Here is a 57,070-nt window from a genome sequence, read left to right on the forward strand (position 1 = left end):
GTTCTCGTTTTAGTGATTGTTGACCGGAACCACGATAGCTTACTAGGCACACCTGTAATCGCAAATGCCTGTTTTACTTATCCACTTATCCACTGGTTAGATCCCAATAATAAGATCCCTATACAGATCCCCATATAGATCCAAAGAGATCCCCGATCGCCGCAGGCCGCGCCACGCCTGGGCTAAGGACTGATCCGTGTATGCTGTCAGCGGTAAACGATATGCTGTCAGCGGTACGGTATATGCTGCCAACGGTTTTGTGTATGCTATCAGCGGTAATTGACGTATGCTGTCAGCGGTTAGAACCAAAAGGTATCCACATGTCCACAAAAAATAAAAAAGAGAGTGAAATCAAAGAAATACCTGAGGATAACGAAATTCTTGAGGAAGATGCTCTCAATTTGTACACAGGTGACTTAGTTCCTAACAGCAACAATACGGTGCAGCCAATCGCTTTAATGCGCCTTGGCCTCTTTGTTCCAACGCTCAAGGGAACGAAGAATAGCTCTCGCAACAAGTCCAACATGATCGACGCATCCAGGGAGCTTGTCCAGCTTGAAGTCGCGCGGTCAGAGGGTTATTCAAACATTAAAATCACCGGTCCGCGGCTGGATATGGATCATGACTTCAAAACCTGGGTTGGTGTTGTTCGCTCTCTGGCTGAATACGGCGAGCCAACAGGGCGCGTAGAGCTGAGCATCACGAAGTTCGCCAAGTTCTGCGGCTACCCGTCCTCGCAGATCCGCAAGACCCTGCGAGACCGCCTGACAAACAGCCTGCTCAAGATCATGCGCACGACGTTGTCGTTCCAGCGCACTCATGAAGAGAAGAACGTCGACGACACCAACAAGATATCCCTGTTGATGGTTCACCTCATAAACAGCGTTGATTACAACGAGAAGAAAGACTCCATTGTCTTTTATGCTGAACCTAAGCTGTCTGAGCTCTATCGCTTTGACCACAAAGTTCTGCTGCAGTTGAAGGTCATCAACAAGCTCCCGCGCAAAGAGACGGCACAGGCGCTGTATACTTTCATCGAAAGTCTTCCTCCTAAGCCGGCACCGGTATCTCTTGCCCGGCTGCGCGCCAGGCTCAATCTGAGCACGCGCAACGTCAGCTCGCAAAACCAGACTATCAGGAACGGATTGAAGTCACTGCAAGAGCTGGGCTATCTCGAATATAGCGAGGTTAAGCGTGGCCGTTCTGTCTACATCCAGATCCACAGTCGTAACCCAAAACTGAAAGTCACATCGAGCAAACCCGAGAAGCCAGAGGCGCCTAAGCAGGCAGAAGAAGCGAAGGGTGAAATTGATGCGAAACAGAACCTCAAAAACAAAATTTCTGAGCTGTCGCAGAACCTGACGCCAGAGAATATCAAGCTGATCGAGATACTCACCAATAGCCTCAAGTTGCTTTGATACGCTGTCAGCGGTTCAACATATGCTGTCAGCGGTTCTTTTGTCTCAATGTATGCTGTCAGCGGTAAAAAGTATGCTGTCAGCGGTACATTTCCACTATCTGCGGTCTTTATAAATCGACATGGCTAACGTCTAAGAGCAACTGTTGCCCTATGAATGTATGCTGTCAGCGGTGAAAGATATGCTGTCAGCGGTAAAACGTATGCTGTGAACGGTACAAGGTATGCTGCCAGCGGTAATTCACTGGCAACGTATGCTGTGAGCGGTAATTCAGCACTGAATTAGATATCCTGAAAACGGGCGACGCAGTCGTTGATTTGCGCCAGGCCCGTGTAGATAACAATATGGCTTCCCCAGTGGTCACTAACCTGCTAACCCGCATGAATGCTAGGTTAGTGGTTACTAACAAATGTTATTCCGTCACACTTAAAACGCGCTGCAGAAACATCGGTTAGTGAATCTGCTTGAGCAAACCCCAAAGCGTTTGTGCTTTCGATGTGAGTTTCCCGGTTTCAGGATCAAACATGCGCCATTCCCGACGCTGGTGGATGATGTAACCGTCTTCACGTTCCAGACGCTCCAGCATGTCCGGTTTTCTGAAGCCTTTCGCTCTCCAGTAGCCGCTTGTTTTCTCAATCTCAAGACCAGTCATTGTGAGAGCCATTAACCAACCTCCTTACATCCGTCGAAAAAGAAACTTTGGTTTTTGCTATGAACGCCGTAGACGTCGTGGGATTTGTTGTAGATAAGCTTGTCCTCGCCAACGCCAACCAGTTTACCGTTGCGTTTAGCCAGATATGGAGATGAGAGAACCTCATCGCCGCGGACGACATAGAACTGATCTCCGCTATCAACGACCAGCGCGCCGAAGTCAGCTTTAGTAGGTCTGCTGATTTGATCATTTTTCACCTGCGATACGGTCATATCGCATTGGTAAATTCGGGTATCCGCCAGCAGAGAGAAGGATAGGGCGGCCAGCAGTAGCGTTATTTTTCTCATACCACTATCTCTGTGTAGACCTGTGCTGTAGAGGTGACGACCAGCACCAGTGCGAGCATGTTCACAGTGGTTCCGTTGACAGGAGACAGAGCTTTCTTGAGTGTCCCGATCATCAGGCAGTCCAACATAAACAGTATTGAAAAGATGAGTAACAGGATATCTATGTATATCTTCATAATAGGTAAATACTAACTTATCTATTTTGAGCTGTAAATGGCTCCGGAAGAGCGCTAAGGCCTGGAACTCCCTAAAGATGGCCAGTCCAGAGCCATTCACCATAAGCAGTGGCTAAGCATCACTTTCAGTACTGGCAGATATCCAAACTAATATTCTCATGTGTTTCTCCTTTGTGGTGTATGTACTTACTTATTATTCAGATCGAGATAAGGGGAGCAATCGTCCTGTTCAGGTGATGGCTCATCTATTAGAGCAATGACCTCGCGCAGCTGAGCGGCCCATTCAGGCTCAGGTAAGCCTTGGGCGATTTCTGCGTCGATAACATCGAGCGCGGCATTGGCCGCATCCCAGAGCCTCTTCACTTTGATTCTTCCTTCACCAGCCACCAGGCGTCTACGATGGCTACCTGGTAACTACGTGGCACTGTCACATTTGACGTTGGAATTGGGATTAATTTCATATTAGTAACCAAGTTGTTTTCTTATTGGTGATAATAAACAAAATATAAAGGCGTCCAATGGACGCCCTGTGATTACGCTTCTTCTGTTTCGGCTGAAGCAGACTCTTTAGCTCGACGTTCGTCGATCGCCTGTAGCGCCGCAATGATCTCCGGAAGGGGCTTATCACGATACATATCGACGATCTGCGATTTGGTGTACTTCTTGTCGCCAATCTCTACGCGGCCGCTGGCATTCTTTGGCAGGTATCCTTCTTCGAGCATGTGCTCAACCAGTGACTCGATAACGTCCAGACCGCGGGTCGGGTCGAAGTAGAATTTCCATGAGCATTTGCCGAATGGCGGTGCCACTTTGTTTTTGATGCACTCGGCGCCAACGTCCTGACCGATCTTATCTTTGCCATCCTTCATGACAGAAGCGCCAAGACGAATACGTACTGAGGCGTAGAACTTCGGAGAATCACCACCAGGGGAGGTGGTTGGATCGCCAAACATCACGCCGATTTTTGTACGAACCTGGTTAAGGAAAATAATGCAGGCATTGTACTTGCGCGCCCAGAGCGCCAGCGTCGGAAAGTTGGCGCTCGTAGCACGAGCCAGGGCCGTATTGTCGTTCATGTTTAGCTGATCTTTATCCTTCGCTGTACCTTCCGCCATTTTGTCGAACTTCTCGGCTTTGGAGTTTGGCACCATTGACGCAAGGGAGTCGGCTACGATGCAAATAGGGGCGTCTGCGGGGATCAGCTCTTCGTCCCGCACCAGTTTCAGGATGGTGCCGATCAGCTCAACCGATTCTTCGAACGTGTCCGGCTGCTTATAGACCCACTGGCCGTCATCCTCATCCGCATTCAGCCCGTTTGCCACCGCCAGACCAACGTCAAAGCTGTTTTCGTGGTCGAGGAATACAGCCAGACCCTCCTGTTTCTGAGCGGAGACCATGGCGGCCGTCGCCAGGAAGGTTTTACCAGCACTTGGCGGCCCAAAGATCTCAACGATACGTCCGCTTGGGAAACCGCCGTCATAGCGCCCGGAGATGGCTTTATTCAGCGGAGGGAAGCCGGAATCAATCCAGTGTGAAACCTTTTTGGATCTCGTCATTGCTGCCGATTTTCTTTTTTAATGCCATTGCCAGTGCTGATTTTCCTTTTGCCATTCTTAGGCTCCTTTTTGTCTCGTTGATGCGTTTGGAAGCGGCGGCTTCATCAAACTTTATTGCGTCGTGGTTGAGGTGTTTGGCCATACGAGAGAGGATCTTGACGACCTGTTCGCTAATCAGCCCGTACTCTCGCTCTGTCACGCTCATGCCGGCCGCGCCGAGAATGCGCGGTAGCGCAACAACGGCATGTTCTCCATGGAAGAAGACAATCTCCTTAGCCAGCATCGTAGGCGTGGTCGTATTGCCGTTGATGAGTGATTTCAACATCAGCAGTACCTCTCAAAAGGCAAAACGAACACGTCCAGATCTTCCAGGAATGACCGGAAGTTCAGCTCATGGCAGAGCAGTTCAAAGGCTTTCAAATCACGTGCGCCTTTTATCTTTTCGATTTCGCTGGGTGGGAACTTGGTATCGATGAGGTTCATCAGCGTCATGTTGCGCTTGAAGGCTTCCAGCATCCGGCAGCCGGTCTTCTCGTTGAAGGCATTTTTGGCCAGTTTGTTGAATGCCGTTTTGTATCGGCCTTTATTGATGACGATCGAGCCGTCGTTAATGCCGCGCACCATAGCGGCGACGCTTCCCCATTCGTGCAGCAGCTCCTTGGCGCCGCCGTCACCAATTCCGCCTACACCTTTGATGTTGTCGGAGGTATCCCCTTGCAGAGCTTTGGCTTCGAGGAAAGCACGAGGAGTAGGCAGGCCGATCAGCTCTGGGAACTGCTCAAAGTTCACCTGCTTGTGTTTGGCGTCTTCACGAAGGCTCACCCAGCTGACTTTTTCTCGAACCAGCTGCAGCCAGTCGCCGTCGCCGGTGAGCAGGTAGATATGATCGACCGTTGGTTGTGGCGCAAGACGACCAACCAGCATCCCCGCCAGGTCATCGGCCTCGGCGTCTTTGGCGATCAGCTGGTTGACGCCAAGGGCTGCCATCATTTTCAGGATGTAAGGCTTCTGGACTGCAAAGCCTTCTTTCATCCTCTTCATTTCCGGATCTTCATCGCGATTTGCTTTGTAATCCGGGTAATAGTCGCGACGCTTGTCGCTAAAGCCGTCCCACAGGATCATGGGGCGAGCGTGAAGAATGGAAGCATAGCGACGAACGTTTTTGACGAAGCCAAACACCGCCTGAACTTCCATTTCGCCGTTATGTAATTTGTCAGATTGCTGGTGGTAATAGCCCAGGCTGTTACCGTCCACAAAGAGATAATTCACCGGAAAACTCCTTCCAAAAAGTAAGGCGTCCGTAGACGCCTTAACAGTCATGGCCTGGGATTAAAGCGATTCTAATTCCGCCAGCAGATCGTCAAGACCTTCATCGTCATTAGAGGTGCTGGTCGCGGCCGCAGTGGTAGTGGCGGCAGCAGCTGATGCTTTAACTTCTTCCGGCTCTGGTACGAACTCAGCTTCTGCGGCACGTAAGATCTCTTCGTCTACCAGAGATGTTTTTGCTGGTTCCGGGGTAGAGGTCGTGGCTACAGCAGCTGCACCTTCCGTATGGCCAGTGATGGTGCCAAAACCTGGCAGCGTTGCTGCACTTGCAGCAGCTGGTGAGGAAATAGCAGCGGTGGTGGCGGCAGGTGCTGCAATACCAATGAGACGCCCCATGGTGCGAACGGTAGACAGCAGACGAGTTTCATCAGCCTGATTGGCGTAAGCGATCAGGTCATGCTGGGTCGACCACAGTTTTTCAGGGATATCGCCCTTGTAGACTTTACGTTTTGGGGATACGTCGTACTTGGTATCGCGACCGGAGCCGGTGCGTTTGATCAGGAACGCATAGCCTTCTTCTTTGCTTAACGGGTTGCCGATATCATCTGCGATATCCTCAGACATCACTTTGCAGATATCGTCGAACACAGTGGACGGGAGCTCAATCAGCTGGCATTTTTCCGCGTCGCCAAAGTCTTCACGAGCTGAAAGTACGCCATTGACCAGGTAGCGTGGAGTAGCGCGCATTTGACCGATACGCTCTTCCATTGCCTTGTTGCCTTTGTAGCGAGCGCGACCTTCCATCACCATCTCACACAGCTGGCACGCACGATTGTGGGTGTGCTGTTCGCAGATATAGGCAGTGGTAACTTCTTTGCCCTCCTCATTCTGATGCTTAACGTAGTGCATACCGAAAGTCTGGAAGAACACACCGTTCTGATCCTCCTTGTTGGGGAAGATGCGCAGATAGTTATTACCGTCTTTCAGACGGGTTAGGTCGACGTTGTTGCCTCGTTTGGAAGCAATATCGCCGCGGGTCTTGTTAAGCAGATCAAGTAATGACTTAGACATGTATTTCTCCTTGTTGTGATTATGGCCATGGGCGCTTTTCGCTTGGGGCATTCGCTTGTTCGTGGCTCTTAAAAGCGTACATAATAATAGATCAGTACTTACTTACTATCTATCAAAAATTATCGGGTGGGTGTGAAGCGTTCGGCACCCAGTCGTTCAATCTCTACGATGGCCATTTTCGAGGCCTGCACGATCATGTCTCTACGGTGAGAGAAGGCGGTGACAGCGTGCTTATAGATGTCAGCGATCAGACGTGCGTCATCCAGTTTTTGGCGCTTCGCAAGGTATTGTGGGCTTGTGCGAACCTTAGCTTCCAGTACTGATTCATTGAACTTTATTCCGTTCATACTCAAGTTCTTACGTTCAATGTCGTAAATTTTTGCCTCTATGGCATCGAGGGATAGTTTAGCATCTGCAACCTCTCGTTCCGCGCGCGCTAGTCTTGCGCCGTACTCCATCAACAGCCTCGGTTGCTGCCGCCAAACCTCTTCCAGATTGTCGCGATCGAACTCCAGATCGGTCATGATTTTTTCGTAAATTTCGGTGCTCATTTTGTTATGTATCCACTTACTAATTTATATCAATAGTACCATGAAGAAATCAGCTGGTGGAGCATGTGTCGTGAGGGTGTGGAGGGTGTGGAGGGTGCGGAGGGGCTTATAAATGGAGTATGCAAACAAAAAACCCGCCGTTTGGCGGGTTATATTTTGTGAATTTAGTTATTTCCCAATGACCCGGCCATTGCCGCGTATTTAATCTCATCTTCAGGGATTTCGGGGTGAAGCTTGATTTGCCGAATAACATAGGCAGGGACTTCGTCGCCCCAGAGCTTCGCCGCATCTTTGCAAATCTTATAAGCTAAATCTCTATGTTCAAAAGCATAGGCTTTACCATAGGCGTATTGTTGACAGCTGTGTACATATGCACCAAAGTCGCCATCCTTGTCTGGGAAGGCGCATCCGGAAAGTATTAGTGAGGTAGCGACGATGGCTATGCCTTTAATCGTGCGGGGCATTATTTTTTTCCTCAAAATTCAGGTTTCATCTGCTCAGGAAATTTCTTAGATGAAGCGTAATAGCTCCCAAGGGTATAAGCCTTTAACTGCTGTTCAGTGTCGACTCGACATGATGTGTTATAACAAGCACCGCTGATCATCCCATAAGCTGCAGCCTTTTGTTTAAGTCTGCCTTTGCTTCTTCGATGCTGTTCTTGCTCATTGTCACGACGCATCCTGAAACAATCGCTTGGGCCTTGCGGTCGTCCATGTTAAAAATCACCGTGTTGGCTTCTTTACTGTATCCATTATTCTTGTAAACATCGGCAGCGAACTCACGACATTCAGTGTAGTGCGGGCTTGTTTTGACCTCATCATAATTCGGTATCTTCATGCCAGCACAGCCAACCATTATGAAACTCATCCCCGTTATTAGCGTTTTTTTTTATCATATCCCTAACCCAAAGGCTCCGTTATGAGAGTGTGTAGTCCAGTTAAGTACCATTGTTGGTGCTACAAATATGTTCCCAAATTCACGAGAATAAACAAGAGCATCCCTTAAAAATGTGTGGCTTTATGTCTCAATTCTGTTAGAACGGGGTAAATTTTACACTGATTCCAAAGAATGCCCCGCCATAGGGCAGGGCATTCTTTATGCTACTTTTTTACCGAATATGTTTGATAGAGTGACTCTGGTCTGCCTCTTAAGCCGGTATTTTCTGACGTCGCCTATCTTGCTCACCTCCATGAACTCCTTGGCCACCTTCAGTACAAGACGGTCGCGGAACGTTTTAAATGAAGCCAGCTCTTCTTCTGGTTTGTCAGATTCATAAATCTCCAGCAGATATTGGCACGCCTTTGGATCTTGCGTTTTTAATGCCAGCGCACGCGCGCATTTCCGTAATCGACAAATAGGGTCGGCGCCATCCTGCTTTGCAAACGCCAATGCCAGATCGAGCGTGACAGGGCAGTCAATGATTTCCCAGAACTGGGATCGCAGAGTGGCTTCAATCGCCTTATCCTGAAACTCCTGTGGTATTGCTGTGAGCTCTTGTGCAATTTTATTCGCTGCGCTCATGTGTTTTCCTTTAGTCATTTGTTAATAGTCTCCGCTACCTCTGCCAGAATGGCTTCCAGCTTTTCTCCTTCCTCTGGACGGAAGTACAAAATATTCGGGTTAAATCCATAGAACACGGTCACGTCCAGGTCTGGCAGATATTCTTTGCGCCCAACAAGATCGGATGGCTTGCTCTTGTTATTGAACAGCGATGTCGCCCGGCTGCCGCACGTCAGCACGTAGGTTGGACGAACTAGATTTATCTCTTCCCGCATAAAGTCGATAAACTGGCCGATCTCATCTTTGGTGTAGTCTTTTTCCTTATCCTTTACCTTTTTACACACGCCAGTGACATACAAATCCCCCATACGCAGGTCACCAGAAACCAGCAACTTGGCTTTGAAGTCATCGTAGCCGTTCTCCATGAAGTAGCCGGTACGTGCATCATTGCCATTGGCGTTGTCGAGTATGACCATAATTTTTGGCTTAATGCCGATGCTTGGTCGTATCAACTCATCGCCCAGGCCCATTCTGCGGCCATGCGAGTCATCAGCACATTGACCTCTGCAGAGCGTTTTGGGTTCATTTCAAATGGGCGTGAAGCTTTCACCGCATCGATCACCAGATTGCCCATCAGCTCTGCCTGGTCGCGCAGACGTACCGGATCGATCGCCGGCATACTGCCAGGTTCAATAGAGGCGAATGCTCCAACCTTTTGCAGAGACTCACGTACTCGGCTGTTACAGGCTCTCTTCTCGACCGCTTCCTCAAATTGCGCCAGCGACTCGAACTTGCCACCAACTTTCTCACGCGCTCGCATAATGGCCTGGCACCCATTTTCAGAACATCCTTTAACCGCAGAGAACGGGGCGTAAAGTACCTGGCTGCCATCTTCGAGCGTGCGGATCTCGATGCGATTCGAGGACATATTAATGTCGGGTGGCAGTACGCGGATGCCATAGGTTAAGGCATCCTTTACCAGTCCCTGGTGCTTGTCCTCGCCAAGAATGGTGAGCGCTGCGGCGAAGAACTCTGCAGGGAAATGCGTTTTCAGCCACATGGATTGATAGCTGATCAACGAATACGCTACTGAGTGAGATTTGTTGAACTGATACGCACCGTTCTTCTCGAAGGCTTGCCAGATTTCACTGGCTTTTGTTTCAGATAACCCAGGATGTGACCCTGTCACGCTAACAACTGCCATCGGCAGCTTAACGCCGGCATCCAGCGCCTCTTCTACTGTCCGCAACTTGCCGTCTTCACATTTAAAATGTTCCGCGCGGTGTATGCGCTGCGCCGTGCCATCCTCCATAACGACGTCGATCCACCCAGCCTGAGCCTGAACGATGAATTTCTCGCCCATGCTCTTCATCTTCTCCATATCCTTCTTGCCGATCGCCTTACGCACACCATCAGCTTCGGCCATGGTAAAGCCTGCCAGCAGTCGCGTAGCGTTCATCGTCTGCTCCTGATAGAGAATGACGCCGTTTGTTTCAGCAGTCAGCTCGTCAAGTACCGGGTGAAGTGATTGCGGTGGCATGAAGCCCTTGGCCACAGCAACATAGTCGTCCAACATGCCTGACTGAATTGGACCTGGTCTGAAAAGCGCAGTTGTGGCCACAACGGTTTTGAAGCTCATTGGCTCGATACCACCACCCAGATCTTTGAGTAGCTTCCTCATGGGGCCGGACTCAAGCTGGAACACACCTTGCGTATACCCCGCGGCGAATCCATCAAGTACTTTGCGATCATCCAGTGGGATGGCATCGAGGTTGATGTCCTTACCGGTGCTCTCTTTGATGTAACGTTTTGCGCTATCCAGCAGATCGAGAGTGGCCAGGCCCAGAACGTCCAGTTTGATCAGCCCCATTGCCTCGCAGTATCGTTTATCGAATGCGATGCAACGCGCGTCTCCACGTCGCTCTACAGGGGTACGTTCCGTCAGAGGTACGCCAGCGACAATCATCCCTGCAGCATGGCGGCCGAAGCCACGCATCAGGTTTTGCAACTTGCTCGCCGCCTTAAATGCGTCCGGATGTTTGGTGGCGTACTTGTCCAGACTGGCCAGCTGCTCGCGCAGCTCCGACAGAGACAGACTGTCATCCTCCAGGGTCTTTAGCTCCTTGGAAACAGCCATATCCGCCGCATCAACTCCATAAATACGCGCTGTGTCGCGCAGTGCGGAAGCGGCGCCCAGATAAGTGAAGTTCGGAATGCCTGCAACATACTCTTCGCCATATCGGGCATTCAGATACTCGATCACCTCATGACGCCGCGCCTGGCTAAAGTCCAAATCCGCATCCGGCAAGTCGAGACGCTCAGGGTTAATGAAACGTTCGAACAGAAGACCATGACGGATTGGGTCAACGTTAGTAATGCCGATGCACCATGCCACCAGAGAGCCGGCGGATGAACCACGACCTGGCCCGACAGGAATACCAGTCTCGCGACTATGATTCATCAGATCGCGAACCATCAGGAAATAACCGCAGAATCCCAGGCGAGTGAGCGTTTCCATTTCATACTTGAGGCGATCGACGTAAACGCGGTGCTCGGAAGCTGGTGGCGTGTAGCCAAATTCTTTGTTGCTGAGACGTTTTCGAAGCCCTGCGACAGCCAGTTTCATCAACGTTGCAGGCTCATCGTCTGCCATTTTTGGCAGCGCCGGCGCCATCTCGTGCCAGCGCCATTCGCACGCCTTAACGATGGAGTCTTGCGTTGTAGAAGCCATGGCGGCAGATACAGATACGCCCATTCGGACAGAAAACTCTTTCAGAGCCTGCAGCAGATGACGGCGACCATTTATTGCATTGTCGCGCTGGTGGGGGATACGCAGCCGGTGTGGCTGATCGACTTTGATATTGTTCATCACCATGTGGGCGATGTCTTTGATGTCAGCGTCATCAACCCCTTCGTAATAAGCTGGGTAAAACGCAACGGGCTCGATTTTCAGTGCGCTTGCCACTTTCATGGCTCGCACGTTGATCTGGTCATAGAATGGCGTAGGGTGCGGATAAACTACGCTGTAGAAATTCTCGCGTCCGCCGGCAGTAATCAGCGCGCTAATAATTTTAGCGAAGTCCGGGCGCTGGAATACGCTGCCGATATCCGAAGTCAGCAACAGTATATTGCCTTTAGCGTAAGTAGCCGCCAGCTGTTCGAGCGCCAGGCGTGGTACGAAGTAAAACTGCTCGCGTGTATTGGCTAAAGTCATTAGTTCGCAAATGTCGCGATAACCTTGCTCGTTTTTAATCAGTGCGGTGAAGCAGTAGTTACGTCCACGCTCCAATGATTCCATACATCCATTAGACTCTTTGGCCAGTTTAGCCCGGTACTCGTATGTTGGATCGTCGACAACATTCAGCTTAACACCACAGATCACCGCCATCTCATCGCCAGCTGCTCGCTGCAGGGGGATAACGCTGGCGATATTCATCGTGTCAGCAGAGATAACCGCGGTATAGCCAGCCTCCTTTGCTACCTTTACTGCGTGCTCTGCTTTCAGTGCTGATTCTCCCAGGGAAAAATCAGTCCTGACCATCAGTGCTTTCATGTGTTTTTACCTTCTGTTTTTTCTTAATTTTGTCGTTGGGGAAGACGACGAACTTCCCGTATATCGAAATCGCAACTCCTTTGGCTGCCTGGTGGCAGTCAGGCCTGTGAGCGCATGACAAACAGGCCGCGCCAGTTTCAGAAGCTGCGATAAGAGATCCAAAACAACCTTTACGCACGATTAACCGAAGATTTTCTGAACCACTTCACGCGCCGCTTGCGCAGAGGTGGAGGGGAGTTTATTGATGAATGACTTCTCGATGCCGGCTGCGAAATCACCTCGCATCATTCCGATTTTTGCGGACAGAAGTAGCTCACGCGGGCCGATTGGTTGGCTGATCAGGTGTTGCTCATACCCGTCTCGTACCAGATTGGCGAACTTAACCATTTTTTCGGCGTATTCACGGATGATTCCCGCTTCGACCAGCATGTTTACCTCAGCACCAGGCTTCATGTACTTGACGTGAGATACGATGCCAAAGCGAGAGAAGTTAGCCGCGTTCTGGATGTTCGTTCCTTGATAAAGCCCCGTTTCATCCCCTGAACCATTAGTGTTGCCTGTACCGATGAAGGCGAAGCGCTTATGCGGCGCCACGCGACGCCAGTCTGGTGTCGCTTCTTTGATTACGAGAGGTTCGCCTTCCAGAACTGGCTGGTAGATCCCCAGAATCTGCGGGAATGCAAAATCGTATTCGTCTGCCAGATACACCCAACCGTTCTTCATCGCCAGCGACAGAAGCCCTGGTTCAAAGTAGGTTGTGCCTTCTCGCGCCAGAATCTGGCCCGTAATATGGGCTTCCTCAGTTGATGCCGTATGCTGTGAGCGGATCACCGGGCGATTCAGGAGCGCGCAAAGCTGGGTTGGCAGGGAGGTTTTCCCCGTACCAGCATGACCCCATAGATAACCAGGAATGCCGATCTCCAGCATCATGAAGATGTCTTTAATCAGATCGAAGTCGCCGTATACATAGCCGGCTTTCACTTCTGGCACGAACTCCGGATATGGCGTGTTGATGTTGACCGTCACCTGAAGGGGTTTGCCTCGAGGCGTGCCAAGTTCCTTGATGGTCAGGCCAAGCAGCTCGTGAGCGGCGACAAGCTCAGTTTTGATTCGACTGTCCCTGCATAGCCGGGGTGGGAACTGATATCCGCGATTTTGCCGTCTGCTCCAGCCTTCTCAGAGCGTTTATTCTTTAACGCTTCAATGGCCTTTGGAGACAGCGTTGGTTCCCCGGGGAATGCTGTGGTGTACATTTTCACTACGTCATCCACACCAAGCCCTTTGGCTTCTTCCGGAATGCCTTCACAACGTCCCATCGAAATGTGGGATTTGAGGTGATGGAAGGATTTTTCCGCACCATTTGCAGGTGACGGCATCAGAGTGGGCGTCTTGTGGTAGCGCAGTCGCGGTCATGTGTTTTTCCTTACTTGTTGTCGTTTCTGGGCTCTATTCTATACGAATGTATCAGGCTTTATAGTAACTAGTTACTTATTTTATAGGGCACAAGATTTACTCTAAAATGATACGAGATAACTCACTGACAACTGACGTACCCAACTCTTCGACCTTATTCACCAGTGCATAGTTTTTGTAATACCGGCGCGGCGCGTCCGTAAGAATGCCAATGGCCAACAGGTTGATGTCACTTGTGTTTTCGATGTCATTCGTTACAGAGCGCAGATGGTTACTAAAGCCATCCCCCGCAGCGCATGGGGCGCCGTCGCTCTGCACAATCATGATCTTCTTGTCTTCCATACGCCCTGCAAACAGAGAAGCCAGCTGTGCGATGCTCTCGCCATCCACGTTGTTTAGCAGGGGGAAAGTCTCCGCCACACAGCCCATACGAGCACGTATCTCTGGTGAGTTCGCTTTCTCATGCCAGTTTTTAATAATCGGCAGCATAAGCGCTTCAAAGCGGCTAAACCCACGTTTCGACATAGTTGCTACATCCGGATTGCCATAAGTAGTGAAGCCGGTAATGACGTTCGGAACGTGGATACGATCTAGGGCGTCAGCCAGTGTGTATGCGGATGCCAGCGCGAGCTCGATTTTTCGGCCGCCCATTGAACCTGACAAATCGATGACCTGTTGAACGCACGCGTTCACGGCCTTGTGGTCTTCTTTTCTCCGGAATACCCGATCGTCATTCATCGACAGTCGGTAAAGACTCGCCCCATGTACGCGTCCACGACGCTGGCCAGGGATGAACTGAACACGGTTACGACTGGCGATCGCGCGCTCCAGGTCTTTGGCCAAGGTAGATGACACCGAGGAAGACAGATGTCTCTCCACCTTCATCTCAAACAGTTTTCTGCCCTCTGGAACAATGCGGTAGCGATCTACGGGCGAATACATAGGGATTGCGCCAAAAGCTTTTCTGGCGCGCTTAATATGCTCTTCTGCCTCGTCAATTGGCCCCAGGAAGTCGTAGGAGCGATTGTATGGCCGGTAATCAGATAGTGACGCGCTGGCTAGCTCCGACTTGATCGCCGACGCCAGCGCATCTTCGGTTGAAGAACCTATCTCTTCATCGACGTTTTCTAATGCCTTGAGAGCATCATCAAGAGACATATCGTCAGCGTGTGGGGCAAAGCCGGCATCGCTTTCATCCGAGGTGTCACGATCCCCTTCATCCTTCTCCTCGCCACCGTCTTTGTCAGCCTTGCCTTCACCTTCACCGTCCTCGACAGCTTCGCTATCATCAGAGGAGCTGCCGGGCCTGTCCTTAGCGCTATCATTCGTGGACGGACTGTAATCCCCTTCATCATCCACTTCTTCCCCTGCATCTGAGCCCAGAGATGTAACAGGATCATCAGCTGTCGTTTCTTCGCTGTCAGGCAAGTCGTCAACATTTTCATGGCCTAAATCGCCATCTTCAGGTTTACTTTCTGTATCATTTATCACTTTATCATTGTTAGGTATGTACTTACTTATCGATTTGTCTGATTTTTCATCATCTTCATCGTCAGAGCTAAACTCATCAGGAGTGCTATCGAGCCCCTCTTCGTCACAAACCTCAGTATCGTCTCCAGCAGCCGGCTCATCTGAACTGTCTTCTTCTGGTTCGGTCTTTTTGGTTAAAGAGGACTCACGTTCAGGTAACGGGCCTTCTGGCATCTCAGTCATTTCACGAAGGATCTTAGCCATTGCTGCTGCAACCTTGACGCAATCCTCAGTGCTATCCATACGACGGACAGCTTCATCGACGCCAAACTCTTTCAGAACGGCAATAGGTTTATCGATGAGGTGCCAGTGCTCCTCCATGAAATCAGCAAAAGTTGGTTGGCCATCCCACGCCCGTAGAACCGGACAGAGGAAGAACTTTAGAAACAACTCGCGTTGATCCCCGCGGCACATCGCCACCGCCTTTTTAACATGGGGATTAAAATATTTGTCAATCATTAGGTTACGTGTGGACAATAGGTTCCGCCGGCTGCCGGTGAACACTTCACTCATGCGACGTTCTATGTAGACGTCTTCCAGGGCGTTCCAGAGTCCGAATGCCTTTGTGTTGCGCATTTTCTTGACGACTTTTTCGTCTGTGAAAAGGAGATGGCCAACCTCGTGATCAAGGAATCCACGTATGGCATTCATAAGCGCAGGGCTTGCGTCATCTGGTATGGATGGGATGTTAACCATGACTGGCTCACCCTTTTTATTGTAGCGAACGTATGCTGTGTCTCCGCATTCAGCTACAGGAATATTCTTGCCCGAAAGAAGACCAACGACGCGTTTTACGGAATCGCGGAAGTCCTGTACCTCTTTGAGTACAGTTTTGCTGGGTTTGGTTGCCATGTGCTTTCCTTATCGAGTAAACAAATTGTTTTCAGATATAAGAAAATAACACTGCGCGAACAGGGGAGGAAGCAATTCGCGCAGGGGATCAATGAGTTATAGGCGGGTTATAAATTTTAGTTGATTCGAACCGCGAAAGAGAGGTCGCCAGTATTGATCAGCGTGAAAGAGCCATTTTCCAGGGAGAACCGGAAAACAGTAGCGTCGCGCGCTCTAACGTTTACCTGGTGATTTGGTAACTCAGATAGTACTTCTGCAGCCTCCAGGTGTGTCAGCGCGAAAACATTGCCTACATTCAGAGCAAGTAAATTAGATGACAATTTTTCCATTAATAGCATCCTAATCAACAGGTTTCATTTGGAGGTGATGGTACTACCTATTGATATAAAAGTTAATAAAAATGTATCGTAATGTCTTAAACAAAAACAATCAAAAAAATCAACAGAAGTACCGGATTTTACTAATTTATCCCTTATTTCGCGTGATTTATGTGCGATAATTGCCTACAAATAGCCGGATGTAAGACTTTACAATAACAACCGTTGCTGTAATATCGGTAAGTACTTACCATACAATAAGATCACACGAGGATAGTAACTACAATGACAATGGCCGATGAGAAGACCGCTCGTTACGTCGCCTACATCGATTCTTTAATCACTGTTTCGCCGAAAAGTCAGTCGGCGATCTCCCGTGAGATTGGTTACAAGAATCCCAACATTTTGTCCCTGATAAAAAAGGGAAGAATTCCGCTGCCGGTAGAGAAAGTGCTACCACTGGCAGAAGCACTGAATGCAGACCCAGTACGTCTCATGATGATGGTTCTTGAAGACCGTCAGCCTGAGCTGGCAGATTTTTTACGAGACCAGGGCATCGCGCCGCTGACTCCGGAAGAACGTGAGGTTCTCGCAGCTTTCCGCAACCGCTTTCCGGCTCAAACTGATGGTGTTGAGCAGGTTGTGGAAGCAATTAAAAAGCTATGAGAAGTTTACTCTGATCAGCTCGGTGGATAGGCGATCTCCCTTCATTTTGTGGTCAATTTCTTCTAAATCTGGTTGCTCAACAATCGACGAGATGTACGATGAGAAGCTCTCAAGGGCTTCTCGCATCTGATCCATGTAGTCATATCGGTCGTATACACGGTCGATACCTTCCAGACTATGATTCATGATCTTACGTGATACTTCCTGTGAAATATTAAGGGCTGGAAAGTAGCTGCGTGCCGTTCTACGCAGATCACGTGGGGTAAACGACTCCACTTCCCCAAGCTCTGGTCGCTCTAGAATCCGCCTCAACGCCTGGGCTATTGCAACCTTTGACATTGGCGTATCAGCTTTTTCTTTTTTGTTCGACGGGACGAGCCACTGGCTGCCGGCGCCATAAGCAATCAATTCTTCTACGCACTTCCGCATCAGTGAGCTCATCGGAAGGGTGTGCGACCGGGCCGATTTGTTGCGAGATCCTTGATTCCATACATTTAGCTTAAGGTCGAACTCGCTTACTCTGGCCCGCAGCACTTCATCTGGACGTCTGGCAGCTACGAGGCAAAGCCTTGCCGCCCATTTCGTGCCTGGACATACGTCGAAATAGTCCCAGACATTCCAGAATACCCAAACCTCAGCGTCCGTCAGGCATCGTTCCCGCGGGGCCGTCTTCGCGCCGCCGGCAACTTTGTTCAGCGACATATCATTCAGTGGCGATGTTTCGATAATCCCCTGGAAGGCACACCATCCCAGGAACTGCTTCATGATGGAAAAAACACGGCGACCCATCACGATCTTCCCTTCAAGGATCAGCGGGTTGACCAGCTGATTCACCATTATTCTATTCAGGTTACTTACTTTTTCCTGAGCGATATGCGGGAGAACATGTATCAAAACACAATGGACAGCTATCTCTGGCCGGCGGCGAGTTATCAATAATGATAAGCGAGTGAATAACATGAATGCGTCGGCGAAAGTCAGATCGGCACCCTGCATCGAGACCGACCTGGCATCCATCTGCGTTGCCCGATCCAGATAGGTGATCGCTTCCTGTGACGTGTTTTCCGCTGCGCGTGCTCTGTCAAACGTGTTTTTCATAATCTGGCCACTGTATGACGCTTTTTATGTCGCGGTAGGGATACCCGTTACCGGATACCCCCCGCACAGATCCCGGCGTGCGCGATTTACGCACCGGGCTCCTGCCTCGGGTGTCTGGCGGTGAACCGCTCCACAGGCCATGGATGAAGAACCCGAACCCTTGGTAGCCATGCGGCTGCCAGTTTGTTTGCTTTCGTCCAGGTCGTATCATCCTTCTGGCTCCTGCGCCTGAGCGCCCGGCGCCAGAGGTTTGTTACGTGTGTCCTGAACTTCTGCATGGTGGGGAAGTTGCCCGGTACCGAGTGATAGTTCAGGTATCCCTGAACCACTCTCCTGAGCCATTTTCCCTGTTCGGGGATTGAGTAATGCCAGCGCCTTCGCAGACCGTCTTTGATGGCTTTCAGAGTTGCCGTCATCCGATCCCGGCGGGTCTTTCGTATCAGCATGAACCTGCCGTTGCGATCTTTCCCGCTGATGTGCGTGAACCCGAGGAAGTTGAACGTTTCTGGTTTGCCTTTTCCCCTGATGGCACGGTTTTCGGCAGCGAAGCGGCCGAACTCCATCAGACGGGTTTTCTCCGGGTGAACCGTGAGTCCGAACTCCCTCAGTCTGCGCTGCATGGCTATACGGAAGCGCCGGGCATCGTATCGTTTGTCGAACCCGATGACGATGTCATCGGCGTATCTGACCATTACCACATTGCCTGTGGCATAGCGACGTCGCCACTGATGCGCCCACAGATCGAAGACGTAGTGGAGGTATATGTTTGCCAGCAGCGGTGAGATGACCGCACCCTGTGGGGTGCCTTCCTCCGTTGCTCGCCATTGACCCTCCTCCGACGTCCCGGCTGTGAGCCACTTACGTATGAGCCTGATTACCCTCCGGTCGCCGATCCGATGCTCTGTGAACCTGATCAGCCATTCGTGGCTCACCCTGTCGAAGAACTGACTGATGTCGGCATCCAGTACCCAGTTTACGTTAGTGCGTACCAGCCCTGTGGCCAGTGCGTCCAGTGCATCGTGCTGGCTTCGCCCGGGTCTGAACCCGTATGAGAACCCCATAAAGTCGTTTTCATAGACTGCGTTCAGGATTTTCACCAGCGCATACTGGACGATCTTGTCCTCCAGCGAGGCGATGCCGAGCGGGCGTTGTTTTCCATCCGCTTTTGGGATGTAGTGACGCCTGCCGGGCTGCGCCCTGTAGCTGCCCTGATGTAGCCTCCGGTGCAGATCTGTTATGTTGTTCTTCATGTTTCCGGCGTAGTCCATCCACCTGATGCCATCCACTCCGGCGGCCGCTTTCCTGCTCAGGGAGAGGAATGCGGCTTCCAGTGCTTCGACTGTCAGCAGGTGGAACAATGCTGTAAACCGTTCTTTCTTCCGCTGCTTCGCAGCTTCCCGCACGCGTGACAGCCTCTGTGACATGCTTTCCCGGCTCTGTGTCCGGCGCATGTGTGGCTGTTCCGCGTTCCCCTTGGCCCCGCTCCTTCGCTCCACTGACTCCGCTCCTTTCGGGTTGTTCGCCTGCTTCGCCGCTACTATGAGCGAGTCCGACTTCTCCTCTCCGTACATCACCGGCTATGACTCCTCGTCTTCCCGGTGCGGGCCATCTCCGACACTGGCAGATGGTCAGAGGGGAGATCTCCCGGTTCCCGCGTAGAGATCGTATTGACATGCCAGGGTCTCAGACCCCGCCGGGTCCATGTGGCACTCGCAGTATCGCACCCTATGATGTTGCCTTCCGTTAACAGTACAACGTCGGCACCCGGTAATTTAATATACATTTCGTGGCTCAATGGCTGGCCTGTCAACACCCCTGTCAACGCTTCGCCCCATACCTCGCGGTATGCAACGCATGACTCGGGGACCTTGTGGATTGCTGGTCCTTCAATGGTCGGGGACTTTCACCCCTTGATCTCTAACCGGTCTCCCGGCGCACACTGTATTTATATACAGTATATTAGGCATTGTTTTTATTGAGATCAACCTAAAATACCCTCTTTTGTCTAATGATTCCATACCTACCAAGTATGGAATCATAGAAAGGCCTTTTTTTGAAAATTAGTCATCAGGGCCGTGCCATTTCCCGCTTGTTTGTTTGCGACATCACCCTTGTCTTTGCGTTATGTCCCATCGTTGTCCGGTGCCAGTTTAGTCATGTTTGCGTCTATGGCTGTCTCGATGCCGCTTGGTCTCGAAGGGGGACTTCGTCAATTCATGTTATGATAGCTTTAATGGTATAGCTATGAAGGAATCATAGATGATGACCTTAAAATATTATTTACGGCACTGCTTATGGGGATGGTGTGGTTATGGCTATCTGATCTATTTTATAGTGCGCGATATGAATGACGGACTCATTTTTCCTGCCTATGCTCCTTATATGCCATTTGTGGTTACATATCTTGTTTTAAGCGCCATCCTGTACCCATTCTCATATTATACTTCGGAGAAACTAGCCCTTAAGATAATGACCAAACCCTTTTGGGATCGTCACATTGGCGTGAATAGCGGTGTGTATGGCATGTTCATTATTTTGTGGTTATTTTGCCTGCCGCTTTCTGTACCGTTATTTCTCGTATATTTATGCATACGCGCAAAAACTAGATTAATTGCCTAAAAAATATGAAAATTATCGCAATAGAACCACGCTACGAATGAGAAAGGCATGGAGCTGCAGGTAACTACGGGTTTGTTAATTTCTGGAAGGCTGCCGCGTATTTGGCGATGTCGCTCATTTTGACTGGATCACTGGCTGTTTTGTGTGCCTCTTTCGGGAAGATGGCCAGCAGACTATACACGTCCTGAAACTTGGCGTGCTGGGTATAAACGAGGGCGCGGTCGCTTGTACAGTTGAACCTGTTTCGGTGACTATTTCGTTCTTGCTTGGTGAATAAGAGATGAACGTGGTAAACACGAGAGGAAACTACAGAACCAGGTTCGGTATAGGGGCCATCTTTGCCAAAAACGGCCGGATAAAAGCCGTTCTTAAAACTCACAAAATCAGTAAGTAATGAGGTCTCCAGATCAGGCATTACTCTGAAGACCGGCTCCAAAAATTGGGCGTAACTATCACTGTTCCATGTGGCTTTCATCGTTCAGCCTTAATGGAAGGAGAAGTTTGCGAAGACGTCCTCATCAATGAGACCTGTCTGCGATTCGATAACTTCTACCTCGTTAAAGCACTGATTTAGAATCATCAGGAGGTCAGAAACTGCCAGACGGTACTCAGTGATAGCATCACTCAAGCGTTTCATGTAGGGATGCGGCTGATCGACGTCACGGATGAACTTGTTAACAAAGCCCTCTAATCCGCGGATGGTCAGATCAATGTTTTTCAGATCTTCATACCGGCTTTCACCGAACATATCGCGGATTTGTTCTGCGCTGTACCCTGAAATGTGATGCGTTAACCGAACATGTTTCGTCGTCAGCTCTTCAAGTCTTTGTTCAATTTCAGCCAATTGAGCAGCCATGCTACTCTCTTGAACCGGAATGCCTTCAGTTTGAGGCATTTTGAAGTCATTAGCCCCGGCAAAACCAGGCCGCACCGGCTTAAGACCATAGCCAGTATGTCGATAGATGCTCGGCATTGCGCCTTCACGCTTAGAGGTAACTTTTGAAGTAGAAAAGCGTGAAGCGTTAGAAGTCACGGTAGCAAGAGCATTGCTAATGACATTCATATCTTCCAGGCAATTTTCTAAATGCATAAAACCTCTTTACAGCTAAATGGCTCGTACCTAAGTGTACGCTCTGTTATCAAAAGCGACAAATCAAAACGGCCCCAAACGGAGCCGTATTGTATTACAGAGTGCTTGCGAAAGCAGCAAATTCTGTGTAACCGCCGATTGGAACATCGTCCAAAAACACCTGGGGAATGGTTTCTACCGGCTTCCCAACCATCTCACTCAACTTTTGTTTATCGATCCCGGCAGCGACAATATCGATGTACTGATATTCGCCATATCCATGGCCCTGCAGCTGCTTCGCCAGCTCAACGGCTCGCTTGCAGAAGGAGCAATTTTCTCGTCCATAAATCACAAACTTCATTGTTTTCTCTCGGTTATCCTCGCAGAACTGGGGGTTGCGGCCGATCTCTGATCCAGGTGGATAGTAGCCGGCCACACCGAACGGTAAAGGTAAGTATTCATTCGAGATCGCCATAACAATCATTTTTTCCTTACAGATAGGCTTGAAGCGCCACTTTACACAGCTCTGAGCGCACGCAATCTTCGGCCGTGAACTCAATGAGCCCTACTTGGCGAGACGGTTGGAACCGCTGCAGGGCGTCCTCAAGACCAGATTTAACATTACCCGGCAGGTCGCATTGGGTTACATCACCGTTAACGATGACCGTCACGTTCTCACCCATCCGGGTCAGGAACATTTTCATTTGTGACGCTGTAACGTTTTGCGCCTCATCGAGAATGACTACAGCGTTCTCGAACGTGCGCCCACGCATGTAAGCGAATGGGGCAATCTCTACTTTGGCCACCTCTGGCTTTAAGCAGTATTCGAGAAACGAGCCACCCAGACGCTTCTGTAGCACGTCATAGACTGGCCGGAAGAACGGAGCGAACTTCTCGCTCATGTCGCCCGGAAGGAAGCCCAGATCTTCGTCTGCTTGCAATACCGGACGAGTCACGATGATCTTGTCTACTTCCTTATTAAGTAGACGCTGCGCTGCAACGGCCGCGGCCAGGTACGTTTTGCCGCAGCCAGCTTCGCCTGTGGCGAACGTTAGCGTTTTGGTATCGAGGGAGATGAGATAGTGGGCCTGGGCCTCGTTTCGCGCTTCGAGAGGAGAGTTGTCGCGCTTCGGTTTCGGAGGCAGAGCAGGGGCGGCAGCCAGTTCGTCAACAATGATTGTGTCAATTTCGTAGCCGTGGATACGTGGTTTTGACTTCAGAGCCTGACGAGCTGCGCGACGCGTCTGTTTACGTTTGTTTCCCATATTGAGTCCTTTCAAGTGAGTAACTGAAAGTACTATACATTAGAAACACAAAAAAGATAAGTATGTACCTACCTATCAGAATGACTTCAACAAAGTTTTTTACGGTATTAAAGGGGGATAATAAAGTTTTTTTAGTTATTATAGGATAGGCGCTTTGCTTCAATCATGACTACTATGAAGCGGTCATGTGATACAGTTTAAGCTTGCCAGTGCGTCTACTAAAGGAATACTGAAAATATTATGACGATACCAGCCAAAATAGATACCACTAATTTACTCACTATACTTGGAGTGATCGCTGCCGTATGGGCAATAATTACTCCTACCAGCAGACTGCGATTTCGTTTTTGTATGACTCGGTGGGACCTACTAATCATTGGGCTGATTTTTATACTAGCTAATTATTTGGTTTTTGCACCTGCATTAAGACAAGTTGGACTGTATTACAGTTTCGGACCGTGGATATGGGGATTGGATAGTTCGAGTGCAGTATATCTATTGTTTCTCTTGGCTGCCTCATATCTTTTCATTCGGCTAAAATCGCCAACATTAAATCGAGGTAAAATAAAACTATTTCTTGAGCTAATTGAGAGTTTACATCTTACCAAAAAATATGATGAGTTAGTATTGTTAGTTGAGCCTCAGTTAGACGAAATAATATCCCTTGCTAATGGAAAACCGAACCTTATTGTTCAATGGATTGATAAGCTATATGGCGGCTCCGATCGAAATGCGTTATTGAATGGAGAAGAACCCAAAGAACGAAATGTCTTGGTGAAAGGTCTATATTCCCTACTAAGTCCTTTGCGTGAAAAGCTATCATCAAATTATGAAGCCAGTGATAAAGCCCGAGAGGTTTTGCTGAATATACTAACTTCTCCTGATCTTACAAGGCATCTTTCACTTGCATATCCTCATTTTTGTTTGAGGCTTATTGGTGCTGATGAGGTCGTTCGTTCTGATTTCATTGATAGATTTATTAATTCGCTGCTTGACTCACCTGGTAGTCGTCTTTATGTAGAACTTAAAAATAACCAAAATACATGTACTGGAGGACGTCTTGCGATACCTGAAACCAACCGCTTGCTTCACTTTTTCTTTGCCGACTCAGTGTATGCAAGTAAAAGTGGCATATATAGAGCTATAGGTGAATCTGTTTGCTGGCGTTTAGATGAAGACAGTAAGTTATCAGAAATACTAAACAAGCCCCTTGGCTCTTACCGTGAGCAAAGTAGATTTAGTTGTCCTATTAATTCTGGAATAACAATGTTCGAAATTATGGTGCATCAAGGTATTCATCAAAGATTGCAAGATCATCTTTGGCTGCATTATTTCAAACACTTTGCTGAAAAAATATTATATCAAATGAAAGTTCAGAGTATTGACTCAATCGCAGAACATCAAACACCATATCACTATCTTCTATGTCGCCTATTCGGTATTGCTATAGATTGGGCAGAACAAAGTTCATATATAAAAACAGTTAATAATTCTAAGGAGGATAGTAGGTATATCCCTAAGGAAGCGACGAAAGTATTAGGCTCTATGTTAGAGCATGTTATTCCTAGCCCGAAATTGAAGGGGTACTCAAAAGTATCCATATTACAGATGGTTGTCACCTGTTACACCAGGCTCGAAGAAAGGCAGATTAATGATATAGGTGAGGCATTATTGATACACACAACAACGGGGGAATTTAACTCTACAAGTTTAACATATCGTAGGAAGCTTCTATCGATATTCAAACGAATGGACCCTTACTTACAGGGAAATGCAAAAAAATTCAGAGAAAAGATAGAATTGGCTATTCAAATTAAACTTAACAGGTAATGGTTTAATTAAGCAGAGGAGCAAGGTCCTCGATTATGACATTGGTGTTATTAAATGAAATTGACTAACTTTGTCTTTTTTTTCAAGTAATATTGTTCTTTTTTGCTAATCTTACAAAAGGGGCCGAAGCCCCTTTAATTATTTGCGCTGAAAAAAGTGTTGCTACGATGCTAAGAAGCAATGGTTAAGAACGTCTGCCGTGTCTATCACAGCGCTGAACGGTCTGGCGACATTTGCGGAGTCTTTCCGTTCGGATGGTGGTGGCGAACTCCAAACCGTTCAGCGCTGTGTTGGCGATGGTGGGTGGATTCGAACCACCGACCAGTTGATTAACAGTCAACCGCTCTACCACTGAGCTACACCATCTAAGGTTGACACCGTCAGCCTCTGTCGATTCACGGACTTGTGGGGCTGTATCGCCGATTCACCGGTGTCGTTCGCAGCAGTCCTACCGTTTCCTGCCACTTGTGCTTTACGTGTTCACCAAACGCTTACAAGCCAAGATCTTCAAATACTCTCCGAGAGTTGAGGAGAGTTTTCATTCAGATCTAATTAGATGTATGGAATCATTTAATCGTTGTGGCCACGGGGCAGTGACAACAATGGCTATAACCAGAAGGATAATGAAACCGTGACCACAACGTTGAAACCACTGAACGGATTAATGTACTTGGCCCTACATGTCTGCCGGTTCTGCCTCTGTGATGCAATAACCAGTGGTCTCAACGTTGCGTGCTGGCTCACCTAACCAGCCGGGTTACGTCGCCATTTTTAACCCAAAACTAAACGACATAAGTAACAGAAATGACGTAACAGGATAGACGGTCGGGCCTTTGGGAGCCGGGATGTGTTGGACATAAAACCCAACCGCCCATTCTGTTACCTCATCGGTAAGGGCACTGGTTAACCAGATGCCCTACCTGCGTTTTGCAATCACACTCGCTTAGTGTGTCCCATTTCGGTGACGAGGCTGGAAACTGACCTCGCTGGTGTTTGGCTTTTTAGGCTACTGCTAGATACTGATTGTCGTTTGCAGTTATCTTTAAACGTTCAAATAGTCGCGTTTCAACGAAAACAAGCCAATCATAGTTGTATCAATTTAATAAGTAAATACTTACCTATTATTTCATACGTCAGTTTGATCATTTTTGATCAGCGCTGGCTTCTCATCCTGCGTCCGTTGGATTGTGGCCGTGAAACGTTTGACTCTGATCAATCGCACTTTCTTAGATCTGTAGCAGTCACCTGTTCTACGTTGTTAATAAATTTTGTCGTCTATGAACGTATAAGTGATTCACACAATTTTACTTATCCATCCTTCGATAACATCATAGGCCACATAGCTTTTCGCGATAACAGTTGTCGCTATTACAAAGAACCATTTATGCTTTCCCACAAATCTTTTCACCTTTTCATATTTACTCAGTGATCCCTCGTAATACTCAATCAGAGTAATCCACTGCTGAATTTGCTCTTTATAATGATTACAAAGATTTTTATTTATTTGGGCTTGCTGCAACGACCGACTCCTAGACAACCAACCACCAGTAACTGGTGGCTTAATTTCAGGCAGTTCAGTATCAAATTTAGTACGTTGTTGGTTAAGCCGATCAACAACAACACGAAGTTCATCTGCGGTGAGATCATTACGAGCATAAATATCTTTCAGTTGAGCTAGTGTCATATGAAGCACTCTTTTGGTTGATGACATTAATTATACCATCTTCAGATATGCTCTGTAGGGGAGCCCGCAGAATTCGGAAAAAATCGTACGCTAAGGTTTTCCGGGCATCCGTAAGGGCCGAAACTTCCCGTCTTCCAGTCTGCGGCTCTGCCGCCAGACGTAATCGCCGGTTAGGTTGATGTGCTCCCAGCCCAGCGGCGACAGGAATTGCAGCAGCTCGCCGTCCACCGGCTTGCCGGCCTCGACCAACCCCTGGGTGGCGCGTTCCAGGTACACCGTGTTCCACAGCACGATAGCCGCCGTCACCAGGTTGAGGCCGCTGGCCCGGTAGCGCTGCTGCTCGAAGCTCCGATCCCTGATTTCCCCAAGGCGGTTGAAGAACACCGCCCTGGCCAGCGAGTTGCGCGCCTCACCTTTGTTCAGGCCGGCATGCACGCGGCGGCGCAGTTCAACACTTTGCAGCCAGTCCAGGATGAACAGCGTGCGCTCGATCCGGCCCAGCTCGCGCAGGGCCACGGCCAGTCCGTTCTGGCGCGGGTAGCTGCCGAGCTTGCGCAGCATCAGCGAGGCGGTGACGGTGCCCTGCTTGATCGAGCTGGCCAGGCGCAGGATGTCGTCCCAGTGGGCACGCACGTGCTTGATGTTCAGGGTGCCGCCGATCAGCGGGCGCAACGTCGGGTAGGCTTGCACGCCCTGCGGCACGTACAGCTTGGTTTCGCCGAGGTCGCGGATGCGCGGCGCGAAGCGGAAGCCTAGCAGGTGCATCAGGGCAAAGACGTGATCGGTGAAGCCGGCCGTGTCGGTGTAGTGCTCCTCGATCCGCAGGTCGGACTCGTGGTACAGCAGGCCGTCGAGCACATAGGTGGAATCGCGGACGCCGACATTCACCACGCGGGTGCTGAACGGCGCGTACTGGTCGGAGATATGGGTATAGAACAGCCGTCCCGGCTCGCTACCGTACTTCGGGTTGACGTGCCCGGTGCTCTCGCCCCGGCCACCCGCGCGGAAGCGCTGGCCATCGGAGGATGAGGTCGTGCCGTCGCCCCAGTGGGCGGCAAAGGCGTGGCGATACTGGTGGTTGACCAGCTCGGCCAAGGCCGCCGAATAGGTTTCGTCGCGGATGTGCCAGGCTTGCAGCCAGGACAGCTTGGCGTAGGTCAGGCCGGGGCTCGACTCGGCCATCTTGGTCAGCCCGAGGTTGATCGCATCACCGAGGATTGCGGACAGCAGCAACGTCCTGTCTTTGGCCTCGGCCCCGTCCTTCAAGTGGGTGAAGTGGCGGCTGAAGCCCGTCCAGTCGTCCACGTCCATCAGCAGTTCGGTGATCTTGATGCGCGGCAGTAACTGGCTGGTTTGGTCGATCAGCGCCTGCGCCCGATCCGGCACCGCCGCATCCAGCGGGGTGATTTTCAGCCCTGACTCGGTGAGGATGGCATCGGGCAGCTCGTTGTCCTTGGCCAGGCGGGTGACGGTGGCCAACTGCTCGTCCAGCAGCTGCAAACGCTCTTCCAGGTACTGGTCGCTGTTCGGGTTGATCGCCAGGGGCAGGGCCTGCTCGCGCTTGAGTGCGGCGAACTTCTCGGCCGGCAGCAGGTAGTCGTCGAAGTCGCGGAACTGCCGCGAGCCCTTGACCCAGATGTCGCCGGAGCGCAGGGCGTTCTTCAGCTCGGACAGGGCGCAGATTTCGTAGAATTTCCGGTCGAGGCCTTCCGGGGTGATCACCAGCGGCTTCCAGCGCGGCTTGATGAAGGCCGTGGGTGCATCGGCCGGCACCTTGCGCAGGTTGTCGGCGTTCATCTCACGCAGGGTCTGCACGGCTGCCAGCACGCCTTGCGCGGCCGGCGCGGCGCGCAGTTCCAGCACCTCCAGCAAGGCCGGCGTGTAACGGCGCAGGGTGGCGAAGTTCTCGCCGACCAGGTGCAGGTGGTCGAAGCCTTCCGGCCGGGCCAGCAGCTCGGCCTCGCTGACGCTCTCGGTGAACTCGTCCCAGGGAATCACCGCCTCGATGGCGGCATAGGGGTCGCTGCCGCTTTCCTTCGCTTCCAGCAGCGCCTGGCCGATCCTGGAGTACAGGCGCACCTTGTCGTTGATCGCCTTGCCCTGCTTCTGGAACTGCTGCTGATGCTTGTGCTTCGCGCCGCTGAACAGCTTGACCAGGATGCGGTCATGCAGATCGACCAGCTCATCGATCACGGTCGCGGTGCTCTCCAGCACCACGGCGGCCAGGGTCGCGTAGCGGCGCTGCGGCTCGAACTTACCGAGGTCTTTGGGCGTCATCTGCCCACCCTCGCGGGCCAGCTTGAGCAGGCGGTTCTGGTGGATGTGCCGGCCCAGGCCTTCGGGCAAGTCCACCAACTGAAATGTCTTCAGCCGCTCGATGTGTTCCAGCATGTGCCGAGAGTTGGGTTTCAGCGGTGCCTGGCGCAGCCAGGTCAACCAGGTGATGCTGCTGCCGGCCTTGAGCTTCAACAGCTCGTCCAGCTTGGCCCGATGCGAGTCCGTGAGTGGTTCGACCAGGGCGCGGTAGACCCGCCGATTGGCTCGCGCAATGGCTTCCGAGCAGGCCCGGTCAATCACGCTCAGCGCCGGCAGGATGCGTCGTTTCTGCCGTAGGCTCTCCAGGGCCTGACCGGCCAGCAGCAAGCCTTTGTCGGTCTGCTGGGCCAGCTCGGTTAGCTCGCGCACCAGGGCGCGGAAGTCGGACAGGCCGAACGGGGCCAGTTGCAGGTAGGTGCGCAGTTCCTGGGCATGCTCGCGACGGGTCACGTCGCGCTCGCCGTACTTTGCCCAGCTCGCCGGCTCGGCCTGGACTTGCTTCGCCACCCACAGGATGACCGGCTCGGGCAGCTCGCTGTCGGTTCCCAGCGCGTAACCGGGGTAGCGCAGCAGGCAGAGCTGCACGGCGAAGCCGAGGCGGTTGGCGTCGCCGCGTCGCTGGCGGATCAGCGACAGGTCGGAGTCGTTGAAGGTGTAGTAGCGGATCAGGTCATCCTGGCTTTCCGGCAGCGCAAGCAGGGTGTCCCGCTCCGTGGCCGAGAGGATCAAGCGACGCGGCATGTGTCAGTCGTCCGTGCGGAGGTACTGGTAGAGGGTTTCCCGGCTGATGTTGAACTCGCGGGCAAGCTGCGCCTTGGGCTCGCCGGCCGTCGCTCGCTGCCGCAGGGTAGCAGCCTGCTCATCGGACAGGGCTTTCTTGCGGCCCCGGTACGCGCCACGCTGCTTGGCCAAGGCGATGCCCTCACGCTGCCGCTCGCGGATCAGGGCGCGCTCGAACTCAGCGAAGGCCCCCATCACCGACAGCATCAGGTTGGCCATCGGCGAGTCCTCGCCAGTGAACACCAGGCCCTCCTTCAGGAACTCGATGCGCACGCCGCGCTGAGTCAGCTTCTGTACCAAGCGACGCAGGTCATCGAGGTTGCGGGCCAGCCGATCCATGCTGTGCACCACCACTGTATCGCCTTCGCGGACGAAGCTCAGCAGCGCTTCGAGCTGGGGGCGCTGGGTGTCCTTGCCCGATGCCTTGTCGGTGAACACCTTGCTCACCTGGGTTTGTTCCAGCTGGCGTTCCGGGTTCTGGTCAAAGCTGCTGACCCGGACGTAGCCGATGCGGTGCCCCTGCACGATGTCTCCTTGGTTGAAGGCGGCTTAAGTGCACTTTCTGTTCCGTTGTGCCTCAAAGCCCATTTCTGTCAGGCTGAAATCTATAACCTTCGCGGGCATGTGTCAAAAAATGGGAAAGCAGACTCTATTCTGACGAAGCGGCGCGGCCCTGCCTGACATCAAGTTAGGGTATAGCCTAGATTGACATGCGCGATGCAACCCTTAACTTGCTTGCACCTATCGTTTCCATGCTAGCTTTATCGTAACGCTCAAGAAATTGGGCTTAATGCCGAAAACAATAAAATAAAACAGCCAACCCTTGAGGTTCTTATGCGCCAGAATTTACCAGTGACGGGTCGAAACTTAGAACTCCCAAAAGATGCCAATATTCTTTCGACTACCTCCCCTCAAAGCCATATCACGTACGTTAATCCTGACTTCATTAAAATCAGTGGTTTCACTGAGGAAGAACTATTAGGCCAGCCTCACAACATCGTAAGACACCCAGATATGCCGCCTGCTGCATTTGAGCATATGTGGAGTACATTAAAATCTGGCCGCTCATGGATGGGGCTAGTAAAAAATCGCTGTAAAAATGGCGACCACTATTGGGTAAGTGCTTATGTAACGCCAATAGCTAAGAATGGTTCGATTGTTGAATACCAGTCTGTAAGGACCAAGCCTGAACCTGAGCAGGTTTTGGCTGCGGAAAAATTATATGCTCAATTGAGAAGCGGGAAGGCCGCGAGGGGCTTTGTTGAATAAATCAGATTTCGGGTAAGTCTCCCCCGTAGCGGGTTGTGTTTTCAGGCAATACGCACGCTTTCAGGCATACCTGCTTTCGTCATTTTGTTCAGCGCTCGTACCAGGGCCATAGCCTCCGCAACCTGACCATCGTAGTCACGCAGCGTCAGTGAACCCCCGAACAGCTGTTTTACCCGGTACATCGCCGTTTCCGCTATCGAGCGACGGTTGTAATCTGTTGTCCATTTCCACCGCGCATTACTCCCGGTCATTCGCTGATTAGCCACTGCACGGTTACGGTCTGCATATTCACCGGGCCAGTAACCCGCACCTTTTCGGGGCGGGATAAGCGCGCTGATTTTCTTACGCCGCAGTTCATCGTGACAGAGCCGGGTATCGTAAGCTCCATCGGCGGCGGCTGACCTGATTTTCCGGTGGGTTTGCCGGATTAACCCGGGGAAGGCCTCTGAGTCCGTAACGTTGTTCAGCGACAGGTCAGCGCAGATGATTTCATGTGTTTTACTGTCAACTGCCAGATGCAGCTTACGCCATATACGACGGCGTTCCTGGCCATGCTTTTTGACTTTCCACTCGCCTTCACCGAAGACCTTCAGCCCGGTGGAATCAATTACCAGGTGTGCGATTTCACCCCGGGTGGGCGTTTTGAAACTGATATTAACCGACTTTGCCCGCCTGCTGACACAGCTGTAATCCGGGCAGCGTAGCGGAACGTTCATCAGAGAAAAAATGGAATCAATAAAGCCCTGCGCAGCGCGCAGGGTCAGCCTGAATACGCGTTTAATGACCAGCACAGTCGTGATGGCAAGGTCAGAATAGCGCTGAGGTCTGCCTCGTGAAGAAGGTGTTGCTGACTCATACCAGGCCTGAATAGCTTCATCATCCAGCCAGAAAGTTATGGAGCCACGGTTGATGAGGGCTTTATTGTAGGTGGGCCAGTTGGTGATTTTGAACTTTTGCTTTGCCACGGAACGGTCTGCGTTGTCGGGAAGATACGTGATCTGATCCTTCAACTCAGCAAAAGTTCGATTTATTCAACAAAACCAGTTACAGCCCTTCGGCGATGATTCTCGCCGCTGAAGCCAGCACATCGCGGCGGCTCTCTGCGTTCTGTTGCGGCTGGGTAAAATAGGTCACCAGAACCAGCGGCGCACGACCCTGCGGCCAGATCACCGCAATATCATTGGTGGTGCCGTAGTCGCCGCTGCCGGTCTTATCACCCACAGTCCACGACGTCGGTAAGCCGGCCCGAATGCTGGCTGCGCCGGTCGTATTGCCTTTGAGCCACGTCACCAACTGCGCCCGCTGGGTTTCGCCCAGCGCATGACCCAGCGTAAGCTGACGCAACGTCTGCGCCATCGCCCGCGGCGTGGTGGTGTCTCTCGGGTCGCCGGGAATGGCGGTATTCAGCGTAGGTTCAGTGCGATCCAGACGAAACGTCTCATCGCCGATCGCGCGGGCAAAAGCCGTCACGCCTCCCGGGCCACCGAGCTGGGCAATCAATTTGTTCATGGCGGTATTGTCGCTGTACTGCAACGCGGCCGCGCTCAGTTCTGCCAGCGTCATTGTGCCGTTGACGTGTTTTTCGGCAATCGGATTGTAGTTAACCAGATCGGCAGGCTTGATCTCGACAGGCTGATTAAGCAGCTGCTTTTGCGTTTCACTCTGCTTAAGCACCGCCGCGGCCGCCATAACTTTACTGGTACTGCACATTGGAAAGCGTTCATCACCGCGATAAAGCACCTGCGTATTATCTGCGGTATCGATGAGCGCGACGCCCAGCCGCCCTCCGCTGCTTTTCTCCAGCGCCGCCAGCTTTTGCTGCACCGCACTCGTCTGCGCATAAAGCGGCGCGCTGCCCAGCAGCAGCGGAATGCACGCCGCCGCCGCGAACATCATCCGTTGCACTCTCTTTGTCACCATCTCAAACTCCCAATACGGTCAATCCGTGTTACATCAGTATTCCCTAAATTCCACGTGTGTTTTTTATTAGCTTCAAAAATCACTATTTCACGAAGAATTTAGACTGCTTCTCACACATTGTAACATTATTTACAACCACCTTTCAATCATTTTTGATAAATCATTGATTTCATCTTTGCTGCAATGATACTTAATAAACTCTGCAAGTTATCCACAGAGCAACACTCAATTTTATTGATGATATTCTTATTATACCAGACATTTTTCATACACTCCCTTGTACGGATAGTTTTCCGACAACTTCATGATTACATATCTTGCGGTTTTGATTATTTTTGCTGCAAGAAATACATACTTCAAACGAAAGGTCTTTATTTGCTGTCTGTATTCTGAAGAGTCCAAGGAATCAAACTTGAACAACAAAAATAGGTTATATGAAAGCATCATCATTTGAAACACGGCTTCATTCGCCCAAAATGACTTTAGCAAGAGATGACCCACCGCCATGTCGTATTTGGCTTCTTTGATATAGTTTTCAGCATTACCACGCTTTTCATAGTATATAACTACTTTTTCAGAAAGCAAGGTAGTATTTGTTACAAAGAAAAAGTAGTCGTATTCGGAACCTTCTAAAAGTGATAATTGTGCTCTTTCTTTTTCTGGTTTCAGTACGCGAGATACGACAAATCTTCTGTCTTTTTCCCATTTAACTAATTTTGTATACAGTTCTGTAGTTTCTCTACCTTCTTCTCCTTTAACGAATACAATTGATGAATTCGTTGCTTGTGAGGTGAGTGTAGAATAACTTTTGGCTTTAATTAAATATTTGCATCCAAGAGATTCTATCGTTTCGATAATTTTTTCATCAAAGTAGCCACTATCCATTCGAAATAAAATTTCTAAATCGTCTGATTTGATGTTAGCAACAATTTCTTTGATCATTTCCGCAGCACCGTTTGCAGTGTAAGTATTGCCACTTCTTACAAATCCGGTAACATATGCTTTTAATTCGTCGCAAAATGCAAATTGGATATTGTAGCATCGGTTTCCCAGTTTCTTAGGATTATATCCTTTTGACGCACCTTCTTGATGACCTTCTACGTTAATTACACTACTATCAATATCAATCGTAATGGATGTCAATTTACTTTTAGTGAGCAGTTTTTTAAAGACTTTAAAATTAATGTCTCTAAACATTTGGGTTGTCTTGAAGTTGAAGTTTCCTAGAAACCGTGACACTGTTTCAGGTTCTTTTACGGAAATATCAAACTCGTTGACGAGGGGATCATTTTGAAGTAGCTTTAGACGTTCTAACTTATCAATGCCAATGAAGTGACCGCAGAGCATGGTCTTTATATGATTCATCTTGATTTTATTTGTTGAGTCATTATCAAATACGAGGTCATTTTCAATAAAATCAAAAATCCCATTGCTTTTTGCATTCTCAAGGAGCAGAAAAAGACCTGCATTTGATGTTAGATTCTTAGCTTTGAAATCAATTTTATTAATCATAATTAGAACCCCTTTTTACTACTTTTCTTACTATTATTTTACCATATATCGAGTCATAAAAGCTGATAATTTAACATATTTTTGAGCACTTTTCTTTCACCCAATGGGTGAAAGCTGAATTTCGAAGGAATGCATATTTATCAAGGCTTTGATTATGCTTTTTGAAGTACTGACGTAGAATCTAGGTGTTAGCCACTTTAATGTCAGGAAGCTTAAGCTCTGTTAGTGTTTTGGCTATTCTCTCTCCTCTTGGAAGACTGGTTGAAAGAGCCAGGAATATTTCCAATAACCCATTAAGTCAATCCCTCTACACTGGGCGCACCGATGAGTTTGGCCAAATAGAGTTTGCTTTACGAATGATGCAAGCTGAAACAGGCGCCATAGTAGGTCGCATAGGTGATGCATCAAATCGGCTTAGCGAACACACCCGAGGCCTACTAAAGGATATTGAGTCAAGCAATGTACTTACAGTTGAGCAGCAGGCAGAGACAGATCAAATAGCAACGGCAGTAAACCAAATGGTGGCAAGCATTCAAGAGGTTGCGAGCAATGCACAGCATGCTGCAGATGCGGCCGGAAGAGCAGACACTGAGACGGCATCTGGCCAGCGTCTGGTAGCCCACACAAGCCAGTCAATCACTGCCCTTGAAGGTGAAATTAGGCAAGCCACTCAGGTTATTCATGAGCTTGAAGGTCAAAGTAACGAGATATCAAAAGTTCTTGACGTTATACGAGGGATCGCCGAGCAAACGAATTTGTTGGCACTCAACGCAGCAATTGAGGCCGCGCGTGCTGGTGAGCAGGGGCGTGGTTTTGCTGTTGTCGCCGATGAGGTTCGCAGTCTTGCTGCTCGCACACAGCAATCGACAACGGATATTCAAAGCATGATCAGCGCTCTACAAGAGCGAGCGCAATCCGCTGTTACAGTCATGGAGCAAAGTAGTCGGCAAGCGCACACGAGTGTAGCTCACGCAGAGGAAGCAGCTACAGCTCTTGATGGAATTGGCCAACGCGTTAACGAAATTACCGACATGAACGCGCAAATAGCGACTGCGGTCGAGCAGCAGGGAGCAGTAAGTGAAGACATAAACCGCAGTATTATCAATATACGCGATGCTGCTGATACCAATGTACAGACCGGGCAGAATAATTTGCAAAGTGCGAAATCTGTCGCTCAGTTAACTAGCGCTCTGAGCGAACTGGCAAAACAGTTTTGGGAAAAACGAGGATAACGCTTTTCAGTATCTCGACAGGGATAACTTACTTTACCATCGGTTATCCCTTTTAGCCGCACAAATTTTAGCCATGGCTTTTCAGGAAGTCAGGGCTATCAGAATGGCCTTAGAAAGCCTAGTCAAAGAGCTGTCACGAGAACACCGTTAGCTTAGCGTACGATTTTTCCGAATTCTGCGGTTCCCCCCTGTAGGAGTCGCCCCGTGGAGCTACAGAAATGTAAGTTACGGGCAAACTTCTTAATCAAGTCATGACAGATGATGAAGCCAAGGGCGACGCCTCCAGAAAAAGACCATACGATGTATGGAATCATGAGTATTCTCCTGCTTCAATCAGTTGCTCAAGCAGCTCTCGCCCCTTATTAGTCAGCTGGTAGTTCTCTTCCTTTCCTTCCGGTTCGACATTGGCCACCAGGTTCATCTGTTCGAGTTTGGCTCGTGTCTTGGGTTTCCAGTTAGCGTAGAAACATGACCATTGGCTTATTTCACGCAGGGTATCCTTCTCTCGCTTACTCAGGACGATCATCGCCGGTCTCCTTTAGCGTGTTAGTAATGTCGATGATGCGGTATACGCGGCCACGTCTTTCCATCAGCCCGCGCTTCACGTAATCGTTGATGCAGCTGAGCATCACCAGAGTTCCGATGACGAAGCCGACACCCAAAAAAACAATCATCCAACCGAGCATCACTCTTTATCTCCGACACGTTCTTCGGTATCGCGAAGGCATTTGGGCCACTTAAGCCGCGGATGACGCAGACTGCCATCTGGCGTGTACTCGTGAAAATTCACCTTCACAATACGGCCCATGTACTTGTCCTGGTTATGCCAGATCTCATCGAGGTAGCGATGCTTAATGCCAGAAGCGCGAACCTCGGTTCCATCTTCGAGGCGAATAACGATTTTGCCGAGCGTATGAGCAAAGCCGGCATCCGGATCTCCGGGTAGAAAGCCGATAATCTCCCCATCAGCTTCGTTTTCATCTTTTAGTTTCCACCAGCTGCGGGTGCGCTTGAACTCGTATACAGAATCCGGGTCTTTGCCCATCTCTCCTTCTTCGTTATCGTCCAGACGCTTCATAAACCGCTCTACAAAGTCTTCATGGCTGTAGATGATGTAGAAGGGGTGCATATGAATGTCAGCCGCGTAATCCTGGCCGCGTGTATTTCTGAACCAGGCCACCAACAGTGAAAGGCGCTGTTTCAGCTTCATACCGTTCTTCTGGTATTCGACTGTTTTAGCCTGTACGCGCCACTCTGGTAGGAAGAAATCGAAGATATGATAGGTTGCGCCAACCGCCTTCACGTTCTTCTTGCGTAGCGCTGAGACTGAATTGTTAAAAGAACCTGCAGTACCTTCACCATCGAAAAAGATGTGTTTGTAGCCGGAGAGCTTGCCCAGCTCCAGCATGGCAGGTTTCAGGTGATCGAGAGATGTAATCGGGTTTCCGGTACGCGACAGAAAGTTAACCTCTTCCTCGTCCACGATCACTTCACAAATAACCCGAAGACCATCCAGTTTGAGGCTGCCTATCATTGGCCATCTGGCTTTTGGATTTGCCTTGAAGGGGTACTTGTCGCCTTTTTCTTTATAGGCGGTGGCCAGCTGCACCTCAAACTTCGGGATCGGATTGGCGAATACCTTATTGCATAGACTTATGCCGACGCCGGCTTTCGGGTCTTTCAGCAGGAACCGGCGAAATACGTCCTGACCGTCTGCACACATCGAAGCAACCAAAGACTCGACCGCAGTAATGGCTGCGTTCCCTGTAAGCTCCCGGGCAGCCAGTTTCTCCAGCAGCTCTATCGCCTTCTCATCACTGGATACGGACTTGCTAAGTGGATCGGCCACGTTGTATTTCTTCACCCCGAAACGAACAAACGGGTTCAGCATGAGTGACACCATTCTTTGTTCGAAGTCATCCATACTGGCCAACGCCTCTTTCTTGGCGTTCGTTCCCATTGCTTTAATGGCGTCCAGCTTATGTTTAAGCGCGATCAGCTTCTCCATTAGTCGGTCTTCTCCTTTAAGGTTTCTTTGATAAGTTCTGAATAAATCTCGCTGGCATCGGGCAGTCTGCCAGTTTCAGCAACGGTCGAAGATTGGCACTTCCCCTTAATTCCACTGTAGATAGATGCACTGCCTCTCTTCGGCTGCAGAGTTCTTGCTGTTCGGTTTCTTTCCTCCACCTCTTCAATGAGCGCCGGCATATCGACGAAATACAGCGACTCACCTTGCCGGATTTCCTCCACCATCATTTTCAGCGCCTGGCATTTTCCGGCCGAAATGGCGTTCGCACAGGAGGTGAACGATGACGCCGGCAGTCGCTTCTCTTTGAAGGCAAGGATCGTGTGCTGACAGACGGTGTAGCTGCAGTACGAGTCATGTCCGTTAAGCTTCACTTCCGGGCAACGCAGCGAGTAGCCGTTGAGTCCAGAGATCGAAGGGATTTTTGATAAGTCAGTTTTGGTGGCCATTTCTCTAAATGATAATCTTGTACTTACTTACTAATCAGTTTAAATAACTCTGTACGGGGACACAGTACATAGTCACGGCTTACCAGGTGGCCCAGCCGGTCATCTTGTCACTTGCGGCTTCGTATCGATATGGGGTTAGCAGGTCGTTTGCGGCATGAACGGCGTGGGATTTGGCTTCCTGAATCAGCATAGGCATTTCATTGGCCAAACGACTGATCTTACTTGCGTATTGTGCCAACACCCCATCACAGACGCGGCCAGCCTCAACGATCACGTTGATTAAGTCCAGATCACTACGACACAGGTCGCAGATACGCCCATAGTCCAGCTCACGAACACGCGCTATAGCCTTGTTGTAATCTCCAGACATAATCATTTCCAACAAGCCTGGTGGTGCCACTAGATCTACATGGCGCTTTTCAACATCGGGAGAAGTCATGACGCTGACGAAAGCCTCTCCTACTGTCTCGCATTTGCTTTCGACGGCTCTTAGAGTCACGTCCACGCTATGCTCAAGCATTTCCCTGCTTTCCATCTGGTAGCAGTTTGAGAAGATGATTTTGTCGTCATACCAGGCGCCAAAACGCGCGACTGGCCCAATGCCGGTCTCAAGCGACGGGACGATGAAAGCAACCAGAGCTACACGCTTTTGAACAGTACCAGGCATTTCAGGCGTCTTTGCGTACCACACCACCACCGACGTATGTGTCGCCCCTTCTCTGAGAGGAACGCAGGATAGCGCATTCGATATATGCTCTGATGCCGTGTTGAATGAGGCATCGATGATGCTCTCCAGCTCGCCCACGCCAAGCTCTACACCTGACTTCTTGATCATCTCTAAAACTGCCTGTTCGATATCTTCTTTCATGTGATGTCCTCCACAACCAGAGAACAAATTATTACATCAAAATATGTAAGTAGCTACTTACAATTCATTCAAAAGCAGGCGCGTAACAAGACCCGCTTTTGAGCGGTGCATCTATATTGCTTTTGCCTAGTTTTGAAGGAAAAGAAAACACCATCCAAGTGGATTTGACCTTACAAATCCCGTTCGTACTCTGCTAATATATTCGCGCACATGGCAAGGGTGTGGTGGTTAACTGTCTAAAAAGATAATCGACACCATAAAATGAAAAATCATGCTGACTGCAGCAAAGAGGAATGTATGACTTTGTGGACTGATTCTTATCAAAGTTCAATTAACTCAATCAGCAATTATATCGAAATGAATTTTCCGCCTTACAGTGACATTCCTGATAATTTATTTCAAGTAGATGATTCAAAGTTAGCGGACTGTATAATTGTTGTCGCGTGGCGTTACTTTAGAAATCTGTATATTCATCGCCGAGACTCGCTTAACAAATACACTTCATACACTCAAAAATTTTTAAACCAAGGCAACATCCCTAGCTTAGGGGACCTAAAAGATGATAAATTCTATTTTCTTAATAAAATATTAAGAATAATATTTGAATACAACTTTTGGGCTTCTGATGATTTTGGCCCGCCAATGTATTTAAAACCTGAAATTTTAGAAAAATTAGACAGGCTAAAACCGCTAACAGACTTCCCAGTTAATTTCATAGCGATCGAGCGTTCCATGCCCGCTGCTATGACGAAAGATTTATTGCTATCCAATAACTTTGCTTCATTAATCAAAATTGCCACAACAGTAGAAGAGTTTGAAAATACCATATATCAACAAATTGATAGGGGGCTTGAAGATGTCAACAATAAAACAAATGTCTTAAAAGAACAAATTGAAGGGCTTATAGACTCTTCCGATTCGTCAATAAAGTCCCTCAAAGAATATGAGGCCAAACTACATGATTATGAAAACGATTACAACTTCGCACTTTTAAGCAAGGCTTTCTCAACCCTATTAAAAAACAAAAGGTCAGAGTGCGCTACAAATCACAGAAGCATAACTATCTTTTCTATGTGGCTAATTGCCACTCCTTTACTTACATTACTAAATCATATATTTAACTTTTACCCAGTAGAATTTAATCTTAATGCATTGTTTTATTTTTTACCAATCTTATCATTAGAGCTATTGTTTTTTTATTTTATGCGGTTATATTACATTGAAGGTAAGTCCATTAAGGCTCAAATACTTCAAATAGAACAGCGCCTTAGTCTATGTGAGTTTATACATGATTACGTGGAGAAAAAAAACAACTCTGGTGCTGATAAGGAATCCTGGTCATTGTTTGAGAAGCTAATTTTCAGCCCAATACAGGTTTCTTCTGAAAATATACCGTCTTTACTGGATGGCGCATCATCTATTGCCGAGTTAGCAGGAAAAGTATTGTCTAAAGATTCAAAATAATCATTGCTGGCTGCCTGCCGCCTGAGCAGCCAGCAATATACCTCACGAATTAAACACCCTTATACCGAGAACCTTGCTCTGCAGCTCCAGTTGCTTAGAGTAGGGTTTTGCACGATAGTAGGCTTTGAGAATTTGTTCCTGGGTGGCCTCCCCGGGATCTAGCCCTTCTTCTCCAAGACAGGCTATTTTCACATTTAACCCTATACTGGATAATCGTCTGGCGGCCGCCATTGTGTTTCGGATCGCTTGCTTCTCGCTATCCCACATCATGATGACGTTTCGCAGACCATCAGCCTTTAACGACAGAAACGCGCCCAGTTGGTCTTCTGCGTCTACAGTCGTGTTTCCGGACAGATGCATCCCGAACGTGCCAATGGGCTCTACGTAGTCCCGGAGCGTCTCTTCGTCGAATATGGCGCGCTTAACCCCCATGACATCAAAAGCCCCCTCACAGACGACGACGGTTTGCTTACCAACTGCGTTATGTCCGTTGTAGAGAAACCTCCCGGATGCCGGCAGCTGCATTGGAAAGAGATATCGGCGTTCTGCTGCGCCGGTGACGTCACGCCCCTGGAATGTCTTCATCACCCCATTCAGATCGTAAATCGGTATCAGGATGCGCATATCGAATGCCTGCCCTTTAACCTGGTCTGTATATGGGTCGACATAAGCATGTTTTCCCTCGACGCAGTAACGCAGGTCAAAGTATTTGGCCAGCTCCGGGGTAATGTTCCTCTCAACAAGATAGTCCGGCAGCCGACCGTCAATTGGCAGTTCATAATGCCGCGGTAAAGCTACCGGGCCTTCAAGTTCCACAGCACTGGCCAGCACAACCTCTTCTTTTTTTGGCGCCCAACCTTGAGACAGGAGTGCGTTATGTACGTATTCCTCGAAGGCACGACGAGACTTACCGCTGTAGTGTTTGAGGAAAACCAACTTGTTAAATTGAATTTCTTCTGGGTGATCACCGGCGAAGCATTTTCCGACGTTGTTGGTCAGGTTGAAATAGACCTTCCAGTTAGTGCTTCCACATACCGGACATTCTTTGATATTCACTTCGCGGCCGCGGGCGCTTACACCGCCGCGACGATAGATGATGCCTTCCATATCCAGCCATTGTTCGAAATCCAGCTCGGACAGTAACTCTTTGAGGTCACTCATTGTCATTTACCGCAATTTTTAAAAGGCAATATCTTGATAATCCTCTGTTTTTGAATACCATAGAGGCTCATGTGTTTTTCCTTTTGTGATTAACCAAAAGGTAATTTTTAAGGGCGTGGGGCTGTTATCCGTCTTTGCCCCACGCCTATTTTTTTAAAGAACTTCCATGATCCGCTCGATGAAGCGCATCTGTTCGAGGTTCTGCTTAACGCGAATACTCACCCCGCCCTTCTGGTTACGGGAACCAGCAAAATAGAGTCGTGCTTCGCCTTTGGCTTCTTCCTCCTCAGTCTTGTTGATAGTGATGACTAAGTCGGCAATACGGACTTTTTCGATATTGTCCGCGGCGTGCATCATGGTGGCCACTTCGGATGAACCACCTTCACGGTTGGTCTGGGATGCCGTGATTCCTGCAACGTTGTGCTTATCGTAGAGAGCACGCAAATCGGTGTAGATAGAGCGGATGTTTGCCCGGTCGTCACGGAGGTCGTAACTGGCTCGCATCAAGTCCGCATAGTCGACCACCACCATATCCGGGATCATGCCATTCGCTTTCATGCTATTGAGCATACGATCCAAATCTGCAGGCGACATGCTTCCTGACGGGCGCTCAACCACCCAGAGATTCCCCACCCCTTTCGTCGCGCCAATCTCTGCGAGTTTCCGGTGAACGTCGTCACGCTGCTCTACCAGCTTTGACATCTCCGTTTCAGACAGCCGCGCATCGAAGCGATCGGAGAGAATCGAGGTATGTACTTCGAGAGAAAGATACAAAACGTTGTAGCCGGCCAGCGTTGCGTTAATGGAGAACTCCCCCATCGCTGTCGATTTACCTGATTTCGCAAAACCCATGAAGAGCACCATCTCACGTTTCGCCCACCCTTTTTGATAGAGCATACGATCCAGCAGCGGCAGGCCAGTGGTGATGCTGTTCGGCACGTAATCATCTGAGGCCTCATATTCACGAGCCTTGTAACGTTCCGCTGCAGAGGCGAAATAGTCATAAATGCCCGTCGCTTCGTTAGAACCGATCTGCTGCACTTTGGCCATGATGGCCATCGCTCCCTGGAAGTCGCCCTTCTCCTTCATCTCGGCCGCTTTAATCAACGCATCGTCGAACGCTACACTTTTAGCGAACGTCGCGACCTGGTCGACCATGTAAGCCGTATCAGAGAGTTTTTCCGAGAGCACTCTCTTAAACGCCGCCACAACGTCCGGGAACATCTCTTCTCTGATCGTCTTATCGCGTTTAGCACGCTTTAACATATCGAGGATGGCCGCCGATGAAGGCGCGCTCTTATACATTCTGAAATAGCCCGATACCATGTTCACCAAAATGGCGTTCGCCGCATTGGAGAATTGGTTGGGGGCAACCAGATCGCCGGCACGAGTCAGAAACTCATGATCGCGGCAAAAATACGCCGCCAGACGATTCTGGAAGTCGTCGTCGAACTCTTCTGACAACCCTCGTCCCGTGTGGCAAAGTTCGGTCATGTGTTTATTATCCTTTGGTGCTTAAACAAATTGTTTTCTAATCCTAAAAATATGGAGCAGGCGATCAACACAGTCGCCGTGCTTCTTCCAGTTCTTCGGGGTAATGGGCATAGATAACGCGCTCAGGCACCAGCTCCATCAACCAGACAGCAGAGAAGATGGTGCGGATACGCTTATCACGGGTGATGTGCTTCAAACGCTCCAGAACCCATTCAAAGTAACGCTCCTGAATTGGGTCATGCTGCATGTCTCCTAAGTGCTTAAAACTCACTACAGAGTCATCCAGACGCGTTCCCGCACGATTGGCGAGTTTGCTTTCGAAGATCTCAATCAGTTCTGGCTGCCAAAGATGCTGAGGACGAGGTAATTTATCCCAGAGGCGGCGCGCAGCTGCAGAAAGAACAGTTGATATAAAATAGTCATAAGAACAGCAATACCGATCTGCAAACTGGCGAGCTTTCCAGAGAGATGTTTTGTTCACCGCCGAAAGCTCTTGGTAAGGCAGACGTTTCAGACCAGTACTGAATGGGGCCGTCTCGAAATGCTCGCGGCCATGAGACAGCATGATCTGTGAGTATGCGCGCTTATAGGCTTCGGTGAACAGGCAGGTTGCCATCAGCGGGTGCATGTCGCGATAGTCAAACCACTTTGTATCAAAGAGCTCAGCCTCTCCCTGGCATCGTGAAAGACCGATGTTTTCCGCAACCCACTTGTCCATGGCGACCGTGTCCCACCCTGTCATGAAGTCGTACTGGCCGTTGTTTATGGTGTCAAAAAAGATCTGGCTCATGCTCCCACCGATAGGTAACTACTTACTTACTATTTGGCAGATCATAGCGACTGGAAAGCAGTTTGGAAAGAGGAATCAGAAGGGTGTGTTCTGGAGTGTTCTTGTATCAAAGACCTGCTTCTGTAGAAATATAATAGATAAGTTAGTATTTATATACAGAAGCAGGTTTATCGTTTTTGCATTCATTTCTGAATGACATTTTTTGCTACTTCTTCCAGACCTCGTTTCCCCAATTTATTAATCTCATTTTGAATAATTTCAGTTATCATCATTGCTTTCTGCGGTTCTGACAAATCGGTTCGCTTTGTTATAGCATTTATTAAATTGCTAATTTCCTCATCCATAGCAGTTCCATTATAAACATCAATAATAGTATTTGTATGAAATATTAAAATCCCCAGAATAAAACAACCAATATAATGAACGTTATCAACTTCAAACAGATGTGCTTTGAAATATTCTTTTAAAGTATAGAGGCATGTATATAAAATATAACCTAAAAAGATTCCAAACACTGTACGCATCGGATGTTTTAGCAAAAGAATATCTAAACATTGGCCTAAACGTTTAGAGATGACATCAAAATTAAGCATTTTGCCATCCCTTTACAGTATCATCTGCGCTTACATTTTTTTCTTTCTCTGGGTTGAGAACTTTTCTTCTACCATCTCCGCTATCATTAGAATCAAATTTATCTGTATTTTCTCTTATAAATTTTACCAATTGAATTGCCTCTGGCGCATTTCTTCCAAAATAACCTTTGGCAACACGATAGGTTATGACTCTATCTTTCATCTCAATAAGTACTAATGGTATTAAACCAATAAGAACAGACCAAATTGGAATTCCAAAGAAAAATACCGTTAATGCACTGGCAATGACAATGACAACAGACAATGTTTTTGCTTTCAATAATTTACTTTTTTCATTTAATAAAAACAAATTCACTACAGTTTCATTTTTATTTTTCTTTTCAGCTTCTTCCTTTTTTTTTAGATCGCGCTCTATAAGCGCGATCATCTCCAGTTCCTCTAACGTTTTATTAACGTGACGTATATTTTTAAAGTCAACATTATATTCAACCAGTTTTTTTGCAATACCACTTGATATTGCTGTGCTATAAATTTTCCCTGTTAATGCGTCAGTAGTAACGCTTGAAAAAGCGCCTATGTTTTCTTTATAGTGTACTTAATTAAGAACTCTCTCTCTCTTTCGAGATCTTTTATTTTGGTTTCAATATCTTTCCTTCTTGCTCCTTTGGTAAAAATATCGGAAACTTTCTCAACCACTGTTTCCACATCGTAAACCAGTTTTTCTATGAAATTTGCGATAAGGGTTAATAATGGATTCATTGGTAATGTCCTTTGAGATCTTTAACATTCTATTTGCATTACAATAAATGGGTGCGACAGCACCCTCTTATATTACCCTTTCTTCATTAATTCGCGCTTTATTTCGTCAGTACGCATCGTCACATCGGCTGCGGTGATCGCCTCGTTCATCTTTACGATGTCCTCTATTTCCTGCGGGGACTTCTCTGCCAGATGGAAAATGGCTGCACGTATCACATCAGAACGGGTGAACTTCTCGAAGCGAGGGATGAACTTCATCATCTCCAGTAATTCGAAATACTCGTCTTCTAGCGACATTGTGCGGCTTTTGATTTTCTCTTTGCCACGTGTTGGACGGCCTTGTGGACGGACAGGCTGGCGCATCGGTGTGCTGCTTTTAGGCGCGGCAGCTTCTGCAGCCGGACGTTTTGCCAGATCACCCATTTTCATGGACATTATTCACCCTCCAAGGTCATTACGTATTCTACTAATGCTTCAATCTCGGCCTCAGCCTTTTTGTCGCGTTCGGCTCCGGTCATCTCAAAGATGGAACGACCCGCCTCTTCGGCATCGTCATAGACGTTGCGGTTGTAAAGGTTCACCGGCACCGCCTCGATGCCAAAGGTTTCGACAATTTCTTTTGCAGCGATAATGCGCGCAGCCTGGGAAGGCAGAGACGGGCACTGGTTCATTACAGCACGGATTTTGATTTTGTCATTCATGCTGCTTACGCTGTCGACGATGGGGTCGATGTCACGCAAGGATTTCAGATCACGACGTTTCGGGCGAAGCGGGATAAGGATCACGTTGGCCATCAACATTGCGTGGCGCTGAATTTCGGAGTCAAAACCACCAGCGTCGACTACGACGTAATCGTAACGGCCGCGAAGCGAAGTGATGTGTTTGATGATGTCATCCTGGACATAGGCGAACGGGATCAGCTCCAGTTCTTCATTGTGCCGGCGGTCTTCACACCACCCTGTCGTGGTGCGCTGGATGTCGATATCAGTGATCTGTACTTTCTTTTTCTTTTTGATTTTCAGACAGGCTGCAATTTGCTGCGCAACAGTCGATTTGCCTGGGCCACCCTTGGTGCCGCCCACCACAATGATCTGAGTCATTCGTGATATCCCTACGTGTGATTTATCGTCGTATGAAACAACTTGTTTTCTTATATGCGATATAGCCTAAATGCCTACGGCTGCGGTGTAAAGGTGAAATGAAAGGCATTTGGCGACGGTCACGAGTTTCTTTGACCAATACCGTAGTTTCGGATGTGGTGAGTGCTTTAATATGCCAACCCCTTGATCGTGCGAACATAGACCACGATTAGCGTCTAGCATTTCGTCGAGTACTCACTATGAGCATTGAGCTAAGCAGCACCCAAAACACTTACGGCCTTCTGAACTCAGGAAACCCATACTCTGCTTGCTGGCGCTTCTTCGAGCCACGAGGAGTACATATAGACCAATTAGGGGAAAAAACTCTCAAGCAGCTCGTAGAGAAAAGGCTAATACAAAAGCCACTAAACATGTTCTTTATAAGTTATGGAGCGCTGATTGGTATCGACAGAGGTGGTTTGAAGCAGGCTAGGAAAATTTATGAGGGTATAGAACGAGCAAAAAACGTTCGCTTAGGCCCGCTTCTTTTCGCCTGCGGTATCTACGGTGTTGAAGAGGAAGAAGCTTGGTTGCTGGCAGAGAAATTCAATTCTCTTGAGGCGCTATACGATGCCAGCGTGGACTCTCTGCTAAGCCATGGTTTTTTAAACGAGTCTGTGGCCGTGAATGCATACAATTTTTTTCGCCACCCTGCCAATGTCTTAGCACTTACTGAGTTACAGGAGAAAGCCGGGTTAAAGATAAGTAACGTGAAAATCTGACATCTTGTAGTTCATGACTAAGGCCGCGCTAATTATGTCCGCGCGGCGTATGTGCTACTTCGCGTACCCCCAACGACACAGCCGCTCACCCAGCGTGTTGTGGATCAGGATTTCCCTCTCAGTTTCTTCTGTCAGGGCGTCGTCCTTGCTGATGTAGATAGGGTTTGCCCCATCACAGAATTGTACGCCCACGGTCTGAGGTTTAATCACGCATCCACTTATCGCGAAGCTCGCGATGAACAGCAGAAGCATCCTTAGTCCTGACTTCATTAATCGTCTCATTTTTCACATCCACTGTGCCTTGAAGCCGTTTGTTGGTTTCTCTCTGCGCCTTTTCCTCCATGGCCCGCCGGGCAGCGCGTCCACCCCAGGTGTACGCCCCAACGAGCACAAAGAAGACGGCAGCCAAAGTCATGATGGTCGATTTGACCTTTAAAAGCAGGCTGCCGTTCATGGTTACACCACTCCTGCCTGATGCTTACGAACTTGCGACCAGGCAATAAAGCCGGCGACAACAATGGTCGCAATACCGAAGATAATGCGAACGGTATCCCCGCTGGTGATATGTCCCTGGGCTTTATCCATCGCAACGGAGATCTGCGGCATTACGTCCGCCAGCTGCGCAATACCGATACCTGCAGTCACCGTTGCGCCTGCAGTTTCTTTCGTGACAGGTACGGCTTTCACTGCAGTTACCGGTTTAACGACACCAGCGCGACGCATACCTTCGTCAATAACTTCGGCCGAATACCAGCTGTTGAGTGTTTTCAACGGGCCACGACCGTTCTCATGACGAATAATCGCCTCCACCAGCGGCCGCATAGTATTGTAGTCATGCAGATCGATGATCATGTCCGGCGTCACGCCTACGGCTTTAGAGACCTCATTGATATATGCGGCCGTATTGTTTTCATGCGGCGGCGCCCAACGCTCGATGACTTCGCGGATCGTATCGATGCTGGAACCGTCTTTTGCGCGGCGCTTATCATGGTAGGTGATGAGCGTTACTGTCAGTGCTCGAATCCCCCATACGGGGTCTTTAAAAGTGCAGAACCGCGGTTCCGCCGGATTGTTTACTAGCCCTTGCCACGGCGACCCCTTATCCAGGTTACCAGGGTTATTGTTACGAATGCCTCTTGGAGTACTCATCCTTGTTCTCCTGTTATTGCAGTCCATTTTTCACGCCATAAGCGGCCAAACCCAAAAGCAGCACGGTGATCAGGAACGAGGTAATTTTGGAAATAATGCCTCCAAAGAACCCGCTTGAAATCGTGTCGAGCCGATTAAGAAGTTTGTCCAGGTTGGAATGCTGAATGCTATGTTGCGCCGGAGTCATATCACCAAAGTAGGTTCGCAGCTGATCGTTGACCTCCTGGCCAATATCATCGCGAAGCTCCTTACTTAATTTTCCTACGACTTCTCGCGCCACAATTGCGGCAATGCGCTCCACCTGCTCTGGCGTCACGCCTGCCATCTCGTTTGACATGTCTTCCTCCATGAATAAGTCAAATCGGATGGCAGATTTATATCATAAATTAGAAATTAATTGTAGGTAAGTACTTACATACAATATCGATTGCTTTTATGCTGCTGTTTCTGGCGTTTGCATCACTAGATCCTTTAGATTTTTGAGCTCTTCTTTAAGTTTTTCGATACAGTTGCATTGCTCCTGAACGGTAGTTACCAGGTCTGCGACAATTGCTGTCTGATCTACGTTAAGGATATTGATCTTCTCGCCATCAATTTCTACATCACCGCTTTGGAAAGTGTAAATCGGGTCCACTTTTTCAGCTTGTTGAGCAATAAATCCACGCCTACGGCGTGTTTCGCCTTTCATGTTGAACTCACATACCCCCAGCGCGTTAATACGCTTGGATGCCCCTTTCTGAGAATCCGTAAAATCTTTTTTCAGCCGCACGTCTGAGCCAGTGGTCATAACATCGCCTTTAGGTGTGGAGATTGTCCCACCGGTGTAAAAGAGCCAGGCATCTTTTCTGTCAAAACCGTCCATATACAGTACCACCCGGTGGTTGTACCCAACGTATTCTTCCAGGTAGAAACCACCCCACGCTCCAGACGTGTCGCCGTTTCCGCCACGCCCTGTCATGCGGGACCGGACTCTGCCACCGGAAACTAACGCGCCAATGGCAGGGGAACCGAAGTCGGTCTGCTGGGACACACAGTCATAGCGACACTGTATCCAGCTGCCGATGTCGGCCGCTTGCCCTACCCGCAGGTCTCTGTCTACCCGTAGATGGCTCCCCTGCACACTCAGTTGATCAGCGGCTGTGGTTATGAAACGAGCAGTGTAGTCGTTGGTACTGTTGTTATGATGAAAATCGATGTACGGAGTGCTCATCGAAAGCTCAATTGCCTGCGCAAAATATTTCCCCGCACTGATGTTGCCCGGAACAGTCATATTGCCGGCACTATCGACCCCCATAATCTCCGTCTGGGTATCTTCAGGGCTAATAGTCGACTTATTCCCCTTCACCACGCTGAAGCGCGTTCCGCTGCCTACCATCAGCTTTCCGTAGGTGCCTGATTTTTTGACCAGTCCAATATCGTTGTTCCTGCCCAAAATAAAACCGGAACTATCGCTGGTTATAATTTGCGAGCCGGCGAGGTTGTTTCCCCCTGAAAGTTTAGCCAGCGCATCCAGATCCGAGGCCTTTGCCATCCCGGCAATCGCCGGTACGGTCACCTGCGTACCTGTTATAGGGTCTGTCATCGTAATATTGCCACTACCTGTTAGTGCTGTAGACCATCCTTGAACAACGTTACGCCAAAGGGTAAATGCGCTGGCTAGTTGATTTGCAAATGATGAAGTGCTCGCTGTTTCTGATGTGATAATTCCATATTTCGCGCCAGAAAAAGCTGTTGTGATGTTTCTCGTCAAAGTCAGTTGAGTGTCATTATTTACTGATTTGATGGCATACAGATCAGCACTTCCATTGCGATAAATGACTAAAATTGAACCCTCTTGAATACCAAGTGCGGGCTCCGACCACTTTGTTGAAATACCAGTAACCTTTGCCTGGTTTGCTGCACCCGTTACGGTGCCAACTTCATACATTGCCATAATTACATTCCTTGTAATTTTAATGAGCGGCTCTCAAAGAGCCGCCTGAAACTTAAGCCAGAGAGATGGAGCCAGTAGTTCTGTACATCGAGACAACCCCTGTAAACCGGAACTGACCGCTATCGCCACGGTTCGGCCACTGAATGGTAATCTGGTGACGTTGACCGAAGTTTGACGCCGGGATACGGATTGAGAAGATTGATGTTTCAAAGTCCTTACCATCGTTTCCAGAGTCAAAAGTCCAAACGGTCGTTTCATCAACGCGAATTGTTACGTTCTGACGCCATACCTGAACAATCGCAACGGAACCATTGAACACCATACGCCGTTCAAAGGGCATACCGTCAATCGTTGCAATCAGGTAGCGCGTGCCGGATGAGGTATTCCCGGAAGCTGGCCAGTTTTTAACAACACGGTCGGTCATTGTCACAACGTCACCAACAATTTTATTGGCCTGAACAGTGCCAAGCACAGTGCAGTTCTCGTTAATAGTCACGTTATTAAGCACACCAGTATTTGCGTGAACTTCACCTCGAATAACTACGTTGTTGAACTGTGAACTACCGTCTTTTCCAATTCTCCAGCCATTTGAACCGTTAACGAAATTGTCAGATCGGATTTCACCGCCAATTTTTGCATTGGTGATGGAGCCATCCTTAATCACAGCGGCATTCATGTAGGCAACGCCATTTTCCACAACAAATGGTGTGGTCGTGTTTCCGTTAGAGGTATTGATTAAGCCGAAGCGATCAGCCTGAACCAGAAACTGGCTCTGCAAATTTTTGCCATCGATACCTAAAGCGATACCAGCAGCATACTTTTTACCGTTGCTGTTGGTTTCCATTTTGACCATCCAGGTACTGCTAACGTTGCCGTTTTCAACAACCGTTTTCTTCAGCTCCTGCAGCTCGGCTGACTGGCCTCCTACCTGAGCTGTCAAATTCGTCTGCTGCTGAGACAGTGCGCTTATCGTTGTGGCCTGGGTCTGCTGAGTTGACTTAATTGCCGCCAGAGAGGTGGTGGCGTTATTCAACTCCGTCTGGTTTTTGATGTTTGCCGATGCCTGCGCGTCAATTTGCGACTGCAAGCTGGTATTCAGCGACGACTGCGTTTTCTCGTTGTTGGTGATGGTCTGCGCCATCTGATCAACCTTCGAAGACGCATCATTCACCTGGGACGTCAAAGAGGACAGCTGAGACGCCTGGGATGTCACCTGCCCTTCTACATTGGTAACACGTGAGGTAAGGCTGGTGAGCGCGGATGCGTTCGCATTAGCCGAATCCTGTGCCTCTTTTGCGTCCGTGATATCGGTGACAACTACATCATCGATATACAGATCATATCCCGGCGTACCGGAGCCAGTTGATCCGCGGGTAGACACCCAGAATACGCCGCGAGTGTGGCCAGTCGCTACACGGAGCGTGCCGGTGAATTTCTTCCAAGTTCCTCTGCCCCCCAACGAACCTTCAGTGATGGTGATCGCCGACGGCCAGTTGATATTGTTGGCAGCGTTTTGGGTCTGCAAACCAACGATTGTTGACCACCCGGATGATGGCGACTGATCTGCCGGCATCATCGCCCAGAGTTCAATGCGGAATACCGCATTTTCTCGCAGAGCAATCCACTTACCAATGGATTTATCGCTGTTTCCGCCCTCACCGGCGCCGCGGGAAACACGCAACGACTTCGCTCCGCTTCGCTTCTGAGAGCTGACGACGACCGCACGCGAGCCGCTGATCTGCTGGTTTTCGGAGTACGTCTCCAGAGAACCATCAAACCACGGGTTACTACCCATTGCCTGAACAGTGCTCAAAGAGTTTTTGAGCGAAGTTGTCTGGCTGCTCTGGGTTTCAATTTCTTTCTCGTTCTGCGTGACGCGGTTCGTTAATGCCGTTAACGCAGCTGCATCCGCTTTCTTCGAAACATTTGTGTTTGTGGTCGCAAGGTCATTCTTAAGTTGCGTAACCTGGCTGCCCTGGCTGGTGATGTCATTCTCTGTCTTGGTCACACGACTATCGAGCTTAGTGATCGCGCTCGAGTTCGCCTGAGTTTCAACAGAGTCGGTCACATCGACGACATAAAAATCATCAAAGTACATCGCGCCGGCTGACAAGAAAGCAGTGAACTGAACGTCAGCAAGGACATCCTTTGTCGCCTTCCATGTCCATGACACCTCCTGCCAGTTAGAGGTGAACGGGCCATAAGCCTTACTTGCAATCAGGCCATTACCGTCCGCCACACGGAATTTTGTATTGTCGGTCGACTGAATGGTGGTATTAGGGTCCTGCTTTGCCCAGATACCAATTTTGTACGACCGATCCTTTTTGAAGGAGATCTTCTGGCCCACGCCTGCAGAACCACCCGCCGCCAGTTTGGCGGCTTTGGTGCCAAGATGTGGAACCTGCAGCGTTACCACCGTGGCAATCCCGCTCCAGCCTGTATAGCCCTCCGTACCACGCTCAAAAGACGGGTTTACGATCAGGTTCCCGGGGATCTGGCTTGCTGCATCCACGCTGGCGTTACTGGACGCAAGGCTGTTTTCCAACGCCGTTGTCGAGGAGCTCAGGGAGTCAATATTATCTCCCTGGTTCTTCACTGTGTTCTGGAGCGTTGTAATTGCAGATGCGTTCGCATCAGCCTTCATCATCACACCGCCGGCGGCGCCCAGTCCCATCATTACCCCGTTCACAACTCGACTGAGGTCGAATGTGGGCGGTGCCGTCGCCACCGGTTGGCGCACGCAGTTCCAGACCATCGCCAGGCTTCATGCCTTTGCGGCCAAGGAGAATGTAGGCACCACGATACGGTAAGGAGTTGACGACTTCGGATGTACCACCAAGAGATTCCAGAGCAGACAATACCTTACCTCGGTTGCCAGATGGCTCATCGAATGTCAGGACGCAAACGTAAGTGCCACTGGCCAACGCCTCGATATCAGCCGACATCGTGGCACCATTATTCGCGCTGCCAAAAACATCGTATGTTTTGGATGTCGCAATCACCGTTGATCCGTCGCTGTGTTTTGCAAAAGTGACCAGCGCCCAGCTGCGACCAGGGGTAAACAGGTTCTTGCCGCTTTCATCAAAAACCCCAGGAGTTACGCTGTTGCCATTCCCCCGTGCAGTGACAGTAAACACAGTGCGACGGTTCATCGAGGCCTGCAGGCTGGTAATGCTACTGTTCGCCGCAGTTAAATCGCCCCCCTGAGATGTCACCGTGTTCCGGAGATCCTGCAATGCAGAAGCATCAGCCTTCTTGGCAATGTTGTTCTGAGCTGTCGATAGCCCGTTTTCCAACGATGTGGTGCGATTTCCGATAGAGCTAATGGAAGTGCCTTGCTGATTCACTTTCGTTGTCAGCGAATCCACAGCCGACGCACTGGCGCTATCAGACGGAGACTCGTTCCAGTCGGAAACAACGTTACCTACCTCAAACTTCGGACTGTTGATGTACACCGTCTGGTCTTTGGAGGTATTGCTCTCGATACGGCACAGAATCAGGCGCTTGGTGCCCGTGGTAGGTGTCTGTTTCCACTTAACCCAATAGCGGGCCCATGAAGTGGTCAGCGTGAACTGCGCACGACCATCAGTGTTGTTACCTTTCGCACCCTGGCTGGTCTCGATAGACGTTGTGGTGTTCGGATTGTAGAAGAACGCCGTCATCGTCTGGCCAGCAACGCCGCCTTTCGCATAGAAGCTGTAAACGTACTCCCCTGCATCGACCGGCGACTCAAGCGTGATTTCCCGCAGATCCTTGTAACCGGAGCCAGCTTTTACAGTTGCGCTAATTACCGCGTTACCACGATACGTATCGCTGACAACGTTCGACCAGCCGGTCATATCGCCGGAGTTCTTGATCAGGTTTGTACCGCCGACAGAAATTGCATCAACCTTGTTGTTCAGATTCGTGACAGAAGAACTCGTTGAGTTAATGTCTTTTTCGGTCTGGGTAACACGGTTGGTCAGTGCCGTCAGAGCATTGGCGTCCGCTTTTTGTGCAACGTTTGCATTTGTTGTTCTCAAATTGTTCTCAAGATTGGTAGTGCGTGTACCAATACTTGAGATATTCTCCCCCTGTTGATTTACCGTAGAGGTCAGCGAATCAACCGCTTTCGCCGTGGCGTCGAGGGAATCCTGGACTTTGGAGGAGTCGGTTACGTTCCGCAGATGCCAGTCAGTCACATACCAGACGGTGCCGAATGGGCTGGACTGGTTAATTTGCAGGAATGGACGGAAGAAGCCGCGATCGACAATCCCCTGAGTAATTTTGAATCGCCAGGTTACTCGCTGCCATGTGGCCGACGCCTTGCGGTTGCCGCCGGATGACAGAGGCGCGCCCACGCTGCCGCTTGGCCTTGTTGCGGTTCCGAGATACAGGTTGAAATCAGCGGAGCCGGTACCACACGCGACGAGAGCAGACATTTCATAGACATCCCCCAATGTCGCCGGAATAGCAGCAAAATTTGGGTGATGGTCGCGAGCCGCAATGCGTGCGACATAAGCGTATGGGCAATTGGCTGGCACGCCCTCAGACGAGCTGGAAACCACAGTGAAGCCCATCTGACTAAACTCTGGGTCAAATGTCGGGTTGCTAATCAAATCGCCACTTGTCGCATTCCCTGCGCGTACAGATGAATTAAGCGCAGTGATACTGCTATTCGCAGAGGATAAGCCCGATTCTGTTTGATCGACGCGCCCGGACAACACGCTTAAAGCGCTCTGATCCGCTTTTTTACTGACGTTGTTATTGGTCGTTGCCAGGTCATTTGTCAGTTTGGTGATGCTGTTACCCTGACTGGTGATCTGGTCGCCCTGTTGGGAAACGGTCGAGTCCAGTGTCGAAATCGCATTGGCATTAGCGTCTGCTGTACTTTGCGCATTGTAGGCATCAGTCACTTCGGTAATGACCAGGTCATCAATGAGGAATGAGTTACCCGCCTTAACGCTGCTAACGTTAGGAATAGAAATCCTGACCATTGCCTGCTTAATACCGCTCTTCGTTGATTTCAGGTAACCAGAAACCTTCGTCCATTGAGTTGAAGAGAGATCCTTTGCCGCTTTGGTAACTGCCGGCCACTGCCAGGAGTTGTCCTGATACTGGAGCGATAAGCCAATGGAGATCTGTGCATTCTCGGCCATAGCGGTACTCTTGGCATCCCGCTTAACCCAGCATTCCATATAGAAGACTGCGTTATCGCGTACCTGGAAACCGCTGAAAATGTGATTATCGCTGTTATCAGTTGCGTTAGCGTTGTAATCATTCGGACGCGTCACACGGATGCACTTATTACCGCCATGCGAGTCATCAGTGGTCACGATAACGCGATTATTTGATAGATTGTGGCCAACCGCGTAGCTTTCAAAAGTGCCATCAGGAAGCAGATTAGCGCCGCGTTTGGATTGCTGGTTCAGAGAGCTGTTGAGCGACGTAATGTTGCTGTTCGCCGCCGTCAGACCGGACTCAGTCTTCTCTACCCGACCTGTCAGCGTAGTGACTGCCGACTGATCGGCCTTTTTCGCGATGTTTGCGTCAGCGGCTTCGAGGTCATTGGTCAACTTAGTGATGCTGTTGCCCTGACTGGTGATCTTGTCACCCTGCTGCGTCACCGTGCTCGACAACGTAGACAGCGCATCGCTATTAGCCTTGATCTTCACCTCATCCGTGATATCAAAGACCTTAAAGGTATCAACCCAGATTTCGGCATTAGCCGGGTGCGCGTAAAGCTTAAAGTTCTGGCCATCAGCGTTAGAGGCAGTAAGTCCAGTCTCCCAGGTAATGGTCTGCCACTCACTGGTTAGTGTGACGTTTTTATCTTCATAATTGCTGTCGGTCTGGCCGATTTTATTCTGGCGCCGGATCAACATGTTCATCGCCCCGGACACGCCCTTGGCTTTAACCACAACACGATATTTGCGCTGACCATTAAGCGGCAGCGGCTTGTTGTTGTTGGAGAAGATGCCTGGGCTGGTAGTGGTCGTCCGGTTCAGCTTAACCCCAGCCTTACCATCACCGAAGTTGCCGAAAGTGACGCCCGCCGGATACTGGATATCCCACGCAGTTGCACCCTGCAGGAAATCGTAGTTCGGGATCAGGTTGTCACCGGCGTTTCTGGCAGCGGTCAGGGTGTTATTCAGGTTCGTGATGCTGTTACCCTGGCTGGAAATCGTATCCCCCTGCTTGGAGACCGTATTTTGCAGCGTAGACAGCGCCTGTGCATCTGCCTTATTCGCCAGATTAGCGTTGGTCTGTTCGAGGCTGTTTCGCAGATCAGTAACGCTCTGCGAGGTGCTCGTGACGCGATCACCTACAGTGCTGACGTTTGAGGTGACGGCGCTAATGGCATTCGAAAGCGCGTTCATCCCAAGAGCAGAATTCAGCTGGGCTACCTTCTCGGACAGTTTAAAGCCGAGGTTAATGTAAGCCTGACCAGTCCATTGGTTCACCAGGAACTCAACCGTGCTCCAGCCAGCTTTCAGATCAAAGCTAACCGTATTCCAGCTTGCATTACCAAAGGCAACCCTAACACCGTTCACGTACACGGCGCCCGTATCATCAAAAACACGGGACCCTGGTGCCATAGTGATGGTGGTATCAGCATTAACCTTCACGAAGGCTTTGTAATGCGCGATCACGTAACTGCCGGCGCTCGCAAAGTCCAGTTTTTGCCGCGTCAGGAACCTCATCGATCGAGATTGGCGCCTTACCGTTGATATCGCTAAAAGTCGGCTCGGTGGTATTGTTCGCCAGTTGTACGCTGTATACGCTACGCACCCACATGTTCTGGCGGCCGTTAACCATCTGGTTTGACAGCGAAGTGATGCTGTTGGAGTTAGACGTAATGTCTTTTCCCTGCTGGGTCACGGTGCTGTTGAGGGTTGATAACGCATTGGACGTCGCATCAATCGCTTTCTCATTGCTCACGTCAACGCAGAAGACGTCATCGAGATACATATAGCCGGAAGCGACACTTGCGCGCAGAGACACAACCACGCTGGCGGTTTTGGCTGGCGTATACTCCCCGCTAATAAGTGCCCAGTTAGTCGATAGCCCGGCGCCAGTGA

Annotated in this window: 61 protein-coding genes and 3 other annotated features (1 of these 64 cut by a window edge); of the genes, 10 read left to right on the top strand and 51 right to left on the bottom strand. The window is 49.6% G+C overall.

Annotated elements, in window-relative coordinates:
* The first annotated feature begins 200 nt into the window (after positions 1–200).
* The gene (locus KPHS_p100010) at positions 201–1,418 is read left to right on the top strand and encodes a replication protein A (protein ID YP_005220808.1); all 1,218 of its coding nucleotides are present in this window, start codon (positions 201–203) and stop codon (positions 1,416–1,418) included.
* A 451-nt stretch (positions 1,419–1,869) separates the two neighbouring features.
* Here the strand turns inward: KPHS_p100010 and KPHS_p100020 are convergent, their stop codons facing one another.
* The 17 genes from KPHS_p100020 to KPHS_p100180 form a co-directional block, all read right to left on the bottom strand.
* Entirely contained in the window at positions 1,870–2,082 is a 213-nt protein-coding gene (locus tag KPHS_p100020) for a hypothetical protein (protein ID YP_005220809.1), read from the bottom strand.
* Positions 2,082–2,696, bottom strand: a complete 615-nt coding sequence (locus tag KPHS_p100030) for a hypothetical protein (RefSeq protein YP_005220810.1) — start codon at positions 2,694–2,696, stop codon at positions 2,082–2,084. The genes KPHS_p100020 and KPHS_p100030 overlap by 1 nt, the downstream gene beginning before the upstream one ends.
* A gap of 83 nt (positions 2,697–2,779) precedes the next feature.
* Positions 2,780–2,956 (bottom strand): hypothetical protein, encoded by a 177-nt coding sequence (locus tag KPHS_p100040; RefSeq protein YP_005220811.1) that lies wholly within the window; start codon positions 2,954–2,956, stop codon positions 2,780–2,782.
* Positions 2,957–3,126: 170 nt separating this feature from the next.
* Positions 3,127–4,149: a putative recombinase gene (locus tag KPHS_p100050; RefSeq protein ID YP_005220812.1), complete on the bottom strand. Its 1,023-nt coding sequence runs from the start codon at positions 4,147–4,149 to the stop codon at positions 3,127–3,129.
* Complete coding sequence (locus KPHS_p100060; protein ID YP_005220813.1) at positions 4,115–4,474, bottom strand: hypothetical protein; 360 nt, start codon at positions 4,472–4,474, stop codon at positions 4,115–4,117. The genes KPHS_p100050 and KPHS_p100060 overlap by 35 nt, the downstream gene beginning before the upstream one ends.
* Positions 4,474–5,418 (bottom strand): hypothetical protein, encoded by a 945-nt coding sequence (locus KPHS_p100070; RefSeq protein ID YP_005220814.1) that lies wholly within the window; start codon positions 5,416–5,418, stop codon positions 4,474–4,476. Before KPHS_p100070 ends, KPHS_p100060 begins: the two co-directional genes overlap by 1 nt.
* A gap of 60 nt (positions 5,419–5,478) precedes the next feature.
* Complete coding sequence (locus tag KPHS_p100080; protein ID YP_005220815.1) at positions 5,479–6,486, bottom strand: putative regulator; 1,008 nt, start codon at positions 6,484–6,486, stop codon at positions 5,479–5,481.
* A 119-nt stretch (positions 6,487–6,605) separates the two neighbouring features.
* Positions 6,606–7,037 carry a hypothetical protein gene (locus KPHS_p100090; RefSeq protein YP_005220816.1) on the bottom strand — a complete coding sequence of 144 codons (432 nt, stop codon included), beginning with the start codon at positions 7,035–7,037 and terminating at the stop codon, positions 6,606–6,608.
* A 164-nt stretch (positions 7,038–7,201) separates the two neighbouring features.
* Entirely contained in the window at positions 7,202–7,501 is a 300-nt protein-coding gene (locus tag KPHS_p100100; RefSeq protein ID YP_005220817.1) for a lipoprotein, read from the bottom strand.
* A 136-nt stretch (positions 7,502–7,637) separates the two neighbouring features.
* Positions 7,638–7,892 (bottom strand): hypothetical protein, encoded by a 255-nt coding sequence (locus KPHS_p100110; protein ID YP_005220818.1) that lies wholly within the window; start codon positions 7,890–7,892, stop codon positions 7,638–7,640.
* Between the two features lie 240 nt (positions 7,893–8,132).
* Positions 8,133–8,558, bottom strand: a complete 426-nt coding sequence (locus tag KPHS_p100120) for a hypothetical protein (RefSeq protein YP_005220819.1) — start codon at positions 8,556–8,558, stop codon at positions 8,133–8,135.
* A 14-nt stretch (positions 8,559–8,572) separates the two neighbouring features.
* A complete protein-coding gene (locus tag KPHS_p100130) occupies positions 8,573–9,067 on the bottom strand; it encodes a DNA polymerase III (protein YP_005220820.1) in 495 nt (164 codons plus the stop codon).
* Positions 8,573–12,090 (bottom strand) — a sequence feature (potential frameshift: common BLAST hit: gi|294502044|ref|YP_003565781.1| DNA polymerase III). (Overlaps the previous gene by 495 nt.)
* Positions 9,046–12,090, bottom strand: coding sequence for a putative DNA polymerase III alpha subunit (locus tag KPHS_p100140; protein YP_005220821.1), 3,045 nt, complete (start codon positions 12,088–12,090; stop codon positions 9,046–9,048). (Overlaps the previous feature by 3,045 nt.) The genes KPHS_p100130 and KPHS_p100140 overlap by 22 nt, the downstream gene beginning before the upstream one ends.
* Before the next feature lie 180 nt (positions 12,091–12,270).
* Positions 12,271–13,116 (bottom strand): porphyrin biosynthetic protein, encoded by an 846-nt coding sequence (locus KPHS_p100150; RefSeq protein ID YP_005220822.1) that lies wholly within the window; start codon positions 13,114–13,116, stop codon positions 12,271–12,273.
* Positions 12,271–13,466 (bottom strand) — a sequence feature (potential frameshift: common BLAST hit: gi|294502045|ref|YP_003565782.1| porphyrin biosynthetic protein). (Overlaps the previous gene by 846 nt.)
* Positions 13,158–13,466 carry a putative porphyrin biosynthetic protein gene (locus KPHS_p100160; RefSeq protein YP_005220823.1) on the bottom strand — a complete coding sequence of 103 codons (309 nt, stop codon included), beginning with the start codon at positions 13,464–13,466 and terminating at the stop codon, positions 13,158–13,160. (Overlaps the previous feature by 309 nt.)
* A gap of 133 nt (positions 13,467–13,599) precedes the next feature.
* Positions 13,600–15,885 carry a porphyrin biosynthetic protein gene (locus KPHS_p100170; protein ID YP_005220824.1) on the bottom strand — a complete coding sequence of 762 codons (2,286 nt, stop codon included), beginning with the start codon at positions 15,883–15,885 and terminating at the stop codon, positions 13,600–13,602.
* Between the two features lie 116 nt (positions 15,886–16,001).
* Complete coding sequence (locus tag KPHS_p100180) at positions 16,002–16,214, bottom strand: hypothetical protein (RefSeq protein YP_005220825.1); 213 nt, start codon at positions 16,212–16,214, stop codon at positions 16,002–16,004.
* 273 nt (positions 16,215–16,487) lie between these two features.
* On the opposite strand from KPHS_p100180, the gene KPHS_p100190 reads away from it, so the two are divergent.
* Positions 16,488–16,868, top strand: coding sequence for a hypothetical protein (locus KPHS_p100190; protein YP_005220826.1), 381 nt, complete (start codon positions 16,488–16,490; stop codon positions 16,866–16,868).
* Here the strand turns inward: KPHS_p100190 and KPHS_p100200 are convergent.
* The 6 genes from KPHS_p100200 to KPHS_p100250 form a co-directional block, all read right to left on the bottom strand.
* On the bottom strand, positions 16,863–17,966 hold the full coding sequence (locus KPHS_p100200) for an integrase (RefSeq protein YP_005220827.1): 1,104 nt from the start codon (positions 17,964–17,966) through the stop codon (positions 16,863–16,865). The genes KPHS_p100190 and KPHS_p100200 overlap by 6 nt on opposite strands.
* 86 nt (positions 17,967–18,052) lie before the next feature.
* The gene (locus KPHS_p100210; RefSeq protein ID YP_005220828.1) at positions 18,053–19,537 is read right to left on the bottom strand and encodes a putative retA reverse transcriptase; all 1,485 of its coding nucleotides are present in this window, start codon (positions 19,535–19,537) and stop codon (positions 18,053–18,055) included.
* Between the two features lie 1,112 nt (positions 19,538–20,649).
* Positions 20,650–21,060 carry a putative toxin YafO gene (locus tag KPHS_p100220; RefSeq protein YP_005220829.1) on the bottom strand — a complete coding sequence of 137 codons (411 nt, stop codon included), beginning with the start codon at positions 21,058–21,060 and terminating at the stop codon, positions 20,650–20,652.
* Between the two features lie 9 nt (positions 21,061–21,069).
* Positions 21,070–21,675, bottom strand: coding sequence for a hypothetical protein (locus tag KPHS_p100230; protein ID YP_005220830.1), 606 nt, complete (start codon positions 21,673–21,675; stop codon positions 21,070–21,072).
* Positions 21,676–21,769: 94 nt separating this feature from the next.
* Positions 21,770–22,138: a glutaredoxin gene (locus KPHS_p100240; RefSeq protein ID YP_005220831.1), complete on the bottom strand. Its 369-nt coding sequence runs from the start codon at positions 22,136–22,138 to the stop codon at positions 21,770–21,772.
* Between the two features lie 7 nt (positions 22,139–22,145).
* Complete coding sequence (locus tag KPHS_p100250; RefSeq protein YP_005220832.1) at positions 22,146–22,919, bottom strand: hypothetical protein; 774 nt, start codon at positions 22,917–22,919, stop codon at positions 22,146–22,148.
* 240 nt (positions 22,920–23,159) lie between these two features.
* Between KPHS_p100250 and KPHS_p100260 the strand changes: the two genes are divergently transcribed.
* Both KPHS_p100260 and KPHS_p100270 read left to right on the top strand, forming a co-directional pair.
* Positions 23,160–24,749: a hypothetical protein gene (locus KPHS_p100260; RefSeq protein YP_005220833.1), complete on the top strand. Its 1,590-nt coding sequence runs from the start codon at positions 23,160–23,162 to the stop codon at positions 24,747–24,749.
* A gap of 199 nt (positions 24,750–24,948) precedes the next feature.
* On the top strand, positions 24,949–25,104 hold the full coding sequence (locus KPHS_p100270) for a hypothetical protein (RefSeq protein ID YP_005220834.1): 156 nt from the start codon (positions 24,949–24,951) through the stop codon (positions 25,102–25,104).
* Between the two features lie 939 nt (positions 25,105–26,043).
* On the opposite strand, the gene KPHS_p100280 is transcribed toward KPHS_p100270, so the two are convergent.
* The 3 genes from KPHS_p100280 to KPHS_p100300 form a co-directional block, all read right to left on the bottom strand.
* Entirely contained in the window at positions 26,044–26,433 is a 390-nt protein-coding gene (locus tag KPHS_p100280) for a hypothetical protein (protein YP_005220835.1), read from the bottom strand.
* 90 nt (positions 26,434–26,523) lie between these two features.
* Positions 26,524–29,490, bottom strand: coding sequence for a transposase for transposon Tn1721 (locus KPHS_p100290; RefSeq protein ID YP_005220836.1), 2,967 nt, complete (start codon positions 29,488–29,490; stop codon positions 26,524–26,526).
* Positions 29,491–29,493: 3 nt separating this feature from the next.
* Positions 29,494–30,054, bottom strand: a complete 561-nt coding sequence (locus tag KPHS_p100300) for a Tn4653 resolvase (protein YP_005220837.1) — start codon at positions 30,052–30,054, stop codon at positions 29,494–29,496.
* Here KPHS_p100300 and KPHS_p100310 point away from each other — a divergent pair.
* Both KPHS_p100310 and KPHS_p100320 read left to right on the top strand, forming a co-directional pair.
* Positions 30,043–30,210 (top strand): hypothetical protein, encoded by a 168-nt coding sequence (locus KPHS_p100310; RefSeq protein ID YP_005220838.1) that lies wholly within the window; start codon positions 30,043–30,045, stop codon positions 30,208–30,210. The genes KPHS_p100300 and KPHS_p100310 overlap by 12 nt on opposite strands.
* 153 nt (positions 30,211–30,363) lie before the next feature.
* Complete coding sequence (locus KPHS_p100320; protein YP_005220839.1) at positions 30,364–30,798, top strand: methyl-accepting chemotaxis protein; 435 nt, start codon at positions 30,364–30,366, stop codon at positions 30,796–30,798.
* A gap of 41 nt (positions 30,799–30,839) precedes the next feature.
* Here KPHS_p100320 and KPHS_p100330 read toward each other — a convergent pair whose 3' ends face one another.
* Positions 30,840–31,763, bottom strand: coding sequence for a transposase InsC for insertion sequence IS903 (locus tag KPHS_p100330; protein YP_005220840.1), 924 nt, complete (start codon positions 31,761–31,763; stop codon positions 30,840–30,842).
* Between the two features lie 79 nt (positions 31,764–31,842).
* Positions 31,843–32,694: a beta-lactamase CTX-M-14 gene (locus tag KPHS_p100340; RefSeq protein ID YP_005220841.1), complete on the bottom strand. Its 852-nt coding sequence runs from the start codon at positions 32,692–32,694 to the stop codon at positions 31,843–31,845.
* Positions 32,695–32,697: 3 nt separating this feature from the next.
* Between KPHS_p100340 and KPHS_p100350 the strand changes: the two genes are divergently transcribed.
* Positions 32,698–32,820 carry a hypothetical protein gene (locus tag KPHS_p100350; protein ID YP_005220842.1) on the top strand — a complete coding sequence of 41 codons (123 nt, stop codon included), beginning with the start codon at positions 32,698–32,700 and terminating at the stop codon, positions 32,818–32,820.
* A gap of 44 nt (positions 32,821–32,864) precedes the next feature.
* On the opposite strand, the gene KPHS_p100360 is transcribed toward KPHS_p100350, so the two are convergent.
* The gene (locus KPHS_p100360; protein YP_005220843.1) at positions 32,865–32,987 is read right to left on the bottom strand and encodes a hypothetical protein; all 123 of its coding nucleotides are present in this window, start codon (positions 32,985–32,987) and stop codon (positions 32,865–32,867) included.
* Positions 32,968–34,230, bottom strand: a complete 1,263-nt coding sequence (locus tag KPHS_p100370; RefSeq protein YP_005220844.1) for a transposase — start codon at positions 34,228–34,230, stop codon at positions 32,968–32,970. The genes KPHS_p100360 and KPHS_p100370 overlap by 20 nt, the downstream gene beginning before the upstream one ends.
* A gap of 200 nt (positions 34,231–34,430) precedes the next feature.
* Here KPHS_p100370 and KPHS_p100380 point away from each other — a divergent pair, with 200 nt between their 5' ends.
* A complete protein-coding gene (locus KPHS_p100380) occupies positions 34,431–35,462 on the top strand; it encodes a methyl-accepting chemotaxis protein (protein YP_005220845.1) in 1,032 nt (343 codons plus the stop codon).
* A gap of 310 nt (positions 35,463–35,772) precedes the next feature.
* Here the strand turns inward: KPHS_p100380 and KPHS_p100390 are convergent, their stop codons facing one another.
* The 5 genes from KPHS_p100390 to KPHS_p100430 all read right to left on the bottom strand — a co-directional run bounded on the left by KPHS_p100390 (position 35,773) and on the right by KPHS_p100430 (position 38,805).
* Complete coding sequence (locus KPHS_p100390; protein YP_005220846.1) at positions 35,773–35,988, bottom strand: hypothetical protein; 216 nt, start codon at positions 35,986–35,988, stop codon at positions 35,773–35,775.
* Entirely contained in the window at positions 35,972–36,136 is a 165-nt protein-coding gene (locus KPHS_p100400) for a hypothetical protein (RefSeq protein ID YP_005220847.1), read from the bottom strand. The genes KPHS_p100390 and KPHS_p100400 overlap by 17 nt, the downstream gene beginning before the upstream one ends.
* Positions 36,137–36,147: 11 nt before the next feature.
* On the bottom strand, positions 36,148–37,470 hold the full coding sequence (locus tag KPHS_p100410; RefSeq protein ID YP_005220848.1) for a putative DNA ligase: 1,323 nt from the start codon (positions 37,468–37,470) through the stop codon (positions 36,148–36,150).
* Positions 37,470–37,937 (bottom strand): hypothetical protein, encoded by a 468-nt coding sequence (locus KPHS_p100420; protein ID YP_005220849.1) that lies wholly within the window; start codon positions 37,935–37,937, stop codon positions 37,470–37,472. The genes KPHS_p100410 and KPHS_p100420 overlap by 1 nt, the downstream gene beginning before the upstream one ends.
* 79 nt (positions 37,938–38,016) lie before the next feature.
* Positions 38,017–38,805: a hypothetical protein gene (locus tag KPHS_p100430; protein ID YP_005220850.1), complete on the bottom strand. Its 789-nt coding sequence runs from the start codon at positions 38,803–38,805 to the stop codon at positions 38,017–38,019.
* Positions 38,806–39,066: 261 nt separating this feature from the next.
* Between KPHS_p100430 and KPHS_p100440 the strand changes: the two genes are divergently transcribed.
* Positions 39,067–40,269: a hypothetical protein gene (locus KPHS_p100440; protein YP_005220851.1), complete on the top strand. Its 1,203-nt coding sequence runs from the start codon at positions 39,067–39,069 to the stop codon at positions 40,267–40,269.
* A 42-nt stretch (positions 40,270–40,311) separates the two neighbouring features.
* On the opposite strand, the gene KPHS_p100450 is transcribed toward KPHS_p100440, so the two are convergent.
* The 8 genes from KPHS_p100450 to KPHS_p100520 all read right to left on the bottom strand — a co-directional run bounded on the left by KPHS_p100450 (position 40,312) and on the right by KPHS_p100520 (position 46,166).
* Positions 40,312–41,436, bottom strand: a complete 1,125-nt coding sequence (locus tag KPHS_p100450; protein YP_005220852.1) for a hypothetical protein — start codon at positions 41,434–41,436, stop codon at positions 40,312–40,314.
* A gap of 147 nt (positions 41,437–41,583) precedes the next feature.
* The gene (locus tag KPHS_p100460; protein YP_005220853.1) at positions 41,584–42,924 is read right to left on the bottom strand and encodes a putative DNA helicase; all 1,341 of its coding nucleotides are present in this window, start codon (positions 42,922–42,924) and stop codon (positions 41,584–41,586) included.
* A gap of 64 nt (positions 42,925–42,988) precedes the next feature.
* Positions 42,989–43,714, bottom strand: coding sequence for a hypothetical protein (locus KPHS_p100470; RefSeq protein ID YP_005220854.1), 726 nt, complete (start codon positions 43,712–43,714; stop codon positions 42,989–42,991).
* A 182-nt stretch (positions 43,715–43,896) separates the two neighbouring features.
* Positions 43,897–44,058 carry a hypothetical protein gene (locus KPHS_p100480; protein YP_005220855.1) on the bottom strand — a complete coding sequence of 54 codons (162 nt, stop codon included), beginning with the start codon at positions 44,056–44,058 and terminating at the stop codon, positions 43,897–43,899.
* A gap of 241 nt (positions 44,059–44,299) precedes the next feature.
* Entirely contained in the window at positions 44,300–44,734 is a 435-nt protein-coding gene (locus tag KPHS_p100490; RefSeq protein ID YP_005220856.1) for a hypothetical protein, read from the bottom strand.
* A gap of 146 nt (positions 44,735–44,880) precedes the next feature.
* Positions 44,881–45,066 carry a hypothetical protein gene (locus tag KPHS_p100500; protein ID YP_005220857.1) on the bottom strand — a complete coding sequence of 62 codons (186 nt, stop codon included), beginning with the start codon at positions 45,064–45,066 and terminating at the stop codon, positions 44,881–44,883.
* A 72-nt stretch (positions 45,067–45,138) separates the two neighbouring features.
* Positions 45,139–45,495, bottom strand: a complete 357-nt coding sequence (locus tag KPHS_p100510; RefSeq protein ID YP_005220858.1) for a hypothetical protein — start codon at positions 45,493–45,495, stop codon at positions 45,139–45,141.
* A gap of 5 nt (positions 45,496–45,500) precedes the next feature.
* Complete coding sequence (locus KPHS_p100520; protein ID YP_005220859.1) at positions 45,501–46,166, bottom strand: putative plasmid stability protein; 666 nt, start codon at positions 46,164–46,166, stop codon at positions 45,501–45,503.
* Positions 46,167–46,405: 239 nt separating this feature from the next.
* Between KPHS_p100520 and KPHS_p100530 the strand changes: the two genes are divergently transcribed.
* Positions 46,406–46,927: a hypothetical protein gene (locus tag KPHS_p100530; protein YP_005220860.1), complete on the top strand. Its 522-nt coding sequence runs from the start codon at positions 46,406–46,408 to the stop codon at positions 46,925–46,927.
* Between the two features lie 54 nt (positions 46,928–46,981).
* On the opposite strand, the gene KPHS_p100540 is transcribed toward KPHS_p100530, so the two are convergent.
* From KPHS_p100540 to KPHS_p100610, 8 genes are all read right to left on the bottom strand, one after another.
* Complete coding sequence (locus KPHS_p100540) at positions 46,982–47,137, bottom strand: hypothetical protein (RefSeq protein YP_005220861.1); 156 nt, start codon at positions 47,135–47,137, stop codon at positions 46,982–46,984.
* Positions 47,130–47,381 carry a hypothetical protein gene (locus tag KPHS_p100550; RefSeq protein ID YP_005220862.1) on the bottom strand — a complete coding sequence of 84 codons (252 nt, stop codon included), beginning with the start codon at positions 47,379–47,381 and terminating at the stop codon, positions 47,130–47,132. The genes KPHS_p100540 and KPHS_p100550 overlap by 8 nt, the downstream gene beginning before the upstream one ends.
* Before the next feature lie 2 nt (positions 47,382–47,383).
* On the bottom strand, positions 47,384–48,076 hold the full coding sequence (locus tag KPHS_p100560) for a putative transmembrane protein (protein ID YP_005220863.1): 693 nt from the start codon (positions 48,074–48,076) through the stop codon (positions 47,384–47,386).
* A 13-nt stretch (positions 48,077–48,089) separates the two neighbouring features.
* Entirely contained in the window at positions 48,090–48,413 is a 324-nt protein-coding gene (locus KPHS_p100570; protein YP_005220864.1) for a hypothetical protein, read from the bottom strand.
* Positions 48,414–48,509: 96 nt separating this feature from the next.
* Positions 48,510–50,009, bottom strand: a complete 1,500-nt coding sequence (locus tag KPHS_p100580) for a putative phage tail protein (RefSeq protein YP_005220865.1) — start codon at positions 50,007–50,009, stop codon at positions 48,510–48,512.
* Between the two features lie 52 nt (positions 50,010–50,061).
* Positions 50,062–52,683, bottom strand: a complete 2,622-nt coding sequence (locus tag KPHS_p100590) for a Gp21 (protein ID YP_005220866.1) — start codon at positions 52,681–52,683, stop codon at positions 50,062–50,064.
* Positions 50,062–56,548, bottom strand: a sequence feature (potential frameshift: common BLAST hit: gi|375260349|ref|YP_005019519.1| gp24). Its footprint overlaps the gene before it by 2,622 nt.
* Positions 52,643–56,548: a Gp21 gene (locus tag KPHS_p100600; protein YP_005220867.1), complete on the bottom strand. Its 3,906-nt coding sequence runs from the start codon at positions 56,546–56,548 to the stop codon at positions 52,643–52,645. (Overlaps the previous feature by 3,906 nt.) Before KPHS_p100600 ends, KPHS_p100590 begins: the two co-directional genes overlap by 41 nt.
* Before the next feature lie 58 nt (positions 56,549–56,606).
* On the bottom strand, positions 56,607–57,070 hold the final stretch of the coding sequence (locus KPHS_p100610) for a putative phage tail protein (protein YP_005220868.1). It continues 5,161 nt past the right edge of the window; only the last 464 of its 5,625 coding nucleotides appear in the window; its start codon lies off the right edge, out of view; it ends in the stop codon at positions 56,607–56,609.

This window comes from Klebsiella pneumoniae subsp. pneumoniae HS11286 (genome assembly GCF_000240185.1).
Taxonomy (GTDB): Bacteria; Pseudomonadota; Gammaproteobacteria; order Enterobacterales; family Enterobacteriaceae; genus Klebsiella; species Klebsiella pneumoniae.

Coding starts and splice junctions, on each gene's coding strand:
- KPHS_p100410 (YP_005220848.1), bottom strand. CDS start 37,470: ATGGAGAAGCTGATCGCGCTTAAACATAAGCTGGACGCCATTAAAGCA.
- KPHS_p100450 (YP_005220852.1), bottom strand. CDS start 41,436: ATGACAATGAGTGACCTCAAAGAGTTACTGTCCGAGCTGGATTTCGAA.
- KPHS_p100370 (YP_005220844.1), bottom strand. CDS start 34,230: ATGATTAATAAAATTGATTTCAAAGCTAAGAATCTAACATCAAATGCA.
- KPHS_p100530 (YP_005220860.1), top strand. CDS start 46,406: ATGAGCATTGAGCTAAGCAGCACCCAAAACACTTACGGCCTTCTGAAC.
- KPHS_p100010 (YP_005220808.1), top strand. CDS start 201: ATGCTGTCAGCGGTAAACGATATGCTGTCAGCGGTACGGTATATGCTG.
- KPHS_p100190 (YP_005220826.1), top strand. CDS start 16,488: ATGACAATGGCCGATGAGAAGACCGCTCGTTACGTCGCCTACATCGAT.
- KPHS_p100090 (YP_005220816.1), bottom strand. CDS start 7,037: ATGAGCACCGAAATTTACGAAAAAATCATGACCGATCTGGAGTTCGAT.
- KPHS_p100210 (YP_005220828.1), bottom strand. CDS start 19,537: ATGTACGGAGAGGAGAAGTCGGACTCGCTCATAGTAGCGGCGAAGCAG.
- KPHS_p100520 (YP_005220859.1), bottom strand. CDS start 46,166: ATGACTCAGATCATTGTGGTGGGCGGCACCAAGGGTGGCCCAGGCAAA.
- KPHS_p100280 (YP_005220835.1), bottom strand. CDS start 26,433: ATGACACTAGCTCAACTGAAAGATATTTATGCTCGTAATGATCTCACC.
- KPHS_p100550 (YP_005220862.1), bottom strand. CDS start 47,381: ATGAACGGCAGCCTGCTTTTAAAGGTCAAATCGACCATCATGACTTTG.
- KPHS_p100180 (YP_005220825.1), bottom strand. CDS start 16,214: ATGGAAAAATTGTCATCTAATTTACTTGCTCTGAATGTAGGCAATGTT.
- KPHS_p100060 (YP_005220813.1), bottom strand. CDS start 4,474: ATGTTGAAATCACTCATCAACGGCAATACGACCACGCCTACGATGCTG.
- KPHS_p100200 (YP_005220827.1), bottom strand. CDS start 17,966: ATGAAAAACACGTTTGACAGAGCACGCGCAGCGGAAAACACGTCACAG.
- KPHS_p100120 (YP_005220819.1), bottom strand. CDS start 8,558: ATGAGCGCAGCGAATAAAATTGCACAAGAGCTCACAGCAATACCACAG.
- KPHS_p100080 (YP_005220815.1), bottom strand. CDS start 6,486: ATGTCTAAGTCATTACTTGATCTGCTTAACAAGACCCGCGGCGATATT.
- KPHS_p100490 (YP_005220856.1), bottom strand. CDS start 44,734: ATGATCGCGCTTATAGAGCGCGATCTAAAAAAAAAGGAAGAAGCTGAA.
- KPHS_p100560 (YP_005220863.1), bottom strand. CDS start 48,076: ATGAGTACTCCAAGAGGCATTCGTAACAATAACCCTGGTAACCTGGAT.
- KPHS_p100290 (YP_005220836.1), bottom strand. CDS start 29,490: ATGCCGCGTCGCTTGATCCTCTCGGCCACGGAGCGGGACACCCTGCTT.
- KPHS_p100390 (YP_005220846.1), bottom strand. CDS start 35,988: ATGATCGTCCTGAGTAAGCGAGAGAAGGATACCCTGCGTGAAATAAGC.
- KPHS_p100160 (YP_005220823.1), bottom strand. CDS start 13,466: ATGCCGTCACCTGCAAATGGTGCGGAAAAATCCTTCCATCACCTCAAA.
- KPHS_p100470 (YP_005220854.1), bottom strand. CDS start 43,714: ATGAGCCAGATCTTTTTTGACACCATAAACAACGGCCAGTACGACTTC.
- KPHS_p100480 (YP_005220855.1), bottom strand. CDS start 44,058: ATGGATGAGGAAATTAGCAATTTAATAAATGCTATAACAAAGCGAACC.
- KPHS_p100590 (YP_005220866.1), bottom strand. CDS start 52,683: ATGGGACTGGGCGCCGCCGGCGGTGTGATGATGAAGGCTGATGCGAAC.
- KPHS_p100100 (YP_005220817.1), bottom strand. CDS start 7,501: ATGCCCCGCACGATTAAAGGCATAGCCATCGTCGCTACCTCACTAATA.
- KPHS_p100510 (YP_005220858.1), bottom strand. CDS start 45,495: ATGAAAATGGGTGATCTGGCAAAACGTCCGGCTGCAGAAGCTGCCGCG.
- KPHS_p100420 (YP_005220849.1), bottom strand. CDS start 37,937: ATGGCCACCAAAACTGACTTATCAAAAATCCCTTCGATCTCTGGACTC.
- KPHS_p100380 (YP_005220845.1), top strand. CDS start 34,431: ATGTCAGGAAGCTTAAGCTCTGTTAGTGTTTTGGCTATTCTCTCTCCT.
- KPHS_p100140 (YP_005220821.1), bottom strand. CDS start 12,090: ATGAAAGCACTGATGGTCAGGACTGATTTTTCCCTGGGAGAATCAGCA.
- KPHS_p100250 (YP_005220832.1), bottom strand. CDS start 22,919: ATGGGAAACAAACGTAAACAGACGCGTCGCGCAGCTCGTCAGGCTCTG.
- KPHS_p100320 (YP_005220839.1), top strand. CDS start 30,364: ATGCGCCAGAATTTACCAGTGACGGGTCGAAACTTAGAACTCCCAAAA.
- KPHS_p100260 (YP_005220833.1), top strand. CDS start 23,160: ATGACGATACCAGCCAAAATAGATACCACTAATTTACTCACTATACTT.
- KPHS_p100340 (YP_005220841.1), bottom strand. CDS start 32,694: ATGATGTTCGCGGCGGCGGCGTGCATTCCGCTGCTGCTGGGCAGCGCG.
- KPHS_p100430 (YP_005220850.1), bottom strand. CDS start 38,805: ATGAAAGAAGATATCGAACAGGCAGTTTTAGAGATGATCAAGAAGTCA.
- KPHS_p100580 (YP_005220865.1), bottom strand. CDS start 50,009: ATGGCAATGTATGAAGTTGGCACCGTAACGGGTGCAGCAAACCAGGCA.
- KPHS_p100240 (YP_005220831.1), bottom strand. CDS start 22,138: ATGATTGTTATGGCGATCTCGAATGAATACTTACCTTTACCGTTCGGT.
- KPHS_p100050 (YP_005220812.1), bottom strand. CDS start 4,149: ATGACGAGATCCAAAAAGGTTTCACACTGGATTGATTCCGGCTTCCCT.
- KPHS_p100220 (YP_005220829.1), bottom strand. CDS start 21,060: ATGAAAGCCACATGGAACAGTGATAGTTACGCCCAATTTTTGGAGCCG.
- KPHS_p100130 (YP_005220820.1), bottom strand. CDS start 9,067: ATGGGCCTGGGCGATGAGTTGATACGACCAAGCATCGGCATTAAGCCA.
- KPHS_p100570 (YP_005220864.1), bottom strand. CDS start 48,413: ATGTCAAACGAGATGGCAGGCGTGACGCCAGAGCAGGTGGAGCGCATT.
- KPHS_p100030 (YP_005220810.1), bottom strand. CDS start 2,696: ATGGTGAATGGCTCTGGACTGGCCATCTTTAGGGAGTTCCAGGCCTTA.
- KPHS_p100170 (YP_005220824.1), bottom strand. CDS start 15,885: ATGGCAACCAAACCCAGCAAAACTGTACTCAAAGAGGTACAGGACTTC.
- KPHS_p100400 (YP_005220847.1), bottom strand. CDS start 36,136: ATGATTGTTTTTTTGGGTGTCGGCTTCGTCATCGGAACTCTGGTGATG.
- KPHS_p100110 (YP_005220818.1), bottom strand. CDS start 7,892: ATGGTTGGCTGTGCTGGCATGAAGATACCGAATTATGATGAGGTCAAA.
- KPHS_p100460 (YP_005220853.1), bottom strand. CDS start 42,924: ATGACCGAACTTTGCCACACGGGACGAGGGTTGTCAGAAGAGTTCGAC.
- KPHS_p100360 (YP_005220843.1), bottom strand. CDS start 32,987: ATGAAAAATGTCTGGTATAATAAGAATATCATCAATAAAATTGAGTGT.
- KPHS_p100230 (YP_005220830.1), bottom strand. CDS start 21,675: ATGCATTTAGAAAATTGCCTGGAAGATATGAATGTCATTAGCAATGCT.
- KPHS_p100440 (YP_005220851.1), top strand. CDS start 39,067: ATGAAAAATCATGCTGACTGCAGCAAAGAGGAATGTATGACTTTGTGG.
- KPHS_p100500 (YP_005220857.1), bottom strand. CDS start 45,066: ATGAATCCATTATTAACCCTTATCGCAAATTTCATAGAAAAACTGGTT.
- KPHS_p100020 (YP_005220809.1), bottom strand. CDS start 2,082: ATGGCTCTCACAATGACTGGTCTTGAGATTGAGAAAACAAGCGGCTAC.